This is a genomic window from Bradyrhizobium sp. UFLA05-108, from assembly GCF_059803455.1.
This window is the reverse complement of record NZ_JBANAZ010000046.1, coordinates 1-57,671: the sequence shown is the minus strand read 5'-3', so window position 1 is coordinate 57,671 and position 57,671 is coordinate 1. Positions and strand designations below refer to the sequence as shown.

The following is a 57,671-nucleotide window of genomic DNA, read 5'->3' as shown; positions in this document are numbered from 1 at the left end:
CGACGGCAAACAGCAAACTGGGGACCGCCAGGATACGTCGCAATCCGAAGGTCGTGACGAGCCAGACCACCGCCGGAGCGACGAATATTTGCGATCCGACGGAGGCCGTGTAGAGCCAGGCTCCCTCGTCGAAGCTGAGCGAGAACGCTCCGCGCAGATCGGGGAGCCCGTAGCCGATCAATCGCGTGTCGTAATTGGTGAAAATGGAGCCAAGAACGACGGCGGCAACCGCGAACAGCGGTTGCGGAGTGATACCCCCGAATGAAACGGGCCCGCGCCGATCATCGTCGCTACTGATCATCCGCCGCCACCGACATGAATGTGGGTGACGACGGACATGCCCGGCAACAGCTGAGCGAGCAGCGGCTGATGCTTGTCGAAGGCGATCCGCACGGGGATTCGCTGGACGACCTTGGTGAAATTGCCGGTCGCATTGTCCGGTGGGAGCAGCGCGAACTGAGAGCCAGACGCCGGCGAGATCCGCTCGACATGTCCGCGCAGCGGCCGGTCCGGAAAACTGTCAACTGCGATATCGACGGCCTGACCAGGGCGGATGCGCGTGAGCTGCGTTTCCTTGTAGTTCGCTATCACGTAGACGTTCGGGAGCGGCACGATATTGATGAAGTTTCGCCCGACAGTGACATAATCGCCGAGCTGAACTTGACGTTCGCTGACCACGCCATCGAACGGCGCAAGGATGCTGGTATAACCCAATCGGAGACTCGCGGCAGCCAAAGTCGCTTTGGCGCCGTCAACATCCGCGGCACGCTGCTTCTTCGTCCCCTGGAGCACCTCGAGCTGGTGATGTTGTTCGGCGACAGCCGCACGACTGGCGCGCGTATCGGCCTGGGCCTTGCCGTAGGCGGCAGTCGCCTGCTCGAGCCGCTGTCGCGTGCCTGCATCAGTCTGCGACAGAGCTTGCTGCCGATCCTGCTCCTCGCGCGCCTCGGTCTCGATGGCCTCTGTCGATCGAAGCGTCGCTTCAGCCTGCGCGATGACAGCATATTGGCGCTCAATCTGGTCGCCCAGGATTTCGATAGCAGCCCGCGATGCCGCCAGGGTGGCGTTCGCCAGATCCACCTGAGCTTGGTAGTCGGAGGGATCGATCTGAATCAGCAAGTCGCCTGCCTTGACCGACTGGAAATCGTCGACGGCGACGGATGATACCTGACCGGAAATGCGGGTGCTGAGCCGGGTGACGTCCGCACTCACATAGGCGTCGTCGGTCGATTGTATGGCCGCCTGGCCCGTCCAGGCGTTCCAGCGGTTCGCCGCGACGGCGATAAGCGCAACAACGGCCAACAGAACGAGGGTGGGCAGCAGGAACCGTAGGTAGGACCGTAGCGCCGAAATCGCGCGATGATCGCGAAGCGGCTCGGGTGTGGCCTCGCGCATCAACATGTCTTTTGAGTCGACTGGCATTGACCCTCACCGGTCAGTCGTTCGACGCGCGCGAGATCCTCGCGGACTTGCTATGCTATGGCCAGGAGTGGAGCAGGGGCGATTGGAGAACGCCGCCAGACGTGGCTCCCTTGAACGCCCGCCGCCATGCGTGTGGATTGTGCCCCACCGTGCGCCGAAACAGGCGGCACAGAGCGGACTGGTCGACCAGGCCGCAGGCGACCGCAATTTGACTCAACGGCTCGTTGGTCGTGAGCATCAGCTTCTGGGCGCGTATGGTTCGCCTCATTGTCAGGTAGGAGTGAGGCGGCTGGCCAAAGCTCTTCTTGAATGCCCGCGAAAAGTAGCTGGGGCTGAGATTGACCACGCCTGCTAGTTCGGCTGTCGTCAGCGAGACGCTCAGATTGGCTTCGATATGCGCTTTCAGACGGCGCTCTTGCCAGGGAGCCAGCCGACCTGCGCTCGCGGATGGAGCATGCGCATTTTCGTCCAACGTTGCGCGCAAAATGTCCATCACGCAATCGATGAGCTGCCGGGCACGCGCTTGATCCGAGACGACGGCGTCGTCCGCGCTCCGAAGCAGTTCCATCATCGTATGCGCAGAAGCGAGCGAAGACGGTTCGGTCGGCGTATCGCCGCTCATTTTGCTGACAACATGCGCCGGCGTCGCCCCTGCGCCGTGGGACAGAGTGGTAGAGCCATCCATGATTCACCCAGTAGGAAATTGGCGTTGGAACCATGGGCGGCGGCTGCGCCAAGTGAAAGTTAAAGGTTGTAAAAAGAGGAAGGAGGCTCTCGCCGGATTTGTCCTCGATTTTACAGCACGAACGGGAAAGTCTCGGCGGTGCTGATCAAGGCAGGCGGCGCCGAATGGCTAGGATCCATCACGCAGGGAACGGTTGGCGGATGGAGTCGTGAGAGCCAGGAGCGCGCAACATGAGAGATATGTTCGAGTTTGCGGAGCTTAGCAAGGACACGTCGGTCGCGGATGTCGAAGACCACGTCCTGCTGAAGGAGATGTCCCATCGGATCAAGAACGAATATGCAGGCATCATCAATGCAATCTCGCTGCGCGCCCACAAGTCGCAGAGCACGGCAGTCAGGGCCGCCTTGACCGACGTGGCGACGCTCCTGATGCAGTTGTCGGATGTCCATCGGGCGCTGACGTTTCCCCCTGGTCGGCAGCCGGTCGAGGTCTGTGCGTATCTGCAGCGGCTGTGCGGCGCGGTGAGTGCTGTGCGGCTAAGGGATCGCAACATAAGGCTGCTGCTCGTCGAGTCCGAACCGCAATTTCTTGCGGCCGAAAGCTGCTGGAAGCTTGGGCTTGCCGTCTCCGAGCTCATTACCAATTCGTGCCGGCACGCATTTGGCCCGGTCGACGGCGTTATCCGGATCGAGTTGTCGAAGGCCGGGCCAATGGTGACATGCTGCATCTGCGACAATGGTTGTAACCGAGGTCAACGGCCGGCGGGACGGGGTCTGAAGCTCGTGAAATCCCTGGTGCAAAGCGTTGGAGGCACGTTCGATTGTGGCTTTGGAGACCGGGGCGCCATCACGCTGATCTCGATGCCCAGCAGCGGAACTCTTGGCGGCCTTCACTGAGGATTGCGGCGCGAGGTGACACTTTTACCTCTCTTTACTTGCTCGCCGATGCGGCGCAGGCAACGTTGGCAGGTCGAGAAAGCCCACCCAGGAGCAGGAGCGCGAGAGATGGCGGAAGCAAGAGCATTTGCAGCGGCCACACCCAATCTCTTTCAGACGATCAATCCAGCGACGGGTGAGAAGGGAGCAGCCTACCCCGGGCATAGCATCGACCACGCGTTGTCGATTGCCGCCAACGTTCATCGCGCGCAGACCACGTGGCGTCGGGTCGGCTTCAAGGATCGCGCTCCTTTGATGAAGAATGCCGCCAAAGTCATTCGCGACAATAGTTCGCGGTATGCCAAGCTCATGACGGAGGAGATGGGCAAGCCAGTGACCGATGGCCTTGCCGAGCTCGACAAATGTGCCTCCTGTTGTGACTATTTTGCCGAGGCCTCGGAAGGCTTTCTCAAGCCGAAACCTCTCGATATGAGCGTCGGCTATTCCGGCCCCGGCGCGCCACCCAAGGCGTTTGCGACCTTCAATCCCCTCGGCGTCATCCTTGCCGTCATGCCGTGGAATTTTCCGTTCTGGCAGGTCATCCGGTTCGCTGCGCCGCATCTGATGGCCGGCAACGGCGGCGTCTTGAAGCATGCGTCCAACGTGCCGGGATGCGCGTTAGCCCTGGAGGAGATTTTCAGGCTGGCGGGATTCCCCGTCGACCTGTTTCGAGCGGTGCTGCTGCCGTCGAAGGATTTGCGGCCACTGATCGAAGACCCGCACATCGCCGCGGTCACGCTGACCGGCAGCGTTGCCGCCGGGAAGTCGGTCGCCGCGATCGCCGGCGCAGTCATGAAGAAGGGCGTCTACGAGCTCGGCGGCTCCGACGGCTATATTGTGCTCGAGGATGCGGATCCGGTCGCCGCCGCCAGGATATGCGCGCGCGGGCGCATGGTGAACGGTGGCCAGAGCTGCATCGCTGCGAAGCGCTTTGTTGTGGTCGAGAGCGTCGGGCCGGCTTTCGAGAGCGCGCTCGTCGAGGAGATGAAGCGTTTCGAAATGGGAGACCCCAACGATGCGAAGACGCTTCTCGGGCCGATGGAAAGCGTGCATTCGCGGGATCAGATCGCAAGTCAGGTCAGTCAGAGCATCAAAAATGGTGCTCGGCTTCTGCTGGGTGGCGAGGCTCCGAAACGCGCCGGCGCCTGGTTTCCGGCAACGATCCTGTCGAACGTTCTGCCGGGCCAGGCGGCGCATGACGAGGAACTGTTCGGGCCCATTGCTGCGGTCATATCCGCCAAGGACGAGCGGGACGCGATTCGTATCGTGAATGCGAGCGAGTTCGGCCTGGGATCAGCGGTGATAACCGCTGACACCGCACGCGGCGAGCGCATCGCGGCGGAGGAGCTCGACGCCGGCGCGGCGTTCGTCAACCAGAACGTTAGGTCCGATCCGCGGCTGCCGTTCGGCGGGATCAAGAACAGCGGTTACGGCAGGGAAGTGTCGGAGTTCGGCATCCGGGAGTTTTGCAACATCAAGACGGTTTTCGTCGAGAAGCTGTAGGAGTGTCGGGCCCCTGGCTGAAGGGCCGAGTATGAGGCGCACTGCCCTGGCGAGGAAAAAATGAAGATCTTCATTGTCGGCATTTCCGGAGAGACCGGGTTCAGGCTTGCGGCCCTGCTCAAAAGCCGCGGCGATGAGGTCGATGGTTTATATCGGCGGGCTCAGCAAGGCGAAAAACTGCGGTCGATTGGCGTTGCCGGCACTCTCGGCGATCTCGTTCGGATCGATGAGACGAAACTGGTGGCCCACTTCTCAGGAAGCGATGTCATAGTCTTCGCAGCTGGCGCCGGCGAGGCCGACAGCGATGCCATGATCGACACCGTTGATGGTGACGGCGTAACCAAATCGATCGTTGCTGCCCGAGGCGCTGGCGTCAAGCGCTTCATCCTTGTCTCGGTATTTCCCGAAGCCGGGCGCCAGAAAGGATGGGGTGAAAGCTTCGAGCATTACATGGCAGTGAAAAAGCGTACCGATGTGGAGTTAGCTCGGACTGACCTGGACTGGATTATCTTGCGTCCTTCCTCTCTCAACAATGAAAGAGGTGTTGGCACAGTTAGCCTGGGGCCAGCGGAGTTCCACACGAGCATTCGTCGTGATGACGTTGCGGCGACAATCGTGGAATTGGTTCACACGCCAGCTCTACGACGTAGAATCCTGGAATTGACGGAAGGTACGATGCCCATAGAGCGCGCCGTCAGAATGCAGATCGACGGCTGAAAGAGACGCTGTCGGCTCATCGCACTCATCGCTTGGCGGAAGTGGCCATGAGAGATCGATTATCATGAAGAAACTCACAGCCTGGGAATTAATCTACGCGTTCGCGATGGCGATCGCTTGCGCGGTCTCTTACCTCCTGACAACCGAATTGCTCGGCGGCTTCATCGATCGCGGCGATACTCTCCTCGGAGGTATGTGGGCTGCTGTCGCGACTCTGTTCGTGTTCCGCGAGACCCGAGAAGGGAGCGTTTCGGCGGGGATATCGCGGCTGACCGCGACCTTTGTGAGCTTCGTCCTGAGTTTCATCTACATCGCTTTTCTTCCTGTCAATGCGGCCGGTATCGGTCTCGTTATTGGCGTGGGGACCATCGTGATGCTGTTCCTGGGACGGCGCGAGGACATTGTGACCACCGGGATCACGACAACTGTTGTGCTGGTGGTCGCTGCCATCGACCCGAAGCATGCGCTGGCGCAACCGTCGCTCCGTCTGCTCGACACGGTCGTTGGGATTGGTGTCGGCATGCTGGCGAAATGGGCCGGGTCTTATGCCGTGGCCCGCGCCGGGATTATCCCAGTTTCCGACAACGCGTCGCATTCGACGGCGAGGCAGGCCGAGGCATGACCAGCTCCGGCCAGTTTGGGCTGACTTGCCTGAGGAAATGCCATGCCAATCGCCGAAGTCTCCGAGCACGTCCACGCCGAGCGCTTTTACATCTTTAAACTGGTTTTATTCCGACCAGACGCTTCTACTAGCTGCGCAAAGCACCGGCCTGAGAGGAAGATCACGACGATCGCTTCCGTCGCAGCCAACCTTTCAAAGCAAGGCGATGATCAGGCCGCTCCCTGCAACATTCGATCGTCTCGTGTCGACTGTGAATACGGCAAAATCAATCCTCCCATCAAATGAAGGAACGTAGCTATGAAATCGTACAAGAGCGCTATGGGCTTGAGCCTCCTGACCGCGATGGTTGCGATCGCCCAGCCAGTTTGGGCTACCGAGCCGAAAGCCAAGACCGCCGTCCTTGTCCATGGCGCATTCGCGGATGGTTCGAGCTGGGAGAAGGTCATTCCGTATCTCGAGAAGGCCGGGCTCAAGGTCGTTGCCGTCCAGAACCCACTCGACTCGCTGGACAACGACGTCGCGGCGACCAAACGGGCAATCCGGAACGCGGAAGGTCCCGTCGTCCTCGTCGGCCATTCATGGGCCGGTGCCGTCATCACCGAGGCGGGTAACGACGACAAGGTCAAATCGCTCGTCTATGTGGCGGCCTACGCACCCGACAAAGGCGAGTCCGTAAAGAGCGCGACTTCGAAATATCCAGATCCGGAGAGCTTGAAAACGTTCGTCAAGGACCCCGACGGTTATCTCACGATCAGCGAGGAAGGTATTAAGAAATATTTCGCGGCCGACCTTCCGCCCAAGGAGCAGGCGGTCGTAGCTGCGACGCAGGGACCTTTCCACATCAGGACGCTCGGCGCTACGATCAGCCAGGCCGCGTGGCGGGAGAAGCCGACCTTCATGGTCGTTGCGACCAAGGATGCGATCATTCCGCCACAAATGGAGAAGGACCAGGTGAAGGCGGCCAAGGCGACGGCGATCGAGGTGCCGTCGAGTCACGTCGCGATGCTCGCGTTCCCGAAGGAAGTCTCCGAACTGATCATCAAGGCGGCGGAGTAACGCAACGCCGTTCCCAACTGGACAAATCCCTGGGCCGCGCTCGTCTGGCGCGGCTCCTGGGTCAGTGGCACGGGTTGAGGGCTCACGCCGCCTCTTCGGGCCGCAGATCTCAAGCTTTTGGGATTGTTTGGCTTCGACCGCGTCGACGCGCACAAGTCGGCCAGGTTCAGAATCGCTAAGGCGTCGTCGCGGCGGGACCGATCGCCATTCGCTTTCGGCTATCTCTCAGAGTGCGAACGCCGCCGACGGCGTCGTCCACACTCGTTCCAGGGACGGGATCTTTCCGTGTACGATCATTGCGGCGGGGAATCAGGCAGGCGGGGAATCAGGCAGATCGTGTGGCTTCGAAGAGGAACCAGGCCCGCCGCTCTGCCTGGTCGGTCCAGCCGTCGAGCAGTCCCGAAGTGCCGTTGTCCCTGGCTTCATCAACGAGCACTTTCGCTTCGCGGAGCGCACGAACCAGCGCGAAATTGTCCTCGCGGAGTTCGGCGAGCATGTCGTCCGCCGGCACGAATTCGGCATCATTATCCTTGATTGTCTGCCGGCGAGCGATGTCTCCGATGGATCGCAGGGTTGTATTGCCAGTCTTGCGAACTCGCTCGGCGATGTCGTCGACGACCGAGAAGATTTCCGTCGCCTGGTCGTCCAGCAACAAATGGTAGTCGCGAAAATGTGGCCCGGCCATGTGCCAATGAAAATTCTTGGTCTTGAAATAGAGGGCGAGCATATCCGCCAGGATCGTGTTGAGTGCGTTGGTCGCAGTGGTGGTGTTCCGCAGCGCCAAGGCTGATGTGGAATCAGGTGTTGGTATGCGAGCTGGAATCATTATCATCTCCTGACGTTCATGCGGCGAGCCGCGATGGAATGCGATGAAAAAGGACGATCGGGGCGCCCCGGGGGAGGGACTCGGGCGGATTGCGCCCCGACCTACGCATGGCACGCTGCCATCCGTATGGCACTTGGCATTGGAGAGACGTGCGCTGATGGGCCAGACTTTCCGAAAGCCAAAGTCGTCAGACGTTTCTAAACCTGTCGCAAGAGTAGAACCACACGATACCCGGCTCAATTAAATCGGCGTAACGGCCCGTAAAATCTTGCACGGTACAGAATTTATCTGGCGTGGGACGCTAGTGAATTGACGCCTTATCTATCGATCGGCAGAGGCGCCTCTGCCGCCACAAGCCCTTTCTTTCGCAAGGCTAGCCAAAACTCAGCGGGAATTTTGGTCTTGAGCGCTGCGTGATCTTCGCGGATGCGTCCGGGTTTGCTGGCCCCGGGAATGACTGCGGCCGACGCCGGGTGCGCCAGAGAGAAGTGCAGTGCCGCTGCCTTGATGGGTATGTTGTATTCCGCACACAGGACCGAGATCTTCTCGACCTTGGCGGCAATCGCCGGCGGCACCGCCCCGTATTCGAAGTGACGCCCGCCTGCAAGCACTCCGGAGCTATACGGGCCGCCGATCACGATATCGACTTTCTTGCGCTGTGCGGCGGGCATCAGCCTCTGCAGCGCCACCTCATGATCGAGGAGAGTATACCGGCCGGCGAGCAAGGTCGCATCCGGGTCCGCCTCGGTGAGCCCGAGCAGAAGCTCCACGGGTTCGACCCTGTTCACGCCGAGGCCCCATCCCTTGATCACGCCCTCGTTGCGTAGTTTCGACAGAGCTCGGAAGGCCCCCGTGCGAGCGGTTTCAAACATTGCAAGCCAGCGATCGCCGTAAAAATCCTGGGCGATATCGTGAACCCACACGAAGTCGATATGGTCGACCTTCATGCGCTTGAGGCTGTCCTCGATCGATTTCATGGTGCCATCGGCCGAGTAATCGGGGACGATCTTGTTGGGGCGGCCGTGTTTGAAGATGTCGCCCTTCTCGCCGTGGTCCCGGGCGCTCGGATCTTCGACTTCGTCGAGGATCAGCCGGCCGACCTTTGAACTAAGAACGTATTCGCTGCGAGTTCGCCTTGAGAGCGCTTTGCCGAGGCGAATCTCTGCGAGCCCGGCTCCGTAGAATGGAGCGGTATCGAAAAATCGCGTGCCCGCGTCCCAGGCCGCATCGACCGTCGCAAGTGCCTCATTCTCGGGGATATCCCGATACATGTTGCCGAGCGGTGCTGTGCCGAACCCGAGCGGCGCGGCCAACAGTGCTTCCCTGATTCTCATTTGAACCTCCGGTGACGATGAAGTTGGCGTTGCCGATGTCGCGCGGAGTTGATTGCGTCCATCTCCAGTCGGCAAGAGCGCCACTTCCGCGAGTCTATGTTGCGGATTTGCAGCTGACGAATAGCGATTTGTAAATTGAGGAAAATCGCTCGCCGCGAGACCAATGCGAGACCTTGGAGCTCAGAGCCTAAGGGACTCTCCCGCTGTTCGACGTTTTACATCTCTTTACGGGCGTCCGTGCCCGCTTCCGATTATCTGTGACGGCGACAATGGTGCCCGCGTGCTGATCTCGCAACAGGGCATTGGCTGCCGGCAGATCCAGTACGTCGACGTGGAGCTGCTGCGACCCATTCAGAAACGAACGGAAGGCTGACACCATGAGCAAGGCAAAGGTGCTTGTCGTTGGATCCAATGCCACCCAGATCGAAGTGCAGGGTGGCAAATGGGGGCCAACCGGAAATTATCTCAACGAGACCGTCGTTCCGATCATGGCGCTGATCGGAGCCGCCTACGACGTTCAGCTCGCCACGCCGGACGGCACCAAGCCTCACATGGACAAGGCCTCGGACTCGGCTGCGCACTTTGGCGGTGACACCGCCGCCTATGCCCGCGCCAGGGCGTTCTGGAGCGATGATCCCGCGATGAACCAGATTCAGTCCCTCGGTGCGGTGATCGAAAGGGGATTGGACGGCTACGCCGGGGTGTTCGTGCCGGGCGGCCAGGCGCCGGTCGTCGATCTGATGCAGGACCGGCAGATGGGCGAAGTGCTTCGCCACTTCCATGACCATGCAAAGCCGACGGCGCTGCTCTGCCATGGTCCGATTGCGCTTGTCTCGGCGATGTCGCCTGCGCGTGAATTCCGCGCGGCCTTGATGGCCGGCGATGAGTCGAAGGCGAAGCAGTTAGCCAAGGGGTGGCCGTATGCCGGTTATCGGATGACGATCTTTTCCGCCTCGGAAGAGAAGTGGGTCGAAAAGGAGATCCTGCATGGGAAGATGTACTTCACCATGCCGCAGGCGCTCAGCGCAGCGGGAGGCGACGTGGCGACGACGCAGGTCGATTTCGAGCCCCACGTGATCGTTGATCGTGAGCTCATCACTGGCCAGAACCCGCGCTCGGATCATTCGGTCGGTGAGGCGCTGGTCAAGGCGCTCGATAAGGCAGTCACTCAACGTCAGCCTGGTGCAGCCGCTTCCGCCTGACCGGCGGAACGGCCGGTGGAGCTCGCGCGACGATGAGCCGACCACAAGGAGAGATCAGTGGCAACTCACATGAAAACGACGGCGCTGCTCAAGGCCCAGCCCGGAAAGGCGGGCGAATTGATCGCTCTGTTGCGTGGTTTGGCAGGCCATAGCCGCTCCGAGCCGGGCAACCTTCGCTGGGACCTTTGGCAAGATCAGAACGACGAGACAAATTTCATCGTCGACGAGCTCTACAAGGATATCGAATCGGTACAAGCCCATCGGGCAACACCGCACTTCCAGAACTACGCATCCAGGATCAACGACCTCGCGACCAGGACAGCTGTGACTTCGCATCCTTTGGACGTGGTCTCATAAGGCTGTCGGACAGCCGTGCGCCGCATCTATATCGCGCTGAGCCGAGCCGAGCAGATAGCAGGAGTCCATATGGCAACGACGCTGAATATCAACGGTCAGGAAAGATCGTTCGAAGCGCCTTCCGAAATGCCTTTGCTATGGGTGCTGCGCGATATTCTTGGATTCACCGGTACGAAGTTCGGCTGTGGCATGGCGCAGTGCGGTGCCTGCACGGTGCATGTCGATGGCAAGCCGGTCCGCTCGTGCGTGCTCCCCGTCGGCAATCTTCAAAGCCGCACGATAACCACCATCGAAGGCATCGCCGCGACCCCGGTGGGGGCCCGGGTGCAGAAGGCCTGGCTTGACCTCGAGGTCGTGCAGTGCGGCTATTGCCAGTCCGGTCAGATCATGTCGGCGGCGGCGCTATTGGCATCGACGCCGGATCCCGACGATTCCGATATCGACGCAGCCATGGCGGGCAACATCTGCCGCTGCGGCACTTATGTACGTATCCGGGCCGCCATCAAACGGGCGGCCGCCGCTCAGAAGGCGTAGGTGACGTCATGTCCAAATCGCCGAATGTCTCGCGTCGTCGGGTTCTCGGCGGCGCATTGGCAACTGGTTTTGTGTTCGCCTTCCATCTCCCGGTCGATGCCGCCGGGCCCGTGAAGGATTCAGCCGGAGGGACGTTTGCGCCAAACGCGTATATCCGGATCGACGGAGCCGGTCTCGTCACGCTGGTGATGCCGCAGGTGGAAATGGGGCAAGGCATCTACACGGGCGTTGCCACGATCCTCGCCGAAGAACTCGATGCAGACCTGACCCAGGTCGCGCTCGAGCATGCGCCACCGGACGAGAAGCTCTATGCCAACTCATTGCTGGGCGTTCAGGCCACCGGCGGATCGACCTCGGTTCGTGCATTCTGGACTCCGTTGCGGAAAGCGGGCGCCACCACCCGGGCCATCCTCGTCAAGGCCGCCGCGGAGCGGTGGCAAGTCACGCCGGAGAGTTGCAGCACGATCCAGGGCACGGTGGTTCACAATGAAAGCGGCCGCAAGCTTCGCTATGGCGAGCTCGTGGAGGCCGCCGGCAAGTTATCACCGCCGGGCGACGTTGCGCTGAAGGATCCCAAGGATTTCGTCCTGATCGGAAAGCCGCTGAAGAGGCTCGATACGCCGGACAAGGTCAACGGCAAGGTGATCTACGGCATCGACACCATGATGGCCGGCCTGAAATTTGCGACGCTGGCGCAATGCCCGGTTTTTGGGGGCAAGGTTACGAAGATCGACGACGAGGCTGCAAGGAAAATCTCGGGTGTGCGGCAGATCATAGCGTTGGACGACCTGGTCGCCGTCGTCGGGGATCATATGTGGGCCGCCAAGTGCGGGCTCGAAGCACTCGACATCACCTGGGACGAAGGCAAGAACGCCAACCTCAGTTCCAAGGACATCTGGGAGCATCTTCGCACGGCGAGCGAGGGTGCGGGCGTCGTCGCAAAATCCGTCGGGGATGTCGCCAAGGTGCTCAATTTTGGCGAGTCGTATGATGCGTCCTACGAAATGCCATTTCTTGCGCACGCGACGATGGAGCCCCTGAACTGTACCGTCCATGTTACGCCGAATTCGTGTGATGTCTGGGTGGGAACGCAGATCATTGCGCGCGCGCAGTCGGTCGCCGCAAAAGCCGCCGGTCTTTCTGAAGACAAGGTGGCGATCCACCAGCATCTTCTGGGCGGAGGGTTCGGACGCAGGCTCGAGGTCGACATAATCGCCGCCGCCGTGCGGATCGGCAGCAAGGTTGATGGGCCTGTCAAGATCATCTGGACGCGCGAAGAGGACATCCAGCATGACCTCTACCGTCCGATCTATCATGACAGCATTTCGGCGAGGCTGACCGGCGACAAGGTGATCGCCTTCAAGTACCGCGTCGCCGGCTCATCCGTGATCGCGCGTTGGTTGCCGCCCGCCTTCAAGGAGGGCATCGATATCGACGCTGTCGATAGCGCCGTCGACATGCCCTACGACATTCCGAATTTCCAGGTGGATTATGTCCGCGTCGAACCGCCCGCCGTTCCGACCGGCTTTTGGCGCGGCGTCGGTCCAAACAACAATGTGTTCGCGATCGAATGCTTCATGGACGAACTGGCGCGCAAGGTGAACAAGGATCCGGTTGCATTTCGACGTGACATGCTCGGGAAGACGCCACGGATCCGTCACGTGCTGGATCTGGCGGCGGAAAAGTCGAACTGGGGCCAGCCGTTGCCGCCGCGTGTGGGCCGCGGCGTCAGCGTGCAGCCGACCTTCAATAGTTCGATCGCTACCGTCGTCGAGGCGGAAGTTGACACCGGCGGCGACGTCTACATTCGGAGGGTGACGCTCGCCGTGGATTGCGGCCTCACCGTCAATCCGGACACCGTCGTCGCGCAGGTCCAGGGTGGTATGATCTTCGGTCTGACCGCTGCATTGTATGGTGAAATCACGTTGGAGAAGGGCCGCGTCCAGCAGTCAAATTTCCATGACTATCGCATGCTGCGTATCGACCAGGTCCCGAAGATTGATGTCCACCTCGTGAAAAGCGGGGAGGCGCCGGGCGGGATCGGTGAGGCGAGCGTGGTCGGAGGTCCTCCTGCGTTGCGTAACGCCATCTATGCGGCGACGGGCATTGCATTGCGCCGGCTTCCGATCGACCGGCAATTGATCGCGGAGAAGAAGCCGTGGTTATGAGAGCCATTGTTGTGAAGTCCGTGATCGGGGCCGCTGTTCTCGGCGCGGTCGTTGCGCTGGGCGCAGTTTGGTACGTTCGAGGGCCGGGTCCGTTGGCGTTCACCGGCGGCAAGAATGTTGCCGTGGCGGACTACAAGGACGGGGATCCCACGGGTGTGCCTGCCGAGATGAGACAGGACAGCCTTCTCGAGCGCGGCAAATATCTTACGGAGGCGGCGGACTGCGTGGTCTGCCATACGGCGCCGGGCGGCAAGAAATATGCGGGTGGCTTTGCGTTCAAGCTTCCGTTCGGGACCATGTACTCGACCAACATCACGCCGGATCCGGAGACGGGCATCGGCAAGTACACCGACCAGGAATTCCTGGATGCGATGCATCGGGGCGTCCGCCGCGATGGCGCGCGGCTCTATCCGGCAATGCCCTACACGTCCTACACGTTTGTCACTGATGCCGATGCTCTCGCGATCAAGGCCTACCTTTTCAGTCTGGCGCCGGTACGCGCCGTGCCGCCGGCAAACACGCTGTTGTTTCCTTTCAATCAGCGCTGGGCCATGACGTTCTGGTCGTTGGTGTTCAATCCCGATACGCGCTTTCGGCCTGATGCGTCGCAGAGCCTGAAGTGGAATCGCGGTGCCTACCTGGCCGAAGCGCTGGCACATTGCGGCGAATGCCATACGCCACGCAACATCGGCTTTGCGCTCGACAACCGGAAGAAATTTGCCGGGGCGCCGGTGGCAGGGTGGCATGCCACCGACATCTCTTCCGACAAGACTACCGGCCTCGGCGGCTGGACCGACGATGACATCGCCTCTTATCTTTCGACCGGACATGTGTCAGGCCGCGGCACTGCATCGGGACCGATGGGCGAAGCCGTCGATCACTCCTTCAGCAGGATGACGAAGGCCGATATCGAGGCGATGGTTACGTTCCTGCGAAGCGTTCCGCCCACGATGTCATCCGATGTTGCGTCAAAGTCAGCGCCAGCGCCGGTGTCCCACAAGGACGGCGTGACCGCCAGCCTGCTCGGCAAGAAGGTCTTCGAGGGTGCTTGCGTCAGCTGTCACGGCTGGAGCGGCGAGAGCGCGGTCTCGAAGTTTGCGACTCTGACAGGGAGCGCCGCCGTCAACGATCCGAGCGCGATGAATGTCGCGCAGATCGTGATCAGCGGCACGAGACGCCTGACCCCGGATAGCGCGCTGTCGATGCCTTCTTTCGGTCAGGCGTTCTCCGACGATGAGATTGCCGCGGTTGTCAACTACGTCACCGCGCGCTTTGGAGCCAAGGGCTCGGCGCTCACGGCACGCGATATTGCCGACCTGCGAGCGCAGAACTAGGCTCCCGCGTAAACGAGGCGGGCCATCGCAACGGTGCCGAAGATGGCGCCTGCTCAAGACATGGGATCCGTCATGCCGTGCTCATACAACTGCCCGACTCTTGGGGGCGCCTTGGCTTGCTCCTGCGACACCACGCGCTTGCGGCAGAGTGAGCGCGCTGCCCGTGTCTTCGCGGAAGAGAAGGAGGAAACTCATGACGATCGACATTTCTCGTTGGCCCCTGCTCGGCCTCGGGGCCCCGACGCTCCAGACTCGCAAGAAGCATCCCGTGAGGTTCACGAAGGGCTATAAATGGAAACATTGGACGTTGCCAGGTCGGTCCAATCGATCTGCCACGAGCACAACAGACCGACGTGTCGAACTTCGACTGAACGTGCAGGAACTGGCGACTCATCGGAATGCGGCACGAACCTCATCGATGGCCAGCCTTGGGTTCTGCAGGTGGGGGAAATGCCCCATGCCTGGAAGAAGGGTCAGCTCCGCATGCAGCCTTTCGGCGAACTCTACTCCCATCTCCTGTTGATATAGAGATCTTTCTCTCCCCAGATCACCTTCACGCGTGCCTTGAGCTGGGCCAGTCGCGATTCGAAGTCATCCTGGTCTCGCGTAAAGTGCGAGTAGTAGTGGGAGAACGCGTCAGCCGTCGTCATCGCTCCTTGAGTCCATCCTCGGCACATGTCGTCCTTGAACTCAGGCGCGACTTCAAAATGCCCTTCCTTGGGCAAACCTCGCGTGAAGGTGTTCTCCAGGATCTCGTCGCGATTGCTGTTCAAGCTGGCGCGGACCTGGTCCATCGCAGGTCCCGCCTTCAGGCTTTGCAGGCTCGCATACATGAACTGGGGCCTGTTGAACGGGGCGAAATCGCCCACGATGATCGTCCTTGCGATATCGGGTTTTTCCACGGCCAGCAGGAGCGTGGGGAGCGCTCCGATATCGGTTGCGTAGATCGTGAGCTTCGATTTATCGATGGCCGCCTTCTCGATATATCCATCCAGAATACGCGCGTAGTCCTTGGGCGCATATGAAAACTTGTCGACCGTTGGCCTAGATGAGAGCCCGTAACCGGGCCAGTCGAACGCGTGGACCTCGTGGTCATCAGCCAGAGCCTTGGCTATATCCTTCCAGGCATACAGGGTCTCCGGAAATCCATGCAGGAAGAGAACGGTCCCCGTCGGGTTCGCATTGCGCAGAACCATTCGCCTGAGCGTGATATCTTTATTGATCTCAACGAAGTCGATCGCGTCGTCGTTCACTGGTTGTGACATGACGCATATCCTTTCGCTGCTTGCTGTACTTCTCGTGGATGAAGTTGCTCACGTGAGCTTTGGGTCAATCGGGTCATTTTTGACTCGCTCGCTCGATGTCTGCAAGTCAACTGTCCTTTCGATCCAGGAAGAAGCGAATATCGTTGCTCTCCCAACAGGTTCTCCCGGTGCCTGACCGACATACAGAGGAGATGACATGAAATTCGTTTCTGCAGCCGCATTGGCACTTATTGGCTGCCTTGTCGGCTTCAAATTCGCAAGCGCACAAGGAGCCGCCATGAGAACGACGCCGACGACCAAAATTCTCGCCATCGGGACAATCAATCCCGGTTTTGAGCGGTCGCAGGTCTTTGCTGTCCTGCCGGAGGAAGTTCGGGAAACTGTCGACCTCAAGCTCGATGGCAAGATCGAGCAGTGGTATTCGCTACAGGGAAAGCCAGGCGTGGCGTTCATCATCAACGTCACCGATCCGGCAGTCGCTCACGAAATGCTTGAAAAGCTGCCTTTGGGAAAAGCACATATGATGAGCTTCGAACTGATCCCATAGGCCCGCTCAATCCGCTTCGCTTTTTGCAGGGCATGCAGTCGAAGCGTTGAGATACGGAGGTTCGATCCGAAAGAAAGGTGGCGATGCTCCGTCAGAGTATATGGGAAGGCGGCCGCATCTAGATCGACGAAAGATGGTGCAGAGGCTTGTGCCGCAGGAGTCTTCTGACCGAGCGGGAGCAAAGCCCGCAATGCACCAAGCAGCCGAGGCAATTGTAGACCTGCGCAGTCGAATTTAGGTCGGCCTCAGCGGAGGCGACAGCCTCTTTGATGTCGCGATCGCTGAGGACATTGCATGAGCAGATGATCATTCTGAGTGCGCTTTCTGGCATTCCGTTATCGTGCGAGCGGATCTAATCCGCTGCCGACCCATAACTGCCCCAGACAAATAGCGATCTACGTCGTAGTCCAATGATGGGTCGTTTCAGCGCTTGATCTAGAAGATTGGTGGGGGCGATCAGTGATACCCCACATCGGCGCGAACCTTTCCGCGAAACACCCAATATGACCAGCTCGAATAGGTCAGGATGACAGGAATCAGGAACAGCGTTCCGACCAGAAGGAAGGCCTGGGTGCGCGGCGAGGAGGCAGCCTCCCACAGTGTCAGCTGGTAGGGCACGATCATTGGAAACAGGCTGATGGCCATGCCAATGTAGGCAAGGACGAAGAGTGCGATCGCACCAAAAAATGGCGCCGCCTCGGCCTTGCCGTCGAGAGACCGCCATGTCGCGAGCGCGATCACGCCGGACAGTACGGGTACCGGCGCGAACAGCGCGATGTTGGGCCAGGTGAACCAGCGCGCCGCCACCGCGGGGCTCATGATTGGGGTCCAGATGCTCACGATCGCGATCGCGGCGACGACACCGACGAGGCAGACGCGGCCTTGGCGACGTGCCGCAGCCTGAATGTCACCGTCGGTTTTCAGAATAAGCCAGCCGGCGCCGAGAAGGCCGTAGCCGAACATCAAGGCGACGCCGGTCAGAACGGAGAACGGGGTGAGAAACGCAAGGGACGTTCCCGCAAATTGGCCGTCGCAAACCGGGAAACCCTGGACGAATGCGCCAAGCACGACGCCTTGCGCAAACGTGGCCATGGCGGATCCGAGGCAGAATGCGTGGTCCCAGAACGTCTTGTTTTCAGCGTCGCGAAACCGAAATTCGAATGCAACGCCGCGGAACACCAGTGCGAGCAACATGACCAGGATGGGAAAATACACCGCTGGAATGATCACGGCGAACGCAGTCGGGAATGCCGCGAGAAGGCCAAGGCCGCCAAGGACCAGCCAGGTCTCGTTACCATCCCAGATCGGGGCAATCGAGTTCATGATGGTGTTACGGGAGCGCGTATCGGACGCCAAGCCAAAGAGCATTCCCACTCCAAGATCGAAGCCGTCGAGCAGAACATAGAAGAAGACGGCCAGCGCAAGGATCACCGTCCAGATCGGAACCAAATCGAGCGCCTGGGTCATCACACTTCTCCTTTCACGACGTTGATTGCGGGAACCAAGACCGGTGCGGCAGGAATGCCAGCCTCGATCGCCGGAGCCGATTCACCGGTCTCAAGCGGACCTTTGCGAACGAGCCGAAGCAGCAGGATGAGGCCCGAGGGATAAATCAGCAGATAGACCGCCATGTAAGCTAGGAGTGACAGCGTAACGTCATGGCCTGTCACAGACGGCGTCACCGAGGCTGCCGTGCGCAAGAGCCCATAGACCGTCCACGGCTGGCGGCCGACCTCGGTCACGAACCATCCAGCAACGACCGCGATGAAGCCGAGTGGAATCGCACACTGACAAGCCAAGAGGTACAGTCGCGTGTCATAGAGTTGCCCGCGCCACCGCAACCAGCCGCCCAGAAGCACGAGCCCCAGCATCAGGCCCGCGCATCCGACCATCGCACGGAAGGCAAAGAAGGGAATCGCGACGGGCGGACGCTGATCAGCGGGGAAGTCCTTCAGACCCTTCACCTCGCCATTGATATCGTGGGTCAAGATCAGGCTTCCGAGCCAGGGAATTTCGACGGCGAACTTGTTGTGCTCGGCCTTGTCGTCCGGAATTGCGAAGACAGTCAGCGGCACGCTCTTCGCGGTTTCCCAACGAGCCTCAATGGCCGCCAGCTTCGCAGGCTGATATTTGCGGGTGTTGAGGCCGTGCATATCGCCGATCACCATCTGCAGCGGCACCAGCACGGTCAGCGCCCAAAGCGCCATCGACATCATGGTGCGTGCTTCCAGGATGGATCGATTGCGCCTGAGCAGGTATGCGCCGACACCGAGGACGACGAATCCGGTGGTCGTGAAGAATGCGAACGCCGTGTGCGCGAGCCGATAAGGAAACGACGGATTGAAGATCGCCTTGATCCAATCTGTCGGAATGAACTGACCGTTCACGATCTCGTAGCCTGCCGGCGTCTGCATCCAACTGTTGGCGGACAAGATCCAGAACGTGGAAAACAAAGTACCGATCGCCACCATGAGGGCCGCGAAGAAGTGCGCCCAAGGCGGCACCAGCTTGCGGCCGAACAGCAGGACACCGAGGAAGCCGGCTTCCAGGAAGAAGGCCGTGAGGCCTTCATACGCAAAGAGTGGCGAGAGGACGTCCCCGGCTGCGGACGCGTAGCGGCTCCAGTTGGTGCCGAACTGGAATGGCATGACAAGGCCCGTCACGACACCCATGCCGAATGCGATGGCGAAGATCTTGGTCCAGAATATCGAGTTGCGGACATAGACTTCGCGTCCTGTCGCAAGGCTCAAGCCCTCGAGGACAGCGATGAAGGACGCACATCCGACGGTGAATGCTGGAAGCAGAATGTGCCAGGCGACGACCCAGGCGAACTGGATGCGTGATAGCAGGACTGGATCAAAATGCATCGCTGGACCTCTTGTGTTGTGGGGCTATAGAGAGAGCGACCGAAGGAGCCCTCAAAGCCGCCTGCAAGCATGCAGGCTCGTTGAAAATAGACCGCGCAGTTCAGCTGCATGAGTAAACGCTGCCAAATCGCGGCAAATTCTTCAAAGTGGAGGAAGCAACGACGTTGAGCTCACGCTCAACGGTCATTGAGGGCCTGCAATTCGGCACGGCATTCCTCGCTGAACGCCCGCAGCGGATTGACGGCATGGCCGTTCATCAGCTCGCGAACTTCAGAGAGGGTCTTGTTGGGCATGAAATATGTGTCGATGATCAAATGAATGACCGCATCCGCCTTCTCGATCACGGCGGTGCTTGATACGACGCGCATCCGGTTGATCAGCGCGTAGACGCTGACCAATGCGGAGACCTCCGCCTGATCGTGGACGAGCGCGTCGGCGTAGAGCTTCGAGGCCTCATCGATGAATTGCTTGTACAGCTTTTGCCGTCTGGTCTTTTCCCCCGACAGCCGCTTGGCGCGATCCTGATGGTGCAGCGTGAGCCAGGCTGACGCGAACGACGTAAGGCCGCCGATCGTCGACCCCGCCAACGCTGCCAATGCGGGGAGGTAGACCGTATTCATGGCGCAACTGACCGTTCAGCGGTCCGATCCCCGAGTCGCAACCCTCGGGGCCTCGGGAATCAGGCGCGAGCTGCGTTGGCCGGTGAAATACGACCAAAGCCACTGCCGCTGCACGCGCAGGCGGTTCTGTAGCTGCGGCAGGGCGAGGATGTGAACGCACGCCCAGATCAGCCAGGTCAAGGACCCACTTGTCCGCAACCAGCCCCGCTCCAGCACGGCGTAATTCTTGCCGACGACCGCCATGTTGCCTTTGTCGAAATAATGGAACGGACGTTTCTCTTTTTGGCCCTTCAGCTCCTTCGCGATCAAGCGCCCGACGTAGCGTCCTTCCTGGATCGCGGCCTGCGCCACGCCCGGCACCGGATGTTCGTTTTGCATGACCGACGCCGCATCGCCCACGACGAACACGCCCGGCACGTCTACGACCTTCAGGAAGGAATCAACGAGTGCGCGTCCCGCGCGGTCGGTCTTGGTGCCGAGCATCTTTGGAATAGGCGACGCCGCAACCCCAGCTGTCCACAGCACGGTGGCGCTGGGAATTCGGTTGCCGCCGGCGACCACGCCCTCCGCGTCGACGGTCTCGACCTTCGCTCCAGTCAAGACCCTCACGCCGAGCTTCGTGAGTCGTCGGGTCACCCTGCGCGACAGTGGCTCAGCGAAGGTCGGCAGAACGCGCTGTCCCGCGTCGAGCAGAATGATGCTGGCCTGCGCTGGGTCGATATGGCGAAAGTTTCCGCGCAGCGTGACCTTCACCATTTGCGCGAGCGATGCCGCGAGTTCCACGCCGGTGGGGCCTGCTCCGACCAGCACGAATGTCATCTGGCGCGCGCGTTCGCTTGCGTCCTCGGTCGTTGCGGCAACTTCGAACGCGCCCAGGATCTTGGTTCGGATCGTCTCTGCGTCGTTGAGACTCTTGAGCGCCGGGGCAAATCGCGCGAACTCATCGTGCCCGAAGTAGCTCGGGCGCATGCCGGTCGCGACCACTAGGTAGTCGTAGGCGATCTTACGGACGCCCACACCGGGGGAGGACGCCTCGATGGTGCGGGAAGCAACATCGACGCCGGTGACCTCCGCCAGGAGCACGCTGAGGTTTCGCTGCCTGACCTCGAGCTGGCGGATTGGCGCTGCGATCTCGGCCGGCGAGAGGACTGCCGTCGCCACCTGGTAGAGCAGCGGTTGAAAGATATGGTGGTTACGGCGGTCGATCAGTATGACATCGACATCAGCGCGCCGCAGCGCCCGTGTTGCGGCGATCCCGGCAAAGCCGCCCCCGATGACGACGACCTGCTTGCGCCCTCGGTGTGGAGCCTCGATAGCTGCGGTTGCTTCGTCGGGCCGGGTCTCAGCCAGTATCGCACCCATTGGTTAACCTCGTTCGTGTTCTTTGTCGTCGACGGCGTCGGCAAGCTTTTTTCGGAGGCGATGCTCTCAACGCGCCAGCCATTCGGGTTTGCGGCATCCCGTTGCACGAGAGGCCGCCATTTTGCAATTTGCGGACTTGCTCAGTGCCGTGACTGCACTGAGCGGCTCCGGCTTCAAGGTGATCAGGAACACCACGAAGCCCAGGGCTCCCAGGGCGAACGTGACCATGCTTAAGACGTGTTTCATATAAGCTCCACGTGTCTCCGCCTGGCGCCGCGGTGACCCGACGCGACGCCAATCAATTGCTGCGAGCGTGGACTATTCGGCCGCCACGTGCGTCGGGCTCTTCGCAAAATTCGGCGGGCGCTTCTCGCGGATGGCCGAGATCGCTTCCTTGGCTTCTGCCGAGCTCACCCGCTCCATGAACTCTTGGCTTTCGCTCTTGATGGCCTCTTTGAGCTGGCCAATCGAAGCCTGCTTGAGGAGCCGCTTGCTTGCCAGCAACGCGCCGCTCGGTTTTGCCGCCAACTTCTCCGCAGTTGCGGTCGCGGTTGCGAGCAGATCGCTATCGGGCACCACGCGAGTCACGAGGCCCAGCTCCACCGCTCGCGGGGCCGTGAAGGGCTCTCCCAGCAGGTACAATTCCGTTGCCCGGAGATGACCCACGCGCGCCGGTATCGAAAAGCTCGATCCGAATTCCGGCACCAGCGCCAGGTTGATGAACGGCAGCTGGAATTTCGCGCTCTCGCCCGCGTAGACGAAATCGCAATGGGTCAGCATCGTGGTTCCGCCGCCGATCGCCGCGCCTTGCACGGCCACCACGATCGGCTTTTCGAATCTGACGAACGCCTCCATCAGGAGGCCCTGCGGAAAGGCACCCGGCCTGGGCGGATTCTTGAGAAAATCCCCAAGATCGTTACCGGCGCAGAACGCATCTCCTGCGCTGTGCCAGAGCACGACGCGGATCGCGTCGTCCTTGTCGGCTTCGTTGAGGATGTCGGCCAGGTTCGTGTACATGCTGGACGTCATCGCGTTCTTCTGTGCCGGGCGATTAAGCTGGATCCGCAGGATTGCGCCGGTACGCTCGGTGACAATATCGCTCATTGTTTGCTCCTTTGTTCGCTACACTTCGTCGCCATCTTCTAGGCGTGTTCCTTGACTTTCGGCACCGCGCCGCTCGCGCGCAGGCCGTCGATGCCCTTCGCGTCAAATCCCAGGTCACGGAGGATCTCTTCGGTGTGCTCGCCGAGGTCGGGCCCGCGCCGGGCCGGGACCTTGGCGACACCGTGCACCTGTATTGGGCTGCTGATCGTCGTGTTGAGGTTGCCGCCGGCGCCTTCGAGCGGAACGACGATGTCGTTTGCCGCCAGCTGGGGATCGTTAATCACCTCTTGCGGCCCGCGCACGGCGCCGAACGTGACGTGCGCGCCGCTGAAGACGTCATACCAATGCGCCATCGGCTGCGCGGAGAAAACCTCGTCGAGGATGGCCGTGAGTTCCGACATGTTCGCCATCAGCTTGGCTGGATCGGCGAATCGCTGATCGGTCAACAGATCCGGTCGGCCGATTGCCTTCGCCACAGCGGCCAACTTGTCGGGCGTGACGATAAGAACGAACCAGGTGCCGTCGGCTGCGCGATACACGTTGAGCGCCGCATTGGCCGGATGCATGCGATCATGCAGCCCAAAGAACTTTGCACCGGCCAGCGCAGCCTGTATCGAAACGCTCGCCGACCAGACACCCTCGGCGAGCAGTGAGGTCGTGACATACGCTCCCTTGCCGGTTCGCTCGCGGCGGTAAAGCGCGGTGACGATCGCCGAATAGATTCCGACACCTGTCGCGTTGTCGCCGCTGCCGGCCACCGGCCAGGTCGGCGGCGCGCCGGCATCGCGCGTCATCGACAGCAAACCACTACGCGCCCAGTATGCCGTGATGTCGAAGCCCGGCAGATTAGCATCCGGTCCCTTTTCGCCGAACCCCGTAAGGTCCGCGTAGATCAGGCGCGGATTCCAGCGCACCACATCGTCATATTCGAGCTTCAACTTCTTGCGTGCCGGATGTGGCGTATTGACGATGAATACATCGGCCCATTTGACAAGCTGCTCGAGGACTTGAGGGGCGCTGGGCGACTTCAGATCGAGCGTGATACTGCGCTTGTTGCGGTTGACGAGATGCCACTGATAGGGCTCATCTGCCGCCGGCTGCGGTGGGATCTTGTGCACATGTCTCCAAGGGTCGCCGTTCGGCGGTTCGACCTTAATGACGTCGGCGCCGAAGTCCGACAGGATGACGGCGGCGCCGGGTGCCGCGACGAAGCTTGAGAAGTCAACCACCTTCAGTCCAGAAAAAATGTTGTCGCTTGCCATTGGATATCTCCTAAATCACCGTGTTTGCTTCACCGCCCCGCGAACTGCGGGGCGCGCTTTTCGAGGAAGGCGGACGTGCCTTCCTTCTTGTCCTCAGTCCCGGCGCATAGGCCGAAGTATGAAGCTTCGAGGGCAAAGCCTTCGTTCTGGCTCGTGTCCAATCCCTTGTTCACCGCTTCGAGCGATTGCCTGACGGCGATCGGCGCGTTGGAGGCGATCAGCTTCAGGATGGCTTCCGCACGCGTCATGAGATCGGCTGCCGTAACGACCTCGTTGACGAGCCCGACGCGCCAGGCCTCCTGCGCGCTGATGGTCTCTCCGGACAGGATGAGCTGGAGCGCACGGCCCTTCCCAACCAGGCGCGGCAACCGCTGCGTGCCGCCGCCGCCGGGAAGCAATCCCAGCTTGACCTCGGGCTGGCCAAACTTCGCGTGCTCGACGGCGATTCGGATGGTGCATGCCATTGCCGTCTCGCAACCGCCGCCAAGTGCAAAACCGTTGATTGCCGCGATCACCGGCTTGCCGAGATTCTCGATGAGATCGAGCACCTCCTGGCCGTAGCGGCTGGACCGTTCGGCGTCGATTGAACTCGCATGCGCGAGTTCGCTGATGTCGGCTCCGGCGATGAAGGCCTTGTCGCCTGCGCCGGTAAGAATGACGCCGCGCACGGCAGCATCGTTCCGCGCATGCTCGAAAGCAGTTCGCAGATCCTTCCAGGTCGGCGTGTTCAGGGCGTTGAGCACCTTCGGCCGGTTGACGGTCACATAGGCGATCGCGCCGCGCTTCTCGTACAGGACGTTTGCGAGCGTTAGGACTTCCGTCGATGAATCGGCAGGCGCCGTCGTGGGCGAAGATGCGAGCGTCGTTGTTGTCGATGACATGTTGATCTCTCTTTTTAAGGTTACGAGCCGGCGCAAAGCGCGCCGGCGCGCTTGTGAGTCTCAGATGAAGGCGCTGAAGCCGGTGATCGCCTTGCCGACGATCAGGTTCTGCATCTGATACGTGCCCTCGTAGGAATAGAGGGCCTCGGCATCCGCGAAGAAGCGTGCGACGTTGTAATCGGTGAGAATGCCGTTGCCGCCGAGCACCTCTCGCGCCCAGGAGACCGTCTCACGCGCCTTGGCCGTCGTGAACGCCTTCGAAAGCGCCGCTTGCTGGTCCGTCAGCTTGCCTTGGTCGGCGAGCTGGGCCGTGCGAACCACCATGCCTTGGCAGGCGGTGATGTTGGCGAGCATCTTCGCAAGGAGGTCCTGAATGAGTTGGAACGAGGCAATCGGCTTTCCGAACTGCAATCGCTCCTGGGTATATTTGAGCGCGTGCTCGTAGGCGCCCATCGCGCATCCCGTCGCTTCCCATCCCACGTAGTACCGCGTCCCACGCAGCACGCGCGCGGTGTCACGGAAGGACTGCTCACCCGATGCGAGTCGGTTTGCTTCCGGCACCCGGCAGTCCTTCATCGTGATCTGACCGTTCTGGACCACCTTGAGCGCGATCTTGTTCTGCATCTTCTCGACGCTGAAGCCGGGCGTCGACTTGTTCTCGACGATGAAGCCCTTGACCTGGTTGTCGTCGACGTCACGTGCCCAGATGATCGAGATATCGCACCAGGGTGCGTTGCCGATCCACCGCTTCTGGCCGTTGAGGACCCAGGTGTCCCCTTCGCGCTTCGCCGTCGTGGTGAGGCCGCCAGCCGCTCCCGAGCCGACCAGCGGCTCGGTCAGGCCAAAGCAGCCGATCTTTTCCATGCGGGCCATCGGCGGCAGCCACTTTTGTTTCTGCTCCTCCGATCCAGCGACCTGGATCGAACCCATTGCCAGGAAGTTGTGGACGCCGAAGAAGGTCGCGAATGAAGCATCGACCCGCGCCATTTCCACTCCGATGAGGCCGACCAGCAATTGATTGCCACCGGCGCAGCCGTACCCCTTGATGCCGAGGCCGCCGAGGTTCAGCTCCTTTACCAAGGGCACCAGCTCGAACGGGAACGCGTCCTCGACCCAGTATTTGTTGATGATCGGCGCGACTTTCGACTCCATGAACGTGCGCACCCTCTGATGGATCGCACGCTCCTCGGGGTTCAGGAGGTCGGCGTAGTTATAGAAATCGCTATCCGGTGTCGGAAGCGGCTTCGGGGTTTTGGTAAGCATTTTGGACTCCAGTTGCTGTGTTTGAAAGCTTGGGGCGCCGGCGCACCTGCAAATCTCACACGAAGGCGCTGAAGCCGGTGATCACCTTGCCGACGATCAGGTTCTGCATCTGGTAGGTGCCTTCATAGGAGTAGATCGCTTCGGTATCGGCAAAGAAGCGCGCGACGTTGTAGTCGACCAGGATCCCGTTGCCGCCCAGCACCTCGCGGGCCCACGCGACCGTTTCCCGTGCCTTAGACGTGCAGAACGCCTTGACAATCGCTGCCTGCGCATCAGTCAGCTTGCCTTCGGTCTCCAGCTGCACCGAGCGAACCAACATAGATTGACAGGCCACGATGTTGGCCAGCATCTTTGCCAGCAGCTCCTGAATGAGCTGGAACGACCCGATCGGCTTGCCAAACTGCAAGCGCTCCTGGGAGTACTTCAGGGCATTTTCGTAGGCGCCCATCTGGGCACCGGTAATTTCCCAGCCGACGCCATGCCGGGTACCGCGCAGCACCAGCGCAGGATCGCGAAACGTTCCTTTGCCTCCCTGGAGACGATTCGCATCTGGCACGCGGCAGTCGGTCATCGTGATCTGGCCGTTCTGCACGACCTTCAGCGCGATCTTGTTCTGCATCTTGTCGACGCTGAACCCCGGCGTCATCTTGTTCTCGACGATGAAGCCCTTGACCTGGTTGTCGGCCACATCGCGCGCCCAGACGATCGAGATGTCGCACCACGGCGCGTTGCCGATCCAGCGCTTCTGGCCGTTGAGGATCCAGCTGTCGCCTTCACGTTTCGCCGTGGTCATGAGACCAGCACCTGTCCCTGAGCCCACCAGCGGTTCGGTCAGCGCGAAGCAACCGACCTTTTCCATGCGCGCCATCGGCGGAAGCCACTTCTGCTTCTGCTCCTCGGTGCCCGCGAGGTAAATGGAATTCATCGCGAGACCGGTGTGGACACCATGGAAGGTGCAGAACGAAACGTCGGTCCGCGCAATCTCGAGGGCGACCAGGCCGAACAGCAAGGGGCTTCCGCCCGGGCAGCCGTAACCATTAATGCCGAGACCGGCGATGTTTAGGTCCTTGTACGACGGCAGCAGCTCGAACGGGAACGAGTCCTCGACCCAGTGTTTGTTGATGATGGGTGCGACTTTCGTCTCCATGTAGGCGCGCACCTTTTTTACGATCCCCCGTTCCTCGTCGCCCAGCGTTTCAGCGAATTGAAAGAAGTCGCTATTCGGCAGCGGAAGCTGTTTCGGGGCCTTGGTGAGCATTTTGGATCTCCACTTGTTGTGGTTTGAAAGCCGGTAACCTGCGCCTGCAGCGGATCGTTACTCGGCTGCGACTTCGCGCCGAGCAACCGTCTCTGACCGCTTGCGCAGTTCGATGAGGCCGAGCAAAATCTCGTCGCGCGCATGCTCCAGCTCCTGGACGGAGCGTGATCCGACTTCGGCATGGACGCTGTCGATGAGCCTTTTCTGCACTTCCGGCGTCAGCACGGGTGAGCCGAGGGTCTTCCACCAGGCCGTCATTGGGCCGCTGAACTGCTGGAAGAAGTGCTCGATACCACCCGGGCCGCCGCCGAGGTGGTTGAGCATCATGTTGCCCATGACGCCCCAGCGCAGGCCCGGTCCCCAGGAGAGGGCGGTGTCGACGTCGGCGGCGCTCACGATCCCTTCGGCGACGAGGTAGTAAACCTCACGCCCCAATGCGGCCTGCAGACGGTTGGCGACGTGGCCGGGCATCTCCTTGTTGATCCGCACTGTCTTTTGCCCTATCGACGAGTAAAATTCCGCTGCGCGCTGGATCGTTTCCTCGGAAGTCTTGGCTCCGCCGACAATCTCGGTCAGCGGGATCAGGTGCGGCGGATTGAACGGATGGCCGATGACGCAGCGCTCGGGATGCGCGGCGGCTCCCTTCTGGATTTCGCTCATGGTGAGCCCCGACGAGCTCGATGCGACGATCACCTCGGGCGGCAGCAGCTCATCGAGCTGCCCGTAGAGCTTTTGTTTGAAATCGATCCGCTCGGGCCCGTTCTCCTGGACGAGGTCGACGTCGACAAGTGCCTGCGCAAGATCTGCGGTGAACGTGAGATTCGACTGCGACGCTCCCGCCGACAGGCCCAAGCGCTTTAGCGCCGGCCAGGCCGTCTCCACGAACTTGCGGAGCGAGGCTTCTGCGTTCGGCGCGGGGTCGGTCGCGACAACCTGCAGTCCCTTGGCGAGAAACAGCGAGGCCCAGCTCGCGCCGATCACGCCGGTACCGATGATAGCGATGCGGCGAATAGGTCTGGCGTTGGTCATGTCATGTTCTCCGATCAGATTTCAGCGTAAGCGATGCCGGTGAGATTGCCCTGGGCGTAGAGGAAGTTGCGCTCGTTCTTGCCGTCGAGATCGGCGGAATAGATCGAGCCCGCGAAGTCGGTGACGAACATCCGGTTGCCCGGCACGTTGAGCGCAATGCCGATGCCCTCCATCAGATGCGTGACCACGATTTCAGGGGCGGCCTTTGTGTCGATCGGCGCGCGATTGACGGTGTTGCCGCGCGGCGGGTCGCCGCGGTCGGTCCAGTAGAGGATGCGGTTCGTCAGATCGAGCTCGAGGTCGATCGGTTCCGGAAGACGATCGAACAGCACCTCGATGTCGGAGCGGTTCGTCGGAGTTTCGCCCTTCGGGATGTCGATGCTGGCGCGGAAGATGCGGCCCTGTTCGCCATTGTCGGGACCCTTTTGCGTCCAGTAGATGTGCCGCCGTTTGCGATCGACGGTGATTCCGACGCACCAGCGGCTTTGATCTTGCCGGTCGTCGTCGCCGCGGCCGGTCTCGACCAGCGTTTCGACCTGCGAACCATCGAGGTTGGCGCGCATCACGCGCATGCCCTCACGGTCGCACCAGTAAAGCTTCTTTCCCTCCTTATCGAGGTGCATCTGCTTCGGCGTGTACGTGACGCCTTGCGGTATGATGACCTTGCGATTTCCGCCATCGAGGTCGACGCGTTCGATCGAACCATCGTTGAGAGGGGGAACACCCATGTTGGTCCAGTAGATATGGCCCGCCTCCACATCCACGGCGATGCCGTCGGGGAGGCGGCCATCCGTGACGATGATCTTGCGGTCGGAGCCATCGGGATTCATCGAATGAATGCGGTTCCCACTCAGTTCGAGCACGAAAAGTCGACTGGAGCGGGTGACGCTCGATGAGTTCTTCGGGTCAGTTGCTTGAAGTACCGTCATGATCGTTCCTTCGCTGTCACAGTTGCCTTGTCTCGAATTGACTTGGTTGGTCTAGAGATGATGACCGTCATGAAAATATTTGACCCATTTGCTCCGTCGTTGCGAGTAAAGGCCGGCAAATCGCGCCAAATTGCTGCAAGGGAGCGTGCTCGTGAATCGGTCGGCTTGGCCGCTGTTTCTGTGCTCCAGACAGCACAACGCGCGGCATCGGGTGATGCCGCGCGTTGCGGAGGTCTCGTACTCTTACTTGTTGTCCGGCAGAGCGTAGGCGATCAGAGAGTCGCCCGGGGGCGTCATCATGAAGTGATGGCCGCCAGCCATGATGGCCACATATTCCTTGCCATTCTGCTCATAGACGATCGGCGTGGCCTGGCCGCCCGCGGGTAGCACGTCACTCCACACGATCTCGCCGGTCTTGATGTCGATCGCCTTGATCAGATCGTCGGTTGCCGCCGAGATGAAGATCAGACCGCCTGCCGTCACGACGGATCCGCCATTGTTTGGCGTGCCGATCTCGAGCGGAATGAAGGTCGGCATTCCGAACGGACCATTCCGCCGGGCCGAACCGAACGGCCGATCCCACAGCGTCTTGCCCGTGGCGAGATCGATCGCGCGGATGCCGCCGTAAGGAGGCCGCGTGCAGAGCACGCCCGTCGGCATTTGCCATCCCGCGTTGACGAGGATGCCGTAGGGTGTTCCCGTCTGGGCGCCTGCGCCTTCAGCACTCGATGCGCTTCCGGCCGCACGGGGATCGCCGGCGGGGAACAGGCCCATCGCGTCCGCGTCCTTGCGGGTTACGAGCGTGTCGTAGTTCGGCATGTCGTTATAGTTCGCAATGATGATCCCGCGGTGCGGATCAACGGCAACGCTGCCCCAGTCCGACCCGCCGTTGTAGCCAGGATATTCGAGGTTGTGGCGACCGAGCTCTGGCGGAGTGAACGGCCCTTCATAGCGAGCGCGCTTGAAGTTGATCCGGCAAATCATCTGGTCGATGGGCGAGATGCCCCACATGTCGTGCTCGACAAGGTCGGCTTTGCGCAACGTATGATAACGCGAGAACGGCTGCGTCGGAGAGCGCTGGCCGGGCTCCGCGCCGCCCTGCGGGACGGCCACTTCGTCGACCTGGTGCAGCGGTCTTCCGGTGGCGCGGTCGAGCACGAACATGTCGCCGCTCTTGGTCGGCAGCAGGACCGCCGGCACCTTGCCGCTCGCAGTGGGGAATTCGACCAGGGTCGGTTGAGAACCGAGATCATAGTCCCATACGTCGTTGTGCACGGTCTGGAACACCCAGCGTGGCTTGCCCGTATTCACGTCCAGCGCGACGAGTGCGGAGCTGTACTTCTTCTCCTCATCTGAACGCAACGACGTGTAATAATCGCCGGCCGAGTTTCCCATCGGCAAGTAGACGAGGCCGAGCTTCTCGTCACCGATGCCCGTCGTCCACATGTTGGGCGTGCCCAGGGAGTAGGGCTTTCCGTCCGGCGGCAGCTTCGTGACCTCAGGCTGGTTGATGTCCCAGGCAAAGCGGAGCTCGCCGGTTACCGCGTCGTACCCGCGGATGACGCCCGATGCCGCCCAACGGCGTTGACCATCGAGCACCTGATGCCCGGAGACGACGATCCCTTGCACGATGACCGGTGCCGAAGTGATGGCCGCCGTCCCCGGAATGACGGGTGTGATGGCGCCCGTGGCGCTATCTTTCTGCGCGAGTCCGACCTTGAGGTCGGCGGCGCCGTTCTTGCCGAAATCCTGGCATGGCTGACCCGTCTTGGCGTCCACGGCGATCAGGCGCATGTCGAGCGTTCCCTCGATGATGCGTGCCGCGCAGGCCTGGCCGGCTGTGGCTTTCGGGTTCTCATAGTACGCTACACCGCGACAGGCTGCCGTGTAGGGGACCCATGACGTCGGCACCTCTGGATCGTACATCCACAGCTTCTCGCCGGTCGCCGCGTTCAGCTTGAACAACTTGTTCATCGGCGTGCAGCCGTAGATGGCATTGCCGACCTTGAGAGGGGTCAGCTCCGATCCGTACTTCTTCGGAATGTCGCCGGTGTGGAAGGTCCAGACACGCTTGAGGTCCTTGACGTTTGCGGGCGTGATCTGGGCGAGATCCGAATAGCGCTGCCCGCTCTGGCCGGCGCCATAGGCGTTCCACTCACCCTTGTTGGGCGCATATGCGGAGTCTTCGAAGACGGCGTTTGCGTGCGCCTGAGGGAGTGGATTCGGTGCCGCCTGCTGATTGAAGATCGGGATGAGGACGCCGAGTGCGGCAACGAAGAGCCCGGCGCCGATCGATCCCAGCTTTCGGACATGCCGGCCGATCGTCTTGTCAATTGCGGGAGCAACCAGAATAGCAAGGACGAAGAGGATGAAGGGGCCGACAAGACGCGGGATCAACTCCCAGCCCGATAGGCCGACTTCCCAAAAGCTCCAAACGGCCGTGAACGCGAATGCGCCGAGATAGGTATAGATGCCCGCGATGCTTCCCCTAGTCATGAGAACGCCAGCAGCGAGAAGCATCGCGCCTACCACAACGTAATAGAGGCTGCCTCCCAGCGAGGCTAGGTAAGCGCCACCGCCGGCGAGGATCAAACCGAGCAATGCGACGATCCCGCCCAAAACTGTGGGCGTCCACGCGAGGTATCTCTGCAACTCTGATGCCCGGTGTCTAGGCTGTGCTGCCGGGACTACATCTACTGTCGAGGACATCTCTTTCTCCTTTTTGAGAATTTAGATTTCAAGAGCGACGAGCCGAGCCGCTCACGCCGTCGAGGGTTTGCATGCTCCGAGCGCTCGAGGCTCAGCTAGTTGATCGCCGGTGCCTAGTTCAGCTCGGCGCGGGCGTAAGAGTTGATCTCAAGGCCGACGGCGAACTCGACGATGCGCGGGCTGGTCCACTTCATGGGCGCTTCCTTCTGAGTCGATAGCGGAAGCAGCGTCGGCACTGATGGTTTGGCCGCTGCGATGGTCATTTGGATCTCCTTGTTTCACGCACGGGTGCGTCGGTTTCCATTTGATCTGCATGCGCCGGGGGCGCGAGTGAAGCGCCGCAAATCGCGCCAAATTGTTGCTAGGGAGAAGGGCGGATCGGCGTACGCTGGGTCAGGAAGATCAATGAACGGTCGGCATGTCTCGGCACCGATCGATTCCATCCACTGTCTTTAGACCGGACTGCGATCCGCCCGATGCGAACACACGACGCTGGGAGATCAGCTGAACATGCGAATGACTTCGAGTGCGCCAACGACCGAATATGCGTGAGCGGCCCCGTTGCGGTCGTTGCGGCATGTTGCAAGTGTTCGGACCGAATCCCACTCTCCCTCTCCTGAAGGGCCTGGAGCACTGAAGGTGGCTCAAAAGCCAGCTTGGCCGCCGGTGTTGTTGCGCCGTCATTCAACACGTCTCGATATGGATACATGCCTTGGAAAGCGTCTGGATCTCCAAAGGGTGGCTGAGCGAGAGCCGGGATCGCCGTCGCGGCCCATACAAGTGCGGCGGTGGCGACAGCTTTGAGTGAAGTCAAAATGTTGTCGCGCGCTTTCGTCATTGTTTCACAATGCCAACGTTGGTCTCCAGCTAGGCCGCTTGAGCTGCCACTACGAGTAAAGCCCCACAAATCGCGCCAAATTACTGATAACGAGAAGGTAGATCCGCCTTGCGTTGGGACCAGGAAAGATAAACAGGTGGCTGGCATTTCTCAGGCGATGCGGTACGATTTCTGCTGAAAGGCACAAGCAAAGCCCGGTCGGCTGAACTCGACTCGGAAGCCAGACCCCGGAGTCTGTCAGGTGGTGCCGCATTCGCTGAACAGTGCGTACCCGGACGGTAGCTCACAGATCTTGTGGGAGGACGGCGAACGCATCTTCAGCCGTGGCTGGCGACTGGACGACGCGGGGCAGCGCTCTGCTGTGTTGTTCATCGCTCCAGCCGCCGACCCTCCTTCCCGATCAAGCCTCGACCGCCTTGCGCACGAATTCGAACTTAGGGATCAGCTCGACAGGGCATGGGCAGTGCGGCCGATGGACCTCATTCGCGATGGCGGTCGAACCGTGCTGGTGCTCGAGGATGCGGGCGGCGAGCCGCTCGAGCGGTTGCTTGGCGTACCCCTGGAACTGGGGCGCTTCTTGGATTTGGCCATCCCCATCGCTGCAGCGCTGGGCAAGCTCCACCAGCGCGGGCTCGTTCACAAAGATATCAAGCCAGTCAACATCCTGCTCAACGACGGGACCGGCGATGTGAGGCTGACGGGATTCGGCATAGCATCGCGGTTCGCGCGCGAACGCCAATCGCCTCACCCTCCCGAGACGATCGCCGGCACACTCGCGTACATGGCGCCCGAACAGACCGGACGAATGAATCGATCAATCGATTATCGCAGCGACCTTTACGCACTTGGCATCACCTTCTATCAAATGCTCACCGGTGCTTTGCCGTTTGCCGCCATGGAGCCGATGGAATGGGTGCACTGCCATCTCGCCAGGCGACCGGTGCCGCCCGCCGAGCGGCTGAGGGAAATTCCCGGCACCATTTCGGCGATCGTGATGAAGCTGCTCGCGAAGAGAGCCGAAGACCGCTATCGAACGGCGGCCGGCCTCGAGAACGATCTTCGCCGCTGCCAGCGCGAATGGGTAGCGCAAGGCCGGATTGACGACTTTCCGCTCGGTGAACGTGACACGCCTGACCGGCTCGTAATTCCCGAGAAACTCTACGGGCGGAGGCGTGAGGTTGAGACTTTGCTCGCCGCCTTTGATCGCATCGTCAACGGCGGCACCCCGGAACTGATCCTGGTTTACGGCTATTCCGGCGTTGGCAAATCGTCGGTCGTCAACGAGCTGCAGCCGGTGTTGGTGCCATCGCGTGGCCTGTTCGCTTCCGGCAAGTTCGATCAGCTCAAACGCGATATTCCCTACGCAACGCTGGCACAAGCGCTTCAGAGCCTGATCCGGCCGTTGCTTGGCAAGAGCGACGCCGAGCTTGCGCCATGGCGCGACGCCTTGCAGAAGGCGCTGGGATCCAACGCCGGACTGATGGTGGATCTCGTTCCGGAACTGAAACTCCTTATCGGGGGACCATTGGCCGTCCCCGAGCTTCCGCCGAAGGACGCGCAGCGGCGTTTCCAAATGGTGCTTCGGCAATTGATCGGCATCTTTGCTCGGCCGGAACATCCCCTGGCGCTATTTCTCGATGACTTGCAATGGCTCGATGCGGCGACGCTTGACCTTTTGGAAGACCTGTTGATCCGGTCCGATCTCCGCAATCTCCTCATCATCGGTGCTTTCCGCGATAACGAAGTCACGGCTGCGCATCCGCTCATGCGCAAGCTGGAGACGATCCGTGCAACCGGAAGGGTACAGGATATCAAGCTGGCCCCGCTGACGACCGGCGATCTGGGAAGCCTTGTCGCGGACTCGCTCCGATGCGATGAGAAGCAGGCCGATCCGCTCGCAGAGCTGGTGCACGCGAAGACGGGCGGCAATCCGTTCTTTGTCATCCAGTTTCTTCACGTGCTCGCCGGCGAGCATCTCCTGGCCTTCGATCACGACGGGGGGCTATGGACCTGGGACATGGGAGGCATCCACGCCAAAAGATTCACGGATAACGTCGTGGAGCTTTTGGCTGGAAAGTTGACGCGGCTGCCCCTCGACACGCAGGACGCGTTGCGACAGCTCGCTTGCCTCGGCAATGTCGCACACGTCACTACCCTCTCGGTCGTTCTGGAAACGTCGGAGGAACAGGTGCACGCGGCTCTCTCGGAGGCCCTGCATCAACAGCTGATCGACCGCCTCGAACGCTTTTACAAGTTCATTCACGATCGGGTGCAGGAAGCCGCCTATGCGCTGATTCCCGAAGCGTCGCGCGCTGAATTGCATTTGAGGATCGGCCGCCTGCTCCTGGCACAGACACCTCCGGAAGAACGCGACGAAGCGATCTTCGAGATCGTCAACCAACTCAACCGCGGCGCGCCGTTGATCGCCTCAACCGATGAGCGCGAGCAGTTCGCCCGACTGAATCTGATCGCGGGCAAGCGCGCCAAGACGTCGACGGCCTATGGCGCGGCGCTCAAGTATCTGGCGGCTGGCGCGGCACAGCTGCCGGAGGATTCGTGGGAGCGCCGGCGCGAGCTCATGTTCGAACTGGAGCTGCACCGGGCCGAATGCGAATTCTTCACCGGCGAGCTGGCTGCAGCCGAGGATCGGCTGACCCTGCTATCAGCCCGCGCCGCCAATACCGTAGAACGGGCGGCCGTAGCATGCCTGCGAATTGACGTGTGTACGACCCGCGGCCGGATGAGCGAAGCGGTCGCTATCGGTCTGGAATGTCTCGAACATGTGGGCGTGGTGTGGACCGCACATCCTGCGGACGACGAGGTGCGCCGCGAATATCAGCTGATATGGTCGAAGCTCGGCGGCCGCGCGATCGAGGAACTGGTTGACCTGCCGCTGATGATCGATCCGGCATCCCTCGCCCTTCTTGATGTTCTGACCAAGCTCGGGCCGCCGGCGGTGTTCACGGATGCAAACCTGCTGGCGTTGGGCAGTTGCCGTGCGGTCAATCTCAGCCTCGAGCGCGGCAACAGCGATGGCTCGTCCAATGCGTATGTTCGGGTAGGCATGGTCGCGGGCCCGTTTTTTGGGGACTACAAGGCCGGATATCGGTTTGGACGGGTCGGCTACGAACTGGTCGAGCGGCACGATCTGAAGCATTTCCTGGCCAGAATATTCATGAATTTCGGCAACCAGGTGATGCCGTGGACGAGGCATGCGCGGAGTGGTCGTGATCTCTTGCATCGGGCGTTCGATGTTGCGAACAAGACGGGCGATCTCACTTATGCGGTGTACAGCCGCGCCCATCTGAACTCCAATCTGCTCATGGTGGGCGATCCGCTCGACGAGGTTCAGCGCGAGGTCGAGCTGGGACTGGCGTTGGCGGAGCAGATGCAGTTCGGACTCGTCATCGACGTGATCGCGACGCAGCTTGCGCTGGTCCGAATGTTGCGCGGGTCGACACGCCGGTTCGGCTCTTTCGACGACCAGAAATTCGATGAAGGCCTGATCGCAAGCCGTTTGTCCGGCAATCGGAACCTGGCATTTGCCGAGTGCTGGTATTGGATTCGCAAGCTGCAGGGGGACATCCTGGCCAGCGACTTTTCTGCGGCTGTCGACGCGTCCCTTAGGGCGAAGCCGCTGCTCTGGACGTCGCTGCCGGCCATCGAATTCGCGGAGTATCACTTTTACAGCGCGCTCGCGCGCGCCTCATCCTGCGACTCCGCTTCAGCCGATCAGCGCCGACAGCATTTGGAGGCTCTGGCAGCCCATCGCGAACAGATCGGAATCTGGGCGGAGAACTGCCCGGAAAATTTCGAGAACCGCGCCGCCCTTGTCGATGCCGAGATTGCCCGATTGGAAGGTCGCGAGCTGGATGCCGAGCGTCTTTACGAGCGTGCGATCCACTCGGCCCAAACGAACAGCTTCGTCCACAATGAAGCGATCGCCTATGAGCTGGCTGCCCGCTTTTACGCGGTGCGCGGCTTTGAGGAAATCGCACATCTCTACCTGGAAAATGCTCGTCACTGCTACTTGCGATGGGGGGCAGATGGCAAAGTGCGACAACTCGACCAGCTCCATCCGCGGCTGAGGCAGGGGGCGCGCGCGCCAGCCCCAGCGGCTACGATCGAAGCGTCGGTCGAACAGCTCGATCTCGCAACAATGATTGAAGCCTCGCAAGCGCTTTCTGGCGAGATGGTGCTGGAAAAACTCATCGACAAACTCATGCGCGCGGCCCTCGAGCATGCCGGCGCCGAACGAGGTCTGCTGATTGTCCCGCGAGGAGATGAGCTGCAGATCGAGGCGGAAGCGATCGCCGGTGGAGACGATATAATCGTGCATCCGCAGGTCGGGTCGTCTTACGGCACAGCGGAGTTGCCGGAGTCGTTGGTTCGGTATGGAACGCGCACCCATGAGACTGTGATTCTCGATGACGCTTCATCTCAGCATGCATTTTCTGCCGAACCCTATATTCTTCAGAGTCGTGTCCGTTCTATTCTCAGCTTGCCGTTGATCAATCAGGGTAAGCTCACAGCGATTCTCTACCTCGAGAATAATCTGGCGCCTAACGTGTTCACTCCTGACCGCGTTGCCTTATTGAAGGTGCTGGCGTCGCAGGCGGCAATCTCGCTCGAAAACTCGCGGCTTTATCGCGATCTCGCAGATCGCGAAGGCAAGATCCGGCGCTTGGTGGACGCAAACATCATCGGGATCATCACTGCCGACTCCGAAGGCCGGGTTTTTGAAGCCAATGACGCGTTTCTTCGCATCGTGGGATATGACCGTGATGACTTGGCTTTAGGCGACGTGCGCTGGACCGAACTGACTCCGCCGGAATGGCGCGCCCGCACTGAGCGCGTCCACGAAGAGTTAAGGAGAACCGGCGTGGCGCAACCCCTCGAGACAGAATACTTTCGCAAGGATGGCAGCCGCGTGCCCGTGCTGATCGGCTATTCGTTGTTCGGCGAACGAGGCAACGGCATCGCGTTCGTGCTCGATCTGACTGAGCGCAAGCGGGCCGAGGAGGCAATGCGTGAAAGCGAGCGAAGTTTGCGCTCGGCAATTGACGGTCTACCAGGTCTCGTCGGAGTTCTGGCTCCGAATGGTGAGGTCGAGGCCGTCAATCGCCAAATCATTGAATATTGCGGCCAGCCGCTGGAGGAGTTGAGAAATTGGGGAGCAAACGGAACAGTCCATCCCGACGATCTTCCCTACGTCGCCGAAGTGTTCACAAAGTCGATCGCATCTGGAGTTCCGTACCATCTCGAACAACGCCTGCGACGCTTCGACGGGGAGTATCGATGGTTTGACAACCGCGGCGTCCCAATTCGCGATGACACCGGGCGTATCACGCGATGGTATGTTCTCCTGACCGACATCGAAGATCGCACGCAGGCATTGGCGCGATTGCAGCAGATGCAATCCGATTTCGCGCACATGAACCGTGTGAGCATGATGGGAGAGCTGGCAGCCTCGCTCTCTCACGAGATTGCGCAGCCGATCGCCAGCGCGCGCAATAACGCCCGGGCGGCCCAGAATTTTCTGAACATTCAGCCGCCGAACCTGGGCGAGGTCAAGGAAGCACTAGCCTGTATCGTTGCGGACGCAGACCGATCTGGAGACATCATCGAACGCATCAGAGAGCAGATCAAGAAAGCGCCGCCCCGAAAGGAGCGTTTTGATCTCAACACGGCAATCAGCGAAGTAATCGTATTGGCGCAAAGCGTGACCCTCAGGAATGGCGTTTCGGTTCAAACTCGGCTGGCGCAGGGATTGCCGTTGGTTCCGGGGGATCGGATTCAGCTGCAACAAGTCCTGCTGAATCTGATTCTCAACGCATCTGAAGCAATGAGCTTGGTTGAAGAGGGAGCACGAGAGTTGTCGATCAGCACCGAGCAAGACCAAGCGGGAGCTCTCGTGGCCGTCCGCGATTCTGGGCCGGGTATTGATCCTGCGCATCTCGATCGGATCTTCGACGCTTTCTATACCACGAAGTCCAGTGGAACCGGCATGGGACTTTCGATATGCCGCTCCATCATCCGAGCGCATGGGGGCAAGCTGTGGGCGGGAGCGAACGAGCCTCGCGGCGCCGTAATTCAGTTCACTCTGCCCGGGGCCGAAAAGGATTTGACGAGCGCGCGGAATGCCGAAGTCTGATGGATTGTTCAGCATTGGTTAGACATAGCGTATTCGGACGGTTGCTCTCAGGTCTGTACACTCAGGATTCGACAGCCGGATTAGCAGGTGCAATGAAGCCGAAGATAGCGCCATGTGGCAGGTTATGGCTTGCCCACAATCTTCCGTTGTGCGCTTCAATAATCGAGCGGCAGATCGACAGCCCAAGGCCCAAACCGCCCGATTTCGTGGTGTAGAAAGCATCGAACAAGCGCTCAAGATCCGCAGGAGCGAAGCCTGGCCCTGAATCCCGCACCTCGACGCAAACGCCATCGGGTTCGTTACGGGTGCTGATGAGCAACTGCCGATCCTCTTCGACCACATCGCGCATCGCTTCGACGGCGTTGATGATCAAGTTGATAATCACTTGTTGCAGTTGGACCCGATCTGCTCGAATGACCGGCAAGCCCTCCACGAGTTGCGTCCGCACCGAGACGCTGTTCTTCAAAAGTTCGCCGCGGGTCAGGGCTATCACCTCAAGCGTCGCCTCGTTGATATCCAAGTCCTCCTTTCGAGGAGGCGCCTTCTTCATAAGGGCGCGGATACGGTCAATCACGTCGCCCGCATGCTTGCCGGCGCTGACGATAAAACCGAGCGTCTGCCGGACCTCCTCCAGATCTGGCGGTTGAGCATCGAGCCAGTTCAAACCGGCATGTGCGCCGTTAACAACCGCGGCGATAGGTTGTTTGATTTCGTGGGCAATCGAGGCCATGAGCTGCCCCATCGTCGCGACCCGGCCCGCGTGGGCCAGCTCTGCCTGCACTTCGCGATAGCGGTGCTCGCTGTCTCGTGCTTTGGCTTCCGCCCGCTTCCGTTCGGTGATGTCGTTGAAAAGGATTCCGACGCGCCTGCGCCTGGGGTCTTCGACCCGGAAGGCGTAAACGTCATACCAGCGTCCGAGTTGCTTGGCTTCATTTTCAAACCGCATCGGTTCGCCCGTCAAGGCGATCCTGCCGTAAGTCTCGAACCAATGTTCTTCGTGCTCTGGCGCGATTTCGCGCATCCGTCTTCCGGCGGCATTCTTGATTCCCGTCTGCCGTTCAAACGATGGGCTGATTTGCAAGAAACGATAATCGATTGGCTTTTCGTTGTGGTCAAACAAGACTTCAATGGTACAAAAGCCCTCGTCAATCGACTCGAACAACGTGCGGTAATTCTGTTCCGATTCGCGTAATTCCGCCTCGGTGCGCTTGCGCTCGATGAACTGACCGATCTGGCTGCCGATGGTGGCAAGCACGTTGAGCAGCTCCTGATCGGGCTGTCTGAGCTCGCGGCTGAAAAACTCGATCACGCCCAAGACGTCCCCCCCGAGCAGGATAGGAAAGCCGAAGGCCGCGCGCAGTCCTTCGAGTTGGGCGACGCGCCTGCGCGGAAAGTTTTCAGCAGAAATGACGTCGGGAATGTATTCGGGCTTACGGCTGGACCACACTCGCCCTGGTAGTCCCGCCCCCGGAACGAAAGTGAACTCCGAGCCGATTCTTTCAAATTCCGGGACCTCTATCGACGTTTTATGCCAAAGCTCGACACAGCGCAGCGCCTTGGTCTCCCGGTCCACGCGCCAGAGTGCACCAACGTCCCATCCCAGGCACTCGCCTATGGCCCGCAGTATTCTCGGAGCGACCTCTTCGATCGTGGCTGCTTCCGCCAGGACCTGCGCAACAGTGTGCTGCACGCGGAGGCGCTCCTCTGCGCGCTTGCGTTCGGTGATGTCCGTCAGGATGCCGTACCATTTGAGAACCGTGCCCTGTTCATCACGTAGGGGCACTGCCCGTACCAAGAACCAGCGGTATTCTCCGTTGGCACTGCGATGCCGGGCCTCGTTTTCGAAAGCCTCACCACTTGTCATCGAGTGATGCCACTTGGCGACGTGTTGGATGAGGTCGTCAGGATGAATCGTGGATTGCCAACCCGGTCCCGACGTCTCTTCCACGGACAACCCGGAAAATTCCACCCACTGTCGGTTTGTCCAAATGCTGCTACCGTCGGGTTGCGTCGTAAACGCTATCGCAGGTATCGCCTCAACGGTATCCCGAAGCTCTTTTTCCCTTCGACGCAGTGCATCTTCGGCCCGTTGGCGCGAGGCTCGATCGCCTGCCTCGCTCAGCGCGCGCCGCACGGCGGGCACGAGCCGCGACATCCGGGTCTTCAGAACGTAGTCGGTGGCCCCGATCTTAAGAGCCTCGATAGCTGCCTCTTCGCCGAGAGTGCCAGAAACAAAGATGAATGGCAGATCGGGGCGGATACTCTGCGCCAGATTCAACGCGGAGAGCCCGTCGAACGAAGGTAGTTTGTAGTCCGAGAGGATCAGGTCAAATTCGGCGCTCTCAAGAGCTGCCAGAAACTCAGTGCGACTTTGCACGCAGGTGATGCGACAGATCAAATGATCGGCTTCAAGGAGCACTTCTATAAGGCCCGCGTCATTGCGGTCATCCTCCAGCAAGAGGATTCCGATTGGCGAGCTCATGACACCTTCTTCGCGCTTCCTGGGGGCGGTTGATTTATGATCGCCCAGAACATGCCCAGCTCTTTGACGGCGTTGACAAACTCGTGAAAGTCCACGGGCTTCACGACGTAAGCGTTCACCCCGAGCTGGTAGGTTGCCAGCATGTCCCTTTCTTCGTGTGATGATGTCAGTACGACTACGGGTATCATCTTCAGCTTCGGATCTGATCTGATTTTCTGTAAGACCTCCAATCCATCCACTTTCGGCAGCTTTAGGTCCAACAGAATAACCGCGGGGTTTTCATCGGCGCGCGACGCGAATTGCTCTCGACAATGCAGATAATCGAGTGCCTCTTTGCCGTCGCGAGTAATGACCACTTCGTTCGCGAGCTTGTGCTCATCAAGAGCTGTGAGAGTAAGCTCAACATCCCTCGGATCGTCCTCGACGATCAGAATTCGTCCCAGTTCGCTCATGGCGGATTCGCTGTCCTCTTCGCTGAATGTTCGGCTTTCGGCAGTGAAAAATAGAAAGTGGCGCCTTGATCGACCGCTCCCTCGGCTCGCACTGTCCCGCCGTGCCGGTGAATGACACGCTGCACGGTTGCCAGTCCTATTCCAGTGCCCTCAAATTCGTCAGCACGATGCAGCCGTTGAAATACCCCGAACAGCTTGTTGACGTACTGCATGTCGAACCCGACACCGTTATCCCTCACGAAGATTTCGATCCTGTCTCCATTGGCAACCACAGAGCCAATCTCGATTTTGGCAGGACGCCGTGTGCCTGAGAACTTGACCGCATTGGAGAGCAGGTTCATCAAAACAAGCTTTAGTAGCGAACGATCTCCATAACAGACCGGAAGTGCATCAATCGTCCAAGAGATATCCTGTCCCTTCGTTTGCAGCTCTATCTCGGAAACTGCCTCCTTGACCAACTTCTGGAGGTCCACTGCCGTCGTCCTGCTTTCAGTGCGGCCGATCCGGGAAAACGCCAGTAAATCATCGATCAGGTTGCCCATTCTTTTTCCTGATTCGCGAATCGTCTGTACGTATCTTTGACCCTTGTCGTCCAGCGAGTTCGGTGTGTGTTTTTGCAGAAGTTCGGAGTAGCCGACGATATGACGCAGTGGCGCCCGCAAGTCGTGCGACACTGAATAGGCAAACGCCTCGAGTTCCTTGTTAGCCGCTGCCAGCTCCGCCGCGCGCAGATTGAGCTCCTGATTGAGCTTGCTAATTGCGGCCTCGCGCCGCTGGCCTTGTTCGAGCTCGGCCTGAAGCCGGTCGCGTGCGTGGCGAAGGTTCTCCTCGATTCGAAGCCGAACAGCGCTGAAGGAGGCAACTATGATCGCCGAGAGAACAAAAACAAGAAAGTAGGGCAGGTCTTGCGCTGAAACGTAGAAGGTGTGGACCGGCTCTACAAACATGTAGTTGAAGGCTGCCGTGCCCAACAGGACGGCCACGACGGCAGGCCCGGTCCCTGCGTACCAGGTGACAATGCCGATGACGAGTACAAGAACCGGCAGCGCTACATCACGGAACTGATATTGTTGGATCGCGAGCGCAGCGGCAATCGCGATCCCCACACAAACGACCGCGAATCCATACCGCAGCGGCGGCGACCGGACTCGCTGAAATTCGTTATCCCAATACGCCACGTTCCTCTACTCCGACGCGTATGCACGTGCGGCTTTGGGCATTTGGCTGATTATAGCATGTTCTGGGCCGATTGTCTGGGCCTGCGGATTAGGCGAGGAGCGCGGGATATTGGGGCTACCGTCGCGGCGGCGGAGTTCGAATTGTTAAAAGAAGAAATCCTGAACACGCAGTGCGGCGCGATCGAGCCGGCAAAATGGACGCACCTCACTCGCGAGGTCTCTTTCCCTTCTCGCTATGGGCGTAATCTCCTCGATCTATGTGTCGTGCTTACCGTCAAACAGGAGCAGCGCGCGGCGGCCGCTTCGCAGGCGCGATCTAGCTGTGTCGCATCGCTTCTGAGTGAGGACGCTAGTTTCGCCGTGCGGTCCAATAGCCGGAGCAGCGTGCGCCGGCCGATTGGCCAGTCCAGTTTCCCCGGCCGGATGCTCCCGACAGCCGTCCTGAGCCCGACGCATACCTATCCTGAACAGCCACCGACGCGCGAACCGCACCAGACTGCGCCACGTAGCCCCTGAACCTTATGAGATTGGGATGGGTTACAACTGCGTTGGTGATGTTGACCGAAAAGCTATAGGTCGGATCGCAGGTGCCTCTTTGAGTTACAAAGGTAAGATCCCATGATCCGTCGTAAGCCGTGCGCGCTTGCGCTGCCGAAGCAAACGCGACAAGGCTTGCCATGATGACGGCCACACGAGGCCAAAGCCTTTTCATAACAGCACCTCCGTGACAGATTGCGACCAACCGCGCTTTCGAAAACGGCTCGTGTTGCGTTGACAGCAAAACATACTTCGACTTGATGCGGTCGACATTCTCGCGCGATGTCACCGTGACACTCCTCGTTAAGGCGCATGTGCTTCCGTCGCGAGTAAAGCGCGGCAAATCTCGCCAAATTGCTGCTAGCCAGAAGGCGTGGCTCCGCGCATTTCAAGCACGGACGATCAATGGACGGCTGGCATTTCTCAGCCGATCGGATACGATTTGCCGGGGCCGGAGAAAGGCCGCGCGAATGACGAAAAGCTTGGCTTGGTGAATTCAATCGGGAGGCCGAACGCCGGAGGCTCATAAATGGTGCCGCATTCGGTGAATGTCGCGTACTCGGATGATGGCTCTCAGATCGTGTGGAAGGACGACGAACGCGTCTTTCGGCGTGGCTGGCGATTAGGCGATGATGGCGAGCAGCGCGCCGTGCTGATAGTTGCTCCTGTCGCCGACCACCCGTCTCGTTCAAGCCTCGAGCGCCTCACGCACGAATACGAACTGAAGGACGAACTCGATGGTACGTGGGCAGTACGGCCGCTGGAGCTTGTGCACGATGCCGACCGGACCATACTGCTGCTCGATGATGCGGGCGGCGAGCCGCTGGATGGCGTGCTCGGCGCGCCCATCGAGGCGGGACGCTTCTTGCGTCTCGCCATTCCCGTCGCGGCGGCCTTAGGCAAGCTTCACCAGCGCGGGCTCGTCCACAAGGACATCAAGCCGGGCAACATCCTGCTGAACGAGGCGTCCGGCGAAGTGCGGCTGACCGGTTTCGGCATCGCTTCGCGCCTCGTGCGCGAACGTCAGTCACCTCGCCCTCCAGAGACCATCGCCGGCACGCTCGCCTATATGGCTCCGGAACAGACCGGACGGATGAATCGTTCAATCGATTCCCGGAGCGACCTCTACGCGCTTGGCGTAACCTTCTACCAGATGCTCACCGGTGCATTGCCGTTTACCGCCACGGATCCGATGGAATGGGTGCACTGCCATCTCGCCAGGCGCCCGGCGCCCCCGATCGAGCGGAAGGAAATCCCCGGCGTCATTTCGGCGATCGTCATGAAATTGCTCGCGAAGCGAGCCGAAGACCGCTATCAAACGGCAGCCGGCCTCGAAAGCGACCTTCGCAGCTGCCAAACAGAATGGGACGAACGGCGTCAGATTGACGACTTTCCACTCGGCGAACACGACACGTCCGACCGGCTCGTGATCCCTGAGAAACTCTACGGGCGGCGACATGAGGTCGACACCTTGCTCGCCTCGTTCGATCGTGTCGTCAACGGTGGCGCCCCGGAACTGGTCCTGGTCTCCGGCTATTCCGGCATCGGTAAATCGTCGGTCGTCAACGAGCTGCAGCCGGTGCTGGTGCCGCCGCGTGGCCAGTTCGCTTCCGGCAAGTTCGATCAGCTCAAGCGTGACGTTCCCTACGCGACGTTGGCACAGGCGCTTCAGAGCCTGATCCGGCCGCTGCTCGGCAAGAGTGACGCCGACCTTGCGCCATGGCGTTACGCCTTGCAGGAAGCACTGGGGTCCAATGCGGGACTGATGGTGGAGCTCGTTCCTGAGCTGAGGGTTCTCGTCGGCGAGCCGCCGCCGGTCCCCGAGCTTCCGCCTCAGGACGCGCAGCGGCGCTTTCAGATGGTGCTTCGGCAATTGATCGGTATCTTTGCTCGGCCGGAACATCCCCTGGCACTGTTCCTCGATGACTTGCAGTGGCTCGACGCAGCGACGCTCGACCTTTTGGAAGACCTGTTGAACCGGTCCGAACTCCGTAATCTTTTCCTCGTCGGTGCTTTTCGCGATAACGAAGTCACGGCGGCGCATCCGCTCATGCGCAAGCTGGAGGCGATCCGGGCAACCGGAAGAGTGCAGGAGATCAAACTTGCTCCGCTCACAACCGAACATCTGGACGAACTCGTCGCGGACACGCTCCGCTGCGACGCTGAGCAGGCCGGTTCGCTTGCAAATCTCGTGCACGCGAAGACCGACGGCAATCCGTTCTTCGTCGTCCAGTTTCTTCACGTGCTCGCCGACGAGGGGCTGCTGGCCCTTGATCAAGCGCGGGGGCAATGGTCTTGGGATGTCGGCGGCATCCATGCCAAGGGGTACACGGATAATGTGGTGGAGCTTCTGGCCGGGAAGCTGACGCGGCTACCGCTCGACACGCAAGACGCGTTGCGACGGCTGGCGTGCCTCGGCAACGTTGCCGATTTCAATATCCTTTCGGTCGTTCTCGGAACGGCCGAAGAGCAGGTGCACGCGGCTCTCTCGGAAGCCATGCGTCAACAACTGATCGATCGCGCCGTGCGCTCATACAAGTTCATTCACGATCGGGTGCAGGAAGCGGCCTATGCGCTGATTCCGGAAAAGTCGCGCGCGGAGTCGCATTTGACTATCGGCCGGTTACTGCTGGCGCAGGCTTCACCGGAAAAGCGCGACGAGGCGATCTTCGAGATCGTCAACCAGCTCAATCGCGGGGCAACTCTAATCATATCCCACGAGGAACGCGAACGGCTTGCGGAGCTGAACCTGGCCGCTGGCAAGCGCGCCAAGGCGTCGTCGGCCTATGCCTCCGCGCTGACCTATCTGACCACCGGTGCGGCGCTGTTGCCGGGGGACACATGGGAGCGCCGGCCCGACCTCGCCTTTGACCTGGAGCTGCATTCGGCCGACTGTGAAGTCTATGCTGGTGCAGCGCAGCTTGCCGACCAACGTCTGGCGGCGCTGGCACAGCGCGCGCTCAGCGCAGTCCAAAAATGCCTCGTGGCCTACCGGCGGGTGGATCTATGCGCAATGCTAGGGGCGGGCGAAAGGGCGGTGACAATTGCCCTGGAGTGTTTGCGGCATGTAGGCATCGATTGGTCAGCGCATCCCACCGAGGCGGACGCACGTCACGAGTACGAGCGCATTTGGTCATTGCTCGGAGATCGCTCGATCGAGGATATCGTTGACCTGCCGCTGATCCAAGACCAGAAGGCAAGGGCGACGCTCGACCTGCTCAGCAGCCTGGCTCTGCCGGCCATGTACACCGACAAGAACTTGCACGCACTTAGCGTCTGCGCTGCCACAAATCTCAGCCTCGAGCACGGCATCAGCGAGGCGGCGCCGTTTAACTACGTGGCAGTGGCGATGCTCGCCGGCCCCCGCTTCGGCCAGTACATTGAAGGTTATCGGTTTGGAAAGTCGGCCTGCGATCTGCTGGAACGTCGCGGATTGACAGACTTCGGGGCGAAGACCTATGTCGCCTTCGCGATTGTGGTCCCGTGGACACGACCGCTAAGGGAGGGCATCGAACCGTCACGTCGCGCCTTCCAGTTGGCGAAGGATCACGGCGATCCGACATATGCCTCACTTGCCTCCCGGGGTCTCAGTAGCATCCTTCTTGCATCGGGCCATCCACTCGATCAATTCGAGCGCGAAGCTCAGGACGCGTTGGCATTCGTGCAGAAGTATGGGTTCTTCCTCGACAGGCTTTCCGCGCCGATCGCGCTTGCCCGGACCCTGCGCGGGAAAATTGCGAAGTTCGGTTCCCTCGACGATGGTGAATTCACGGAGCGCTCCTTCGAAGACCGCATCACGGGTCAACCCGCTCGTGCCTTTTTGGAATGTTACTACTGGATCCGAAAGCTCCAGGCGCGCTTCTTTGCCGGCGACTATGTTTCGGCGCTCGAGGCAGCGGAGAAGGCGGGGACATGGTACGCAACTTCCCGGGCGCTGTCGCTCTTTCCGGCCGAAAAAGCCGAATGGCATTTCTATGCCGGCCTGTGCCGAGCCGCTCGGTGTGAGCCCTTCGGCCCCGAGCCGTACGCCGAGCATCGAGACGCGCTTGGCGGCCACGAGCGGGAGCTGCAGGCCTGGGCGGCGAATTGTCCTGAAAATTTCGAGGATCGTGCAGCGCTGGTCGCTGCCGAGATCGCCCGGATTGAGGGACGCCCGGTCGAGGCCATGGACCTTTACGAGCGCGCCATTGCCTCGGCCCGCGCAAACGCCTTTGTCCAAAACGAGGCGCTGGCCTACGAGCTGGCTGCCCGCTTTTACGCGGCGCGCGGCCTCGAGGAGGTTGCACATCTCTACCTCAAAAATGCGCGGCATTGCTACTTGCGATGGGGAGCAGATGGAAAGGTGCGGCAACTCGACCAGCTCCATCCGCGGCTGAGACAGGACGAGCGTGCGCCGGGTCCAGCGGGCACGATCGAAGCACCGGTCGAACATCTCGATCTCGCGACGATGATTGAAGCCTCGCAGGCACTTTCTGGCGAGATGGTTCTCGAAGAGCTCATCGACAAGCTCTTGCGCGCTGCACTCAAGCACGCTGGCGCGGAACGATGTCTTCTGATTGTTCCACGAGATGAAGAGCTGCAGATAGAGGCGGAGGCGATCTCTAGTGGCGAGAACGTAACCGTGCATCTGCGGCAACGGGCCGATATCGCACCGGCGCTGCCGGAGTCGCTGGCCCGTTATGGAGCGCGTACTCATGAGACGGTAATCATCGACGATGCGTCATCTCGAAACCCATTTTCTACCGATGCCTACTTTGTTCGGAGTCGTGTTCGCTCTATTCTTTGTTTGCCGTTGATTAGTCAGAGAAAATTCATCGGCATTCTCTACCTTGAGAACAGCCTTGCGCCGAACATCTTCACACCCGATCGCGCGGCGCTGCTGGAGGTGCTTGCGTCGCAAGCAGCCATCTCGCTTGAGAATTCACGGCTGTATCGCGATCTCGAGGATCGGGAGACGAAGATACGGCGTTTGGTTGACGCCAATATCATCGGGATCTTCGTTGCCAACCGCCAGGGGCAGGTTATTGAAGCCAATGACGCGTTCCTCCGTATGCTGGGATATGACCGTGATGACCTCGCGTGGGGCCGGGTGCGCTGGAACGAGCTGAGTGCTCCGGGATGGCACGAGCGTGACGCAATCACGCTGGAACAGCTAAACTCAATCGGGATAGTTCAGCCTTTTGAGAAGGAATATCTTCGGAAGGACGGTAGCCGCGTTCCCGTGCTTATTGGTGCCGCGCTCGTCAAGGAAGGCGGCGACGAGGGCGTCGCGTTCGTGCTCGATTTGACCGAGCGTAAACGGGCTGAGGAGGCGCTGCGCGAAAGCGAGCGGAGTTTACGCTCGGCGATTGACGGGATACCCGGTCTCGTTGCGAGCTTGGCCCCGAATGGCGACGTCGAAGCCGTCAATCGCCAAATCCTTGAGTATTGTGGTGCGTCACTGGAGGAAATGAAGAACTGGGGCACAAACGGAACGATTCATCATGAAGACCTTCCCCATCTCGCTGAAATCGTCACAAGGTCGATAGTCGCCGGCGTTCCATACCAGACCGAAGCACGCATACGACGCTTTGACGGTGAATATCGATGGTTTGACATCCGCGGCATTCCGGTTCGCGACACCTTCGGTGCCATTTCTCGCTGGTATGCACTATTGACGGATATAGAGGAACGAACGCAGGCGTTGGCGCGATTGCAGCAGATGCAGTCGGATTTCGCCCATGTGAACCGCGTGAGCATGATGGGAGAATTGGCAGCCTCGCTCTCTCACGAGATTGCGCAGCCAATCGCCAGCGCGCGCAACAACGCCCGGGCGGCCCTGAATTTTCTGAAGATGCAGCCGCCGGACCTAGGGGAGATCGGCGAGGCACTCTCCTGTGTCGTCGGGGACACAGATCGAGCCGGAGAAATCATCGATCGCATCCGAGAGCAAATCAAAAAAGCGCCGCCGCGAAAAGAGCGGTTTGATCTCAACGCGGCGATCAACGAAGTGATCGCGTTGGCGCAAAGCGCGATCGTCAGGAATGGCGTTTCGGTCCAGACCCGGCTTGCGGAGGGGTTGCTTCCGGTTCTGGGGGACCGCATTCAGCTGCAACAAGTCTTGCTGAATTTGATTCTCAACGCGGCTGAAGCAATGAGCTCGGTAGAAGAGGGAGCAAGAGGGATGTTGATCAGCACCGATCAGGACCAGGTAGGCGCCCTCGTGGCCGTGCGCGATTCAGGGCCGGGCATCGATCCTGCGCATCTCGATAGGATCTTCAATGCCTTCTATACCACGAAGTCGAGTGGGACAGGCATGGGGCTGTCGATATGCCGCTCTATCATCCAAGCTCACGGGGGCAAGCTGTGGGCGGGAGCGAACGAGCCCGGCGGCGCCGTATTCCAGTTCACCTTGCCAGATACCGAAAGAGAGCTCCCGACTATCCTTCAGGCGAGCCACCGGAGTTGAAAGCCGCGCTAACACATCGCATCAGTTGGTCCTCGTCCACTGGCTTGCGCAGGTAACACAAGACGCCGTCGCCTAGCGCGCGAGCCCGGTCGACGTCATTGGGAAATGCCGTCACAAGGATCGTCGGAATTGCGTGGCCCGCATCGATAAGGCGCCGACAGAGTTCGAGCCCGGTCATGGCGGGCATATGAATGTCGGTGATCAGGCATGCTGTTTCGGAGAGGCGCGGGGAGGCGAGAAATTCGGTTGCAGACGAGAAAACGTCGACCGTATGGCCCAGGGATCTCATGAGCCTGCACATTGACTCACGAAAGAACCGATCATCGTCGACGACCGAAACTAGTACCTTTTTCATCATGCGCTTATGCCATTCGCAGGCCCCTTCGTGCGGGCAGCTAACGGTGCCGTAGATCCGCGTGGGATGGCTTGACTTGCGTCAAGAATGCCATCGATGCAATGCCGATGCGCCTAAACTTTGGCTTATGCCGACGGCGATTGCGAGTCCTGGCAATCATCGGTCGGGATGGAGAATTCCCCGCTGGACGACGTGATCGCCGGGATCATACCCGGCGACCTCAGGACCACGTCCGGGCATTGTAAGCCTTCGTATCGCCGTCCCGCCCCTTTGGATGCCCGACTTCGACCTGCGCTCAATTGAGGTGCTGGTAACGATCCTAATAGTCTGCATGCGTCCGAAATGCGCAGGGGCGAAAAGGAGAAAACAATGGCTTATCGCTTGGAAACTCACAGGTCTGACAGGGCCACTCGATGCGCAATGTGCGACGGCAAGTTCGGTCTCGTCCGGCATTATTCGTGGCGAACCCCGCTTTGTTCCAGGGAGTGCGTCGATCGCTTCGCAACTCGCCGCCAAAGTGACCGTAATTGGTTGGGCTGGCTCCAAATGCCCTTCGACCAGTCGACCGAGCACCGCGCGAGGGCGTCATGACGCTTCAGATCTCACCACGAGGCAAACAATATCTGAAGACCGCGCAGACTTTGCTCCGTACCGCCAAAACCATGACTGACATGGCGATTGCAGGTCAGCTAAGGGCTCTTGCCGACGATTATGAACGGCGAGCTGAGAAGGCTTCCCGCGATGATGCGGACAAGGCACTCGCTCGATCGGCTGTCAGCGCTGAAGGTGAGTGGCTTGCATGAGGTGATGGGCGTCGCTCAGCCGCGATCGGGCGAGCCACAGATCCTAAAGTCGATCAGCGCGTTCGGGAGCGAGCTGGGTCAGGTCGTAAACTTTGGTGTACCCCGCACGCATGCTTTGGGAACAATGGGACTGTTCAGGTTCCGCGATTAGGACTAGAAATGCGCGGTCTGGCCGAAAACCAGGACACAGGCTCATTTTCGCGGTCCCTTCGAGCAGCAGCGATGCCTGATTCCACCTCCACCGTGTTGGTCGTCGACGACGACCCGGACCTCCGCGCGTCTGTCGGGCGGCTACTGCGATCGCTCGGCATCGATGTTCAGCTATTTGCGTCCATTTCCGAGTTCCTCAAGTCCGATCTCCCGGATTGCCCCACCTGCCTTGTGCTCGACATCAGAATGCCCGGTCAAAGCGGTCTCGATCTTCAGCGCGAGCTCGTCACGGCAAATAGGGAAATTCCGATCATCTTCGTCACAGGACACGGCGACATACCGATGTCCGTGCAGGCGATGAAAAGGGGCGCTATCGAGTTCCTGACTAAGCCGTTCCGCGACCAAGATCTCCTCGACGCGATTGAGCTCGGTCTCTCTCGTGATCGTGCACGGCGGGAAAATGAGAAGGACTTGGTCGCTCTCAGGGAGCGCTTCGGATCGCTGAGCCCCAGGGAGCGCGAGATCATGATTCAGGTCGCCCGCGGCCGTCTGAGCAAACAGATTGCCCATGATATCGGCATCGCCGAAGCCACCGTGAAGGTGCATCGCAGCAGGGCGATGCAGAAGATGCAGGCCGGTTCGCTTCCCGAGCTCGGCCGTATGGCCGATAAGCTCAAGCTCGTACCTGATAGGCCGCAACGCTCCTGAGCTGTGGAACGATCTGTACATTGGGGGACTAACAATCTGCCGTTCAATCGTCGAATCCATGGCGGATGCCTGTTGGTCAACCCGAGCCAGCCACGCCGGGCTCTGTTTCAGTTTGCGATCCCTGCCCGACCGTCATGATCAACCGATTGTCTAGCAACAATTTGCTGCGATTTGCTGCGCTTCACTCCCGGCGCCTCGGCGCATGCCGGTAAAGTAGCCCAATACGCCGTGCAATAGAACGACGCGCTCAAACTCGATGGTGATGCGAATGTTTGGAACTGTCGCAACGACCAAGATCAAGGAAGACAAAAGCGCAGAATTCGAGGAGCTCGCGACTGAGCTCGTCAAGAAGGTCAATGAAAACGAGCAGGGTTGTCTGCTATATCGGCTCTACCACGGTGAAATGCCGAATACCTATGTGTTCATGGAGCGCTACGCCGATCAGGCAGCAGTCGATGCCCATCTGAGCACAGAATATTTCAGGACACTCACGGGGGCGATGGCTGAATTCATGGACGGAAAGCCGACCATCCACCGGTTGAAGCAGGTCGAGACGTAAGACGAACTACGAGGCGATGTCCGCTGGTGACTCTTCGCAACATATCGCGCGGCGCGCCAATTTGGTCGCGAACGGAGAAGCAGACGCGGCCTCGTCGTGTCGTTTATCGACGCGCGGCCTAGGATAGACCAGGTTGCTTGCCACGAGACGGCGCGCCTGCGCGTTTCCGAAATTGGGCTAACGAAGTAGTTCGCTGCTCAAGTAATGGCTCTCGCGTATTTTGTTGATCCGGCCCGAGCATCACAATGCGCGGCCCCAACTCCTCCACTCGGCTTGTAAATCTAGGTTTAGGCAACGCAACCAAATCTGTCAGTGCTCACCACCCGCGTGGAATAGCTCGCGGCGCTCCAAATCGTCAGATTACGGTCAGTGGCATCTTTGCGGGATTAGCCTGCCAAAGCACGCGAGGTCATAATGCGCGCATCAGCTTCGACTGCAGCTTTCGGACGCCTGGAGCAATTTCATCCCGAACCGGAATTTGACGCCGGACGCACCGCTCAGCCTTTTGAGGTGGTTGCACCACTCTCCCAGAAACGAAGTGGATCGGTCGGCGCCGCCCTAGCCGACGTTTCCTTCGGACCATTCCGCCTGCTTCCGACGCAGTTTCTTCTGCTCGAAGAAGACAAACCCGTGTGCCTCGGAAGTCGTGCTCTGGAGATCCTGATTGCTCTGCTTGAACGCCGCGGTGAGCTGGTCAGCAAGCAGGACTTGATGGCCCGGGTCTGGCCCAACGTCTTTGTCGAGCCTGCGAACCTCACGGTCCATATGTCCGCGCTGCGTCGCGCGCTGCGTGACGGTCGGGACGGGCATCGGTTCATCGTCAACATCCCCGGCCGCGGCTACTGTTTCGTCGCCTCTGTCGATGTGTCGGGACACGAGAACTGAGCGCGAGTGGTGAAGCATCTGCAGAGGCACGACCGTGATCGCGACAATGTCAGAGCAGCCGCACACAGTAGCGAAAATTCCGGTCAGCTCCTGGAGCTTCGCCATTCGCGTTTGGCTGGCTACGATCATCGCCTTGTTCGTGAGCTTTTGGCTGCAGCTCGAATCGCCGACGACTGCCGCGCTTACGATTGCTGTTCTCGCCGAACCAACCCGCGGCCAGGCGTTGGACAAGGCAGGTTTTCGATTGCTCGCCACTGTGGTGGGCGTAACGGTGTCAATCGCAATCACAGGCCTCTTCTCGCAGGCGCGAGATCTGATACTCCTGGCGTTCGCGGCGTGGCTTGGCATTTGCGTCTTTGTGGCAAAGCTCTTGGACGGCTATCGGGCTTATGCAGCGGTGCTGTCCGGATATACTGTCGCATTTATTGCGACACAGCAGATCGACAATCCGCAGCACGTGTTTGAATCCGGTATGGCGCGTGGCGCCGCAATCGTGGTCGGCATTTTTTCGATCGCCGTGATGAACACGTTCATGTTTGCTCCAGACCGTCAACCGCGCATGGTCGCGCAGTTGGCGGCGATCCATCGCCGCATCCGCGTCTATGCAAGCGCTGCCTTCCGCGGCGAACCAGACAACTCGATGACATTCCTGACGCTACTGCGAGAAATTGTGGCGCTGCGGCCGGAGATCGCAAGCCTGGCGCCGGAGTCGAGCAGCGGCTCGGTCAGGAGCGCTGCCGCCCGCAGCGCCGCGGTCTCGCTAATCGCCGAATTACAGGCTGCGCGGACCTTGAGCAGCGGTTCTGCTCGCGAGAACGCTCGAACGGAAGTTTCGGCACGGAACGAGTTTGTTCGACGGGACGAAGATGTTCGACAAGAACTGATCGCTCTGAGATCAGTCAAGTGGCCGCTGCGATTGTGGCGTGCACCCTTGTATCGCTCCTATCGAATTGCCGCCGAAAGCGGTCTCCGTGCCTCTCTATGGTTTGCAATCGCCTCGGCCTTCTACGTTTGGGTCGGGTGGCCTGCGGCGAGCGTTTCTCTGTCCTTCGTGGCGCTGATGGTCGGATTGGGGGCCACAACTCCGAACCCGCGCGGCTTCACCGCGGTTGCGCTTGTTGCTGCGCCGATCGCAATTGTTCTGACCGGTATACTCGAGTTCATCATCCTCGATGGCGCCGACGCCTTCCCCCTGCTGGCTATCGGTCTTGCTCCCCTCGTGGTCGGCGCAGCACTCCTCATCACCTCTAAAAATCTTCTGTGGTCATCACTTGGTCGCGCCATTCTACCTTTCACCATGCTCATCCTGGCGCCGAGTAATCCACAGACCTACAATCCGCAGGCGTTCCTCTTCACCTCTGTGTTCATTGTCGCGGCAGCCGTGTTCCTGTTCGCAACGCAAACACTGATTCCTCCCGTACCCGATGACAAACGCAGGAAGCAGCTTCTGGCGGAGGTCCGCCGCGAGCTGCAGGAGCCGTTCTTGCGGAATGGAGAGGCGTTGGAAGAAGCAACGTTCCGGGACGCTTCGCGGATAGGGCAATTTCTCGCCGCTGGGGGAGAACAGGACAGTCGCGCCCTCGCAGAAATGCTCTCTTGTTTCGATCAATCAGCAATATTCCGGCTTTGCGATGCGAAGCTGATGCAATTCGCCGATGGGCCACTTGCAGACGAAGTACGCGGGGCGATCGCCAAGCGAGATGCGGCCACCCTGCGCGCTATCGCGCACAGGCTTCGTGAACGGGCTACGCACAACGACTCGATCCAGGCAGAAATTGCGGCGTGCCTTTCCCTGACAAGCAACATCTTCGATCGGAGCCAAAATCGCGATTTGTCGGAGGCAACCTGATGGCGCACACCTTTGCAGAGCTGGTGGTCGGAGGCGTCTTGTTAGCGCCGTTTGTAACCTACCTGGTGGTAGCTCTTGTCGTCATCCTCGCACTCCGACCGCTTCTGCATGTCGTCGGCTTTGCGAAGGTGTTCAGTCACGCCGCAATCGCTGAGCTGAGCCTATATGTGACGGTTCTCGGCCTATTGATTCTGTTATTCTAGAGGAGGGCGCCATGGATTCTGTCGTTTATGATGAGGCTGTTCGGGAAGTCCCGATGCAGGAAAGCCTGGCGCGCTCGTCGTCGGTTGAGGCCGAGGAACCGGTTCATCAAACGAACCAGTTCGACGGGATCGCCCTAAGGGTATCGGAAGGGTACCCGGATGACGAACAGATCGTCCTGCCTCCACGTAAATCAAAGCCACCGCGGCGAAGTCATGGCTCGCGAACCGTGCGGCATCTGTTGCGCAAGCTGGCGACGGTCGGGATCGCCGCCGTTGCAGCGATCGCCGCTCTCGTGACTTGGGACCAGTACAATGCCGGACCATGGACGCGCGACGGGCGCGTGCGGGTGCAGGTCGCGAGCGTCGCGCCGGAGATTTCCGGAAGAATCAAGGAGCTGGGAATCGTGGACAATCAGTTCGTTCACAAAGGCGACCTTTTATACGTCATCGACCCCTTCGATTTCGACGTTGCGCTCCGCACCAACAAGGCGGTCTTGCAGCAAAGGATGGCGGACCGCAACGTGAAGGATTTGCAGTCCGAACGTCGGCGACGTTTGTCGGATCTGGCGAGCAGCACCGAAGAGAAGCAGGTCTACGAGGGAAATGCGCTACAGGCGAAGGCGGCCGTCGAGTCGGCTCAGGAGCAAGTCCGGCAGGCGGAGATCAATCTGCAGCGTACCGAAGTGCGCAGCCCGGTGAATGGGATTGTCACGAACCTCCTGCTTCGAGAGGGAGACTACGCGCATCAAGGCGCCGCCAATATTTCGATCATCGATAGGGACAGCTATTGGGTCGACGGCTATTTCGAGGAAACAAAGCTGGCCCGGCTGTGCGTGGGTGACCGTGCTGAGGCCAAGCTGATGGGCTACTCTGAGCCCGTCATAGGTCACGTCGCAACGGTGACGCGTGGCGTCAGCGTTTCCAATGCAGCGGCTGCGACACAGGGGCTGCCCAACGTCGATCCGGTCTACACCTGGGTACGGCTGGCCCAGCGAGTGCCGGTCCGGATCGCGATCGATTACGTGCCTGCCGGTGTGCCTTTGGTGTCGGGTTTGACCGCAACGGTCACGATCCGGGACGGCCAGGACGGCGGGAGCGGGACGCGTTTGCAAAGAATCCGCGCGGAACTCGAGACCAGCTTCTTCGGATTGATCGGCGAAGCTTCGGTGCGGCCGGGCTGCATTCCGAGCCCTTCATCTCCGTAGTCCAGAAAGCGGCTATTGCAGCGCACGTGACCGTGTCAGCTCTCCGCCGAGTGTGGTGCTGCCTCTCTCGCTAAGAGAGGTGGCACCTCTGCCGATTCTGAAATCGTCACTCTCGTTTTCTTTAAGCCAAGGTTTATGTGGGGCAACCACAGCCGTACTTGAAACGACCCGCGTGCAATAGAACGTAGACCTGAAGAATGTGAGTCTCCTCGCAACAACTCGCTTTATGGAGTGCGCCGATGAGGAGAATCGCTGTTCTCATAGTTTCAGCCGCGATTAACGCATCTACGATTCCTGCGGTCGCGGCGGGCTGCGCTTCAAACAACGACGACTCTTGCGCTCGCTTGGCGACGGTACAAAGCCAACTCGACAACGCCACCGACAAAGAGAAGCGCTGTCGCGCTTACGCCGCCTCATTTTATGAGTCGGTGATGTTGAGACATGCCGCTGCCAATCGCGTCGACGGCGCGCAAGTGTTGGCTGCAATCGATTCAGTGATCAACGCGTTCAACGACCTGTTGGCGACGAAGTGCGGCGGTTGAGCCTCACTATTCCTCGGAAAGTCGTGATCGGCGAGGTGCTCAAATGATCCTGTTTCCTTTCTTGGCTACCTGGATGTGGTTCCAGATCGCGGCAGCGTCACCCCCTTCATCTTCGTGCCCTCTCCTTGAGGACTCGAGCGACGCGAGCCTCTCGCTGATCCCCATACCATTCAATGGAGACTGAACATGACCCAGGTCTATTTCCACTGCTCCAACACGAAGAAGGTATTCGTCGATCGCCGAGGCGCCATGGTGGATGATCTTGCCGAGGCGCGCGATCATGCGACCCGCGTCGTGCAATGCTTTACCAATGAGAGCAGTCTCGAAGACTGGCGAGACTGGATCTTGCACGTCAGTGACGACCAGGGTGACGAGCTCTTTGTTGTCCCCTTCACGTTCGTGCTCGGCAAGCCGCACTGAGGTCCTCATGACAGTTCAGTCACTCTCCAATAGCGCGCTGTATTGCTCGTTCTGCGGCAAGAGCCAGCACGAAGTCCGCAAACTGATCGCGGGTCCCACGGTCTTCATTTGC

48 protein-coding genes and 1 pseudogene (1 of these 49 running past the window's edge) are annotated in these 57,671 nt (G+C 60.1%); 24 read left to right on the top strand and 25 right to left on the bottom strand.

All coding sequences use genetic code 11. From position 1 onward, the window contains the following. The 3 genes from SO140_RS29180 to SO140_RS29170 all read right to left on the bottom strand — a co-directional run. Positions 1-301, bottom strand: partial view of an MFS transporter gene (locus SO140_RS29180; RefSeq protein WP_449384621.1) — the 5' portion only. 1,337 nt of this gene lie to the left of the window's left edge; 301 of the gene's 1,638 nt are visible here — the first part of the coding sequence; its start codon is at positions 299-301; its stop codon lies beyond the left edge, outside the window. Further along, on the bottom strand, positions 298-1,401 hold the full coding sequence (locus SO140_RS29175; protein WP_498543517.1) for an HlyD family secretion protein: 1,104 nt from the start codon (positions 1,399-1,401) through the stop codon (positions 298-300). The genes SO140_RS29180 and SO140_RS29175 overlap by 4 nt, the downstream gene beginning before the upstream one ends. 76 nt (positions 1,402-1,477) lie before the next feature. Next, positions 1,478-2,044 (bottom strand): helix-turn-helix domain-containing protein, encoded by a 567-nt coding sequence (locus SO140_RS29170; RefSeq protein WP_498540690.1) that lies wholly within the window; start codon positions 2,042-2,044, stop codon positions 1,478-1,480. A 293-nt stretch (positions 2,045-2,337) separates the two neighbouring features. On the opposite strand from SO140_RS29170, the gene SO140_RS29165 reads away from it, so the two are divergent. From SO140_RS29165 to SO140_RS29140, 6 genes are all read left to right on the top strand, one after another. Beyond that, positions 2,338-3,003, top strand: coding sequence for a sensor histidine kinase (locus tag SO140_RS29165; protein ID WP_449379635.1), 666 nt, complete (start codon positions 2,338-2,340; stop codon positions 3,001-3,003). 108 nt (positions 3,004-3,111) lie between these two features. Then, the gene (locus tag SO140_RS29160) at positions 3,112-4,545 is read left to right on the top strand and encodes an NAD-dependent succinate-semialdehyde dehydrogenase (RefSeq protein ID WP_449379636.1); all 1,434 of its coding nucleotides are present in this window, start codon (positions 3,112-3,114) and stop codon (positions 4,543-4,545) included. Positions 4,546-4,605: 60 nt separating this feature from the next. Next, positions 4,606-5,262 carry an NAD(P)H-binding protein gene (locus SO140_RS29155; protein WP_449379637.1) on the top strand — a complete coding sequence of 219 codons (657 nt, stop codon included), beginning with the start codon at positions 4,606-4,608 and terminating at the stop codon, positions 5,260-5,262. Between the two features lie 106 nt (positions 5,263-5,368). Further along, positions 5,369-5,884 carry an FUSC family protein gene (locus SO140_RS29150; protein ID WP_449379638.1) on the top strand — a complete coding sequence of 172 codons (516 nt, stop codon included), beginning with the start codon at positions 5,369-5,371 and terminating at the stop codon, positions 5,882-5,884. Positions 5,885-5,926: 42 nt separating this feature from the next. Next, the gene (locus SO140_RS29145) at positions 5,927-6,169 is read left to right on the top strand and encodes a hypothetical protein (protein ID WP_474799235.1); all 243 of its coding nucleotides are present in this window, start codon (positions 5,927-5,929) and stop codon (positions 6,167-6,169) included. A gap of 12 nt (positions 6,170-6,181) precedes the next feature. Then, on the top strand, positions 6,182-6,940 hold the full coding sequence (locus SO140_RS29140) for an alpha/beta fold hydrolase (protein ID WP_449379639.1): 759 nt from the start codon (positions 6,182-6,184) through the stop codon (positions 6,938-6,940). A 325-nt stretch (positions 6,941-7,265) separates the two neighbouring features. On the opposite strand, the gene SO140_RS29135 is transcribed toward SO140_RS29140, so the two are convergent. Beyond that, entirely contained in the window at positions 7,266-7,766 is a 501-nt protein-coding gene (locus tag SO140_RS29135) for a Dps family protein (protein ID WP_449379640.1), read from the bottom strand. 317 nt (positions 7,767-8,083) lie between these two features. Next, positions 8,084-9,100: an aldo/keto reductase gene (locus tag SO140_RS29130; protein WP_449379726.1), complete on the bottom strand. Its 1,017-nt coding sequence runs from the start codon at positions 9,098-9,100 to the stop codon at positions 8,084-8,086. A 377-nt stretch (positions 9,101-9,477) separates the two neighbouring features. Between SO140_RS29130 and SO140_RS29125 the strand changes: the two genes are divergently transcribed. From SO140_RS29125 to SO140_RS29105, 5 genes are all read left to right on the top strand, one after another. Beyond that, positions 9,478-10,302: a type 1 glutamine amidotransferase domain-containing protein gene (locus SO140_RS29125; protein WP_449379641.1), complete on the top strand. Its 825-nt coding sequence runs from the start codon at positions 9,478-9,480 to the stop codon at positions 10,300-10,302. Positions 10,303-10,359: 57 nt separating this feature from the next. Beyond that, positions 10,360-10,659, top strand: coding sequence for a putative quinol monooxygenase (locus tag SO140_RS29120; protein WP_449379642.1), 300 nt, complete (start codon positions 10,360-10,362; stop codon positions 10,657-10,659). A 69-nt stretch (positions 10,660-10,728) separates the two neighbouring features. Continuing rightward, positions 10,729-11,193, top strand: coding sequence for a (2Fe-2S)-binding protein (locus SO140_RS29115; RefSeq protein WP_449379643.1), 465 nt, complete (start codon positions 10,729-10,731; stop codon positions 11,191-11,193). A gap of 8 nt (positions 11,194-11,201) precedes the next feature. Further along, positions 11,202-13,361 (top strand): xanthine dehydrogenase family protein molybdopterin-binding subunit, encoded by a 2,160-nt coding sequence (locus SO140_RS29110; RefSeq protein ID WP_474799231.1) that lies wholly within the window; start codon positions 11,202-11,204, stop codon positions 13,359-13,361. Then, entirely contained in the window at positions 13,358-14,695 is a 1,338-nt protein-coding gene (locus SO140_RS29105; protein WP_449379645.1) for a c-type cytochrome, read from the top strand. The genes SO140_RS29110 and SO140_RS29105 overlap by 4 nt, the downstream gene beginning before the upstream one ends. Before the next feature lie 390 nt (positions 14,696-15,085). Here SO140_RS29105 and SO140_RS29100 read toward each other — a convergent pair. Next, positions 15,086-15,960 (bottom strand): annotated as a pseudogene (locus tag SO140_RS29100) (alpha/beta fold hydrolase). 196 nt (positions 15,961-16,156) lie between these two features. Between SO140_RS29100 and SO140_RS29095 the strand changes: the two are divergent. Beyond that, positions 16,157-16,507 (top strand): hypothetical protein, encoded by a 351-nt coding sequence (locus SO140_RS29095; RefSeq protein WP_449379647.1) that lies wholly within the window; start codon positions 16,157-16,159, stop codon positions 16,505-16,507. 118 nt (positions 16,508-16,625) lie between these two features. On the opposite strand, the gene SO140_RS29090 is transcribed toward SO140_RS29095, so the two are convergent. The 15 genes from SO140_RS29090 to pqqA form a co-directional block, all read right to left on the bottom strand. Then, positions 16,626-16,817 carry a (2Fe-2S)-binding protein gene (locus tag SO140_RS29090; RefSeq protein WP_474799228.1) on the bottom strand — a complete coding sequence of 64 codons (192 nt, stop codon included), beginning with the start codon at positions 16,815-16,817 and terminating at the stop codon, positions 16,626-16,628. 146 nt (positions 16,818-16,963) lie between these two features. Continuing rightward, the gene (cydB, locus tag SO140_RS29085) at positions 16,964-17,974 is read right to left on the bottom strand and encodes a cytochrome d ubiquinol oxidase subunit II (protein ID WP_449379649.1); all 1,011 of its coding nucleotides are present in this window, start codon (positions 17,972-17,974) and stop codon (positions 16,964-16,966) included. After that, entirely contained in the window at positions 17,974-19,374 is a 1,401-nt protein-coding gene (locus tag SO140_RS29080) for a cytochrome ubiquinol oxidase subunit I (protein WP_449379650.1), read from the bottom strand. Before SO140_RS29080 ends, cydB begins: the two co-directional genes overlap by 1 nt. 176 nt (positions 19,375-19,550) lie before the next feature. Next, positions 19,551-19,994, bottom strand: coding sequence for a hypothetical protein (locus SO140_RS29075; protein ID WP_449379651.1), 444 nt, complete (start codon positions 19,992-19,994; stop codon positions 19,551-19,553). A gap of 15 nt (positions 19,995-20,009) precedes the next feature. After that, on the bottom strand, positions 20,010-21,356 hold the full coding sequence (locus SO140_RS29070; RefSeq protein WP_449379652.1) for an NAD(P)/FAD-dependent oxidoreductase: 1,347 nt from the start codon (positions 21,354-21,356) through the stop codon (positions 20,010-20,012). Positions 21,357-21,422: 66 nt separating this feature from the next. Then, on the bottom strand, positions 21,423-21,602 hold the full coding sequence (locus tag SO140_RS29065; RefSeq protein ID WP_449379653.1) for a hypothetical protein: 180 nt from the start codon (positions 21,600-21,602) through the stop codon (positions 21,423-21,425). A gap of 72 nt (positions 21,603-21,674) precedes the next feature. Then, on the bottom strand, positions 21,675-22,460 hold the full coding sequence (locus SO140_RS29060; RefSeq protein ID WP_449379654.1) for an enoyl-CoA hydratase: 786 nt from the start codon (positions 22,458-22,460) through the stop codon (positions 21,675-21,677). Between the two features lie 38 nt (positions 22,461-22,498). Beyond that, on the bottom strand, positions 22,499-23,722 hold the full coding sequence (locus SO140_RS29055; RefSeq protein WP_449379655.1) for a CaiB/BaiF CoA transferase family protein: 1,224 nt from the start codon (positions 23,720-23,722) through the stop codon (positions 22,499-22,501). Positions 23,723-23,751: 29 nt separating this feature from the next. After that, entirely contained in the window at positions 23,752-24,603 is an 852-nt protein-coding gene (locus tag SO140_RS29050) for an enoyl-CoA hydratase-related protein (protein WP_449379656.1), read from the bottom strand. A gap of 60 nt (positions 24,604-24,663) precedes the next feature. Further along, positions 24,664-25,866 (bottom strand): acyl-CoA dehydrogenase family protein, encoded by a 1,203-nt coding sequence (locus SO140_RS29045; protein ID WP_449379657.1) that lies wholly within the window; start codon positions 25,864-25,866, stop codon positions 24,664-24,666. Positions 25,867-25,921: 55 nt separating this feature from the next. Further along, positions 25,922-27,124, bottom strand: coding sequence for an acyl-CoA dehydrogenase family protein (locus tag SO140_RS29040; RefSeq protein WP_498543515.1), 1,203 nt, complete (start codon positions 27,122-27,124; stop codon positions 25,922-25,924). 57 nt (positions 27,125-27,181) lie between these two features. Continuing rightward, complete coding sequence (locus SO140_RS29035) at positions 27,182-28,153, bottom strand: 3-hydroxyacyl-CoA dehydrogenase NAD-binding domain-containing protein (protein ID WP_449379659.1); 972 nt, start codon at positions 28,151-28,153, stop codon at positions 27,182-27,184. Positions 28,154-28,167: 14 nt separating this feature from the next. After that, positions 28,168-29,082 (bottom strand): DUF5050 domain-containing protein, encoded by a 915-nt coding sequence (locus SO140_RS29030; protein WP_449379660.1) that lies wholly within the window; start codon positions 29,080-29,082, stop codon positions 28,168-28,170. Positions 29,083-29,325: 243 nt separating this feature from the next. Next, entirely contained in the window at positions 29,326-31,791 is a 2,466-nt protein-coding gene (locus SO140_RS29025) for a membrane-bound PQQ-dependent dehydrogenase, glucose/quinate/shikimate family (RefSeq protein WP_449379661.1), read from the bottom strand. Between the two features lie 113 nt (positions 31,792-31,904). After that, positions 31,905-32,054 (bottom strand): pyrroloquinoline quinone precursor peptide PqqA, encoded by a 150-nt coding sequence (gene pqqA / locus SO140_RS29020; protein ID WP_449379662.1) that lies wholly within the window; start codon positions 32,052-32,054, stop codon positions 31,905-31,907. 816 nt (positions 32,055-32,870) lie between these two features. Between pqqA and SO140_RS29015 the strand changes: the two genes are divergently transcribed. Continuing rightward, on the top strand, positions 32,871-38,783 hold the full coding sequence (locus SO140_RS29015; RefSeq protein ID WP_474799217.1) for an AAA family ATPase: 5,913 nt from the start codon (positions 32,871-32,873) through the stop codon (positions 38,781-38,783). 61 nt (positions 38,784-38,844) lie between these two features. Here the strand turns inward: SO140_RS29015 and SO140_RS29010 are convergent, their stop codons facing one another. Genes SO140_RS29010 through SO140_RS29000 form a run of 3 tightly spaced genes read right to left on the bottom strand, consistent with a single transcriptional unit; the run spans position 38,845 to position 42,895 of the window. Further along, complete coding sequence (locus SO140_RS29010; protein ID WP_449379664.1) at positions 38,845-41,265, bottom strand: PAS domain S-box protein; 2,421 nt, start codon at positions 41,263-41,265, stop codon at positions 38,845-38,847. Then, complete coding sequence (locus SO140_RS29005) at positions 41,262-41,717, bottom strand: response regulator (protein ID WP_449379665.1); 456 nt, start codon at positions 41,715-41,717, stop codon at positions 41,262-41,264. Before SO140_RS29005 ends, SO140_RS29010 begins: the two co-directional genes overlap by 4 nt. Beyond that, positions 41,714-42,895, bottom strand: coding sequence for a sensor histidine kinase (locus tag SO140_RS29000; RefSeq protein ID WP_449379666.1), 1,182 nt, complete (start codon positions 42,893-42,895; stop codon positions 41,714-41,716). The genes SO140_RS29005 and SO140_RS29000 overlap by 4 nt, the downstream gene beginning before the upstream one ends. Before the next feature lie 1,066 nt (positions 42,896-43,961). Here SO140_RS29000 and SO140_RS28995 point away from each other — a divergent pair. Beyond that, positions 43,962-49,880: an AAA family ATPase gene (locus tag SO140_RS28995; RefSeq protein ID WP_474799214.1), complete on the top strand. Its 5,919-nt coding sequence runs from the start codon at positions 43,962-43,964 to the stop codon at positions 49,878-49,880. On the opposite strand, the gene SO140_RS28990 is transcribed toward SO140_RS28995, so the two are convergent. Then, complete coding sequence (locus SO140_RS28990; RefSeq protein ID WP_449379668.1) at positions 49,852-50,238, bottom strand: response regulator transcription factor; 387 nt, start codon at positions 50,236-50,238, stop codon at positions 49,852-49,854. The two genes, SO140_RS28995 and SO140_RS28990, sit on opposite strands and share 29 nt — an antisense overlap. Positions 50,239-50,822: 584 nt before the next feature. Here SO140_RS28990 and SO140_RS28985 point away from each other — a divergent pair. From SO140_RS28985 to SO140_RS28940, 10 genes are all read left to right on the top strand, one after another. Then, positions 50,823-51,038, top strand: a complete 216-nt coding sequence (locus SO140_RS28985; protein ID WP_449379669.1) for a hypothetical protein — start codon at positions 50,823-50,825, stop codon at positions 51,036-51,038. A gap of 222 nt (positions 51,039-51,260) precedes the next feature. Beyond that, entirely contained in the window at positions 51,261-51,896 is a 636-nt protein-coding gene (locus SO140_RS28980) for a response regulator transcription factor (RefSeq protein ID WP_027526655.1), read from the top strand. 268 nt (positions 51,897-52,164) lie between these two features. Then, positions 52,165-52,455 (top strand): putative quinol monooxygenase, encoded by a 291-nt coding sequence (locus SO140_RS28975; RefSeq protein ID WP_449379670.1) that lies wholly within the window; start codon positions 52,165-52,167, stop codon positions 52,453-52,455. A gap of 414 nt (positions 52,456-52,869) precedes the next feature. Continuing rightward, positions 52,870-53,340, top strand: coding sequence for a winged helix-turn-helix domain-containing protein (locus tag SO140_RS28970; RefSeq protein WP_449379671.1), 471 nt, complete (start codon positions 52,870-52,872; stop codon positions 53,338-53,340). A gap of 34 nt (positions 53,341-53,374) precedes the next feature. Further along, a complete protein-coding gene (locus tag SO140_RS28965; RefSeq protein ID WP_474799211.1) occupies positions 53,375-55,189 on the top strand; it encodes an FUSC family protein in 1,815 nt (604 codons plus the stop codon). Further along, positions 55,189-55,392, top strand: coding sequence for a DUF1656 domain-containing protein (locus SO140_RS28960; RefSeq protein ID WP_449379673.1), 204 nt, complete (start codon positions 55,189-55,191; stop codon positions 55,390-55,392). The genes SO140_RS28965 and SO140_RS28960 overlap by 1 nt, the downstream gene beginning before the upstream one ends. A gap of 11 nt (positions 55,393-55,403) precedes the next feature. Next, positions 55,404-56,597, top strand: a complete 1,194-nt coding sequence (locus tag SO140_RS28955) for an HlyD family secretion protein (protein WP_449379674.1) — start codon at positions 55,404-55,406, stop codon at positions 56,595-56,597. A 239-nt stretch (positions 56,598-56,836) separates the two neighbouring features. After that, the gene (locus SO140_RS28950) at positions 56,837-57,139 is read left to right on the top strand and encodes a hypothetical protein (protein ID WP_449379675.1); all 303 of its coding nucleotides are present in this window, start codon (positions 56,837-56,839) and stop codon (positions 57,137-57,139) included. Positions 57,140-57,325: 186 nt separating this feature from the next. Continuing rightward, positions 57,326-57,559 carry a DUF6894 family protein gene (locus tag SO140_RS28945; protein ID WP_449379676.1) on the top strand — a complete coding sequence of 78 codons (234 nt, stop codon included), beginning with the start codon at positions 57,326-57,328 and terminating at the stop codon, positions 57,557-57,559. A 7-nt stretch (positions 57,560-57,566) separates the two neighbouring features. Next, positions 57,567-57,671: ClpX C4-type zinc finger protein (locus SO140_RS28940; RefSeq protein ID WP_498543516.1), on the top strand; the 105-nt coding region annotated here is incomplete at its 3' end.

Bases quoted from the DNA above. Each gene is read 5' to 3' on its own strand.
- SO140_RS29090 (WP_474799228.1), bottom strand. From the start codon at position 16,817: ATGATCATCTGCTCATGCAATGTCCTCAGCGATCGCGACATCAAAGAG.
- SO140_RS29140 (WP_449379639.1), top strand. From the start codon at position 6,182: ATGAAATCGTACAAGAGCGCTATGGGCTTGAGCCTCCTGACCGCGATG.
- SO140_RS29005 (WP_449379665.1), bottom strand. From the start codon at position 41,717: ATGAGCGAACTGGGACGAATTCTGATCGTCGAGGACGATCCGAGGGAT.
- SO140_RS28950 (WP_449379675.1), top strand. From the start codon at position 56,837: ATGAGGAGAATCGCTGTTCTCATAGTTTCAGCCGCGATTAACGCATCT.
- SO140_RS29010 (WP_449379664.1), bottom strand. From the start codon at position 41,265: ATGAGCTCGCCAATCGGAATCCTCTTGCTGGAGGATGACCGCAATGAC.
- SO140_RS29030 (WP_449379660.1), bottom strand. From the start codon at position 29,082: ATGACGGTACTTCAAGCAACTGACCCGAAGAACTCATCGAGCGTCACC.
- SO140_RS29055 (WP_449379655.1), bottom strand. From the start codon at position 23,722: ATGGCAAGCGACAACATTTTTTCTGGACTGAAGGTGGTTGACTTCTCA.
- SO140_RS28985 (WP_449379669.1), top strand. From the start codon at position 50,823: ATGACGCTTCAGATCTCACCACGAGGCAAACAATATCTGAAGACCGCG.
- SO140_RS29110 (WP_474799231.1), top strand. From the start codon at position 11,202: ATGTCCAAATCGCCGAATGTCTCGCGTCGTCGGGTTCTCGGCGGCGCA.
- SO140_RS29035 (WP_449379659.1), bottom strand. From the start codon at position 28,153: ATGACCAACGCCAGACCTATTCGCCGCATCGCTATCATCGGTACCGGC.
- SO140_RS29065 (WP_449379653.1), bottom strand. From the start codon at position 21,602: ATGAAACACGTCTTAAGCATGGTCACGTTCGCCCTGGGAGCCCTGGGC.
- SO140_RS29165 (WP_449379635.1), top strand. From the start codon at position 2,338: ATGAGAGATATGTTCGAGTTTGCGGAGCTTAGCAAGGACACGTCGGTC.
- SO140_RS28970 (WP_449379671.1), top strand. From the start codon at position 52,870: ATGCGCGCATCAGCTTCGACTGCAGCTTTCGGACGCCTGGAGCAATTT.
- SO140_RS28975 (WP_449379670.1), top strand. From the start codon at position 52,165: ATGTTTGGAACTGTCGCAACGACCAAGATCAAGGAAGACAAAAGCGCA.
- SO140_RS29025 (WP_449379661.1), bottom strand. From the start codon at position 31,791: ATGTCCTCGACAGTAGATGTAGTCCCGGCAGCACAGCCTAGACACCGG.
- SO140_RS29105 (WP_449379645.1), top strand. From the start codon at position 13,358: ATGAGAGCCATTGTTGTGAAGTCCGTGATCGGGGCCGCTGTTCTCGGC.
- SO140_RS29040 (WP_498543515.1), bottom strand. From the start codon at position 27,124: ATGCTCACCAAGGCCCCGAAACAGCTTCCGCTGCCGAATAGCGACTTC.
- SO140_RS29135 (WP_449379640.1), bottom strand. From the start codon at position 7,766: ATGATTCCAGCTCGCATACCAACACCTGATTCCACATCAGCCTTGGCG.
- SO140_RS29160 (WP_449379636.1), top strand. From the start codon at position 3,112: ATGGCGGAAGCAAGAGCATTTGCAGCGGCCACACCCAATCTCTTTCAG.
- SO140_RS29125 (WP_449379641.1), top strand. From the start codon at position 9,478: ATGAGCAAGGCAAAGGTGCTTGTCGTTGGATCCAATGCCACCCAGATC.
- SO140_RS29145 (WP_474799235.1), top strand. From the start codon at position 5,927: ATGCCAATCGCCGAAGTCTCCGAGCACGTCCACGCCGAGCGCTTTTAC.
- SO140_RS29095 (WP_449379647.1), top strand. From the start codon at position 16,157: ATGAAATTCGTTTCTGCAGCCGCATTGGCACTTATTGGCTGCCTTGTC.
- SO140_RS29050 (WP_449379656.1), bottom strand. From the start codon at position 24,603: ATGTCATCGACAACAACGACGCTCGCATCTTCGCCCACGACGGCGCCT.
- SO140_RS28990 (WP_449379668.1), bottom strand. From the start codon at position 50,238: ATGATGAAAAAGGTACTAGTTTCGGTCGTCGACGATGATCGGTTCTTT.
- SO140_RS29175 (WP_498543517.1), bottom strand. From the start codon at position 1,401: ATGTTGATGCGCGAGGCCACACCCGAGCCGCTTCGCGATCATCGCGCG.
- SO140_RS28945 (WP_449379676.1), top strand. From the start codon at position 57,326: ATGACCCAGGTCTATTTCCACTGCTCCAACACGAAGAAGGTATTCGTC.
- SO140_RS29045 (WP_449379657.1), bottom strand. From the start codon at position 25,866: ATGCTTACCAAAACCCCGAAGCCGCTTCCGACACCGGATAGCGATTTC.
- SO140_RS29080 (WP_449379650.1), bottom strand. From the start codon at position 19,374: ATGCATTTTGATCCAGTCCTGCTATCACGCATCCAGTTCGCCTGGGTC.
- cydB (WP_449379649.1), bottom strand. From the start codon at position 17,974: ATGACCCAGGCGCTCGATTTGGTTCCGATCTGGACGGTGATCCTTGCG.
- SO140_RS29115 (WP_449379643.1), top strand. From the start codon at position 10,729: ATGGCAACGACGCTGAATATCAACGGTCAGGAAAGATCGTTCGAAGCG.
- SO140_RS28955 (WP_449379674.1), top strand. From the start codon at position 55,404: ATGGATTCTGTCGTTTATGATGAGGCTGTTCGGGAAGTCCCGATGCAG.
- SO140_RS29155 (WP_449379637.1), top strand. From the start codon at position 4,606: ATGAAGATCTTCATTGTCGGCATTTCCGGAGAGACCGGGTTCAGGCTT.
- SO140_RS29130 (WP_449379726.1), bottom strand. From the start codon at position 9,100: ATGAGAATCAGGGAAGCACTGTTGGCCGCGCCGCTCGGGTTCGGCACA.
- SO140_RS28995 (WP_474799214.1), top strand. From the start codon at position 43,962: ATGGTGCCGCATTCGGTGAATGTCGCGTACTCGGATGATGGCTCTCAG.
- SO140_RS29150 (WP_449379638.1), top strand. From the start codon at position 5,369: ATGGCGATCGCTTGCGCGGTCTCTTACCTCCTGACAACCGAATTGCTC.
- SO140_RS29075 (WP_449379651.1), bottom strand. From the start codon at position 19,994: ATGAATACGGTCTACCTCCCCGCATTGGCAGCGTTGGCGGGGTCGACG.
- SO140_RS28980 (WP_027526655.1), top strand. From the start codon at position 51,261: ATGCCTGATTCCACCTCCACCGTGTTGGTCGTCGACGACGACCCGGAC.
- SO140_RS28960 (WP_449379673.1), top strand. From the start codon at position 55,189: ATGGCGCACACCTTTGCAGAGCTGGTGGTCGGAGGCGTCTTGTTAGCG.
- SO140_RS29070 (WP_449379652.1), bottom strand. From the start codon at position 21,356: ATGGGTGCGATACTGGCTGAGACCCGGCCCGACGAAGCAACCGCAGCT.
- pqqA (WP_449379662.1), bottom strand. From the start codon at position 32,054: ATGACCATCGCAGCGGCCAAACCATCAGTGCCGACGCTGCTTCCGCTA.
- SO140_RS29170 (WP_498540690.1), bottom strand. From the start codon at position 2,044: ATGAGCGGCGATACGCCGACCGAACCGTCTTCGCTCGCTTCTGCGCAT.
- SO140_RS29060 (WP_449379654.1), bottom strand. From the start codon at position 22,460: ATGAGCGATATTGTCACCGAGCGTACCGGCGCAATCCTGCGGATCCAG.